This is a genomic window from Streptosporangium sp. NPDC000396 (assembly GCF_042898655.1).
Lineage (GTDB): Bacteria > Actinomycetota > Actinomycetes > Streptosporangiales > Streptosporangiaceae > Streptosporangium.
This window is the reverse complement of sequence record NZ_JBIAZA010000002.1, coordinates 120364-178034: the sequence shown is the minus strand read 5'-3', so window position 1 is coordinate 178034 and position 57671 is coordinate 120364. Positions and strand designations below refer to the sequence as shown.

Below are 57671 nucleotides of genomic sequence, written 5' to 3'. Positions count from 1 at the left end.
CAACGGGGTGCTCAGCACCCTGGCCGCCGCCGGCGTCGGCCTGGCGGGGGCGGGTGGGGTGGCGGCGGTGCTGCACGTGTTCGGTGTCTGGGCCGTCGTCTCCGGTGCGGCGCAGGTGCTGGTCGGGCTGCGGCGGCGCGGCCCGGAGCTGGGCAAACAGTGGCCGATGCTGATCGCGGGCGGTCTGTCGTTCCTCGTGGGCGTCTTCTACAACATCCAGGCCCTCGGGGACGGCGCTTCGCTCGACGTGCTGTCGGTCTACGCCACCGGCGGCGGCGTGTTCTTCATCATCCAGGCCGGGCTGCTGGCCTGGCGTGCCCGCCGGCCGCGGACGCAGACCGTCTGACGGCAATCGGCCGCGAACGCACCGACAGCCTGCCGGATCGCATCCGGCAGGCTGTCTTGGTGTCGCAGGTGGTGCGCTGGCCGTTCGCGTTCGTCAGAGGTGGTCCACGTCGACGACGGCCTGGGCGAAGGCCGTGGGCGCTTCCTGCGGCAGGTTGTGGCCGATGCCCTCCAGGGTGCGGTGTTCGTAGGGGCCGGTGAACATGGTGCGGTACGACGAGCCGTCGCCCGGCGGCGCCGTGAAGGGGTCGCGCTCGGCGTCCAGGGTGATGGTCGGCACCGTGATGACCGGCCGGTCGGCGAGCCGCTTCTCCAGACCGTCGTAACGGCGCTCCCCGTCGGTCAGGCTCAGCCGCCACCGGTAGTTGTGGATCACGATGGCGGCGTAGTCGGGGTTGTCGAAGGCCGCGGCCGTGCGCTCGAAGGTGGCGTCGTCGAAGTTCCACGTCGGGGAGACGGTGTCCCAGACGAGCCGGGTCAGGTCGTGGCGTTTGTCCTTGTTCTCCATGGCCTTCCGGCCCCGCTCGGTGGCGAAGTAGTACTGGTACCACCAGGCGTGTTCGGCCTTCGGAGGCAGCGGCTCGAGGTTGGCCTTGAGGTTCGTGATGAGGTAGCCGCTCACCGACACCAGGGCCTTGCACCGCTGCGGCCACAGGGCCGCGATGATGTCGGCGGTCCTCGACCCCCAGTCGAAGCCGGCGAGCACGGCCTTGTCGATCTTGAGGGCGTCCATCAGGACGATGATGTCGAGCGCGATCGCCGACTGCTGGGCGTTGCGGAACGTCTTCGAGGACAGGAACCGCGTCGTGCCGTGACCGCGCAGGTAGGGGACGATCACCCGGTAGCCCTGCGCCGCCAGCAGCGGCGCGACGTCGACGAAGCTGTGGATGTCGTACGGCCAGCCGTGCAGGCAGATGACCACGGGTCCGTGGGCCGGGCCCGCCTCGGCGTAACCGATGTCCAGCAGCCCGGCCTTGACCTGCTTCAGGGAGGCGAAGGACGTGTGCGTGCCGGGCGTGACCGTCGGCAACGTCGGGGCCGCCCCGCGCGTGGTGGCGGAGGCGGCCGGGAAGGCCTGCAAGCCCGCCAGCGAGGCGACGGTCGCGCCGGTGGCCAAACCGACGGCCTTGCCGAAGGTGCGCCTGTTGATCATATGGAGTCCTCCGTGTCGTGTCACAGGGAATGCGGCATTTCTTACTGTTTCGGGCAGGGGAATCCGACACATCAGTCAGATGACGGTGAGACACGGCGAACGGCAGCCGTGCCGGCCACGCGAAACCCTCCCCCAGAGCACGGCGTCCCGGCAGACCGCGCCGGACCAGCGACGCAAGGCGGGCGGGAACATTCAGTCATTCGACTGTTCCCGCCCAGGCGTATCCGGACAATCCTTGATCAAACCTGGTCCTGAGCCTTTCCGGAGGATCCGTGAACCCCACTCCCGTCGTCTTCATCCACGGCGCGTGGCTCCACGCGTCGTCGTGGGAGTCATGGAACGAGCGCTTCTCCAGTTTCGGGTTCGCCGTCTGCGCGCCGGGCTGGCCGGGAGAACCCGCCACGGTGGGCGAGGCCCGTCGGCATCCCGGGACGCTCCACGAGCTGGGGCTCGACGCGCTCACGGATCACTACGCGCGCATCGTCCGTTCCTTCGACACCCCGCCCGTGATCGTCGGCCATTCGGTGGGCGGGCTCATCGCGCAGCACCTCCTCGGCACGAACACGGGCCGTGCCGCGGTCGCCATCGCCCCCGCCCCGGTCGATCACCCGAGCGTCCTTGAGCCGTACGGGCCCGGGGAGCCGTGGCCGGTGTCGATGGACGCCGGGAGGTTCCGGCGGCTGTTCGCCAACGCGGTCACCGAGCAGGAGTCTGCCGAGCTGTTCGAGCGCCACGTCGTTCCCGGGCCACGCCGGCTGCTGGCCGAGCTGGGACACGGCGGGGCCGTACGGCACCCGCGGGCGGTCGTGGACCACGGCAACACCGGCCGCGGCCCGCTGCTGCTGGTCTCAGGGCAGGAGGACCGGCTGGTGCCCGACCACGTCACCCGGGCCGTGTACAAGTTGTACGGCGACTCGACGGCCACCATCAGCCTCAAGCAGTTTCCGAACCGGGCCCATTCGCTGGTCGTCGACAGCGGCTGGCGGGCGGTCGCCGACTACGTGCTGGTCTGGCTCGCCGAGCGAGGGGTGCGCGCCGACTCGTCGAAGTGGTGAAGGAGGCTCACGCGTCGCCACCGGTGCCGGTCTTGCCCAGAGCGTCGCGCAGCGCGGCACGCGAGGTGATGCCCAGCTTCGGGAAGACGCGGTAGAGATGGGAGCTGACGGTGCGCGGGGACAGGCGCATGCGTTCGCCGATCTCCTTGTTCGTCAGCCCGCTTGCGGCCAGCTCGGCGATGCGGCGTTCCTGCCAGGTCAGCGCGGTCGAATACGACAGCGAGACGCGGGCGGGCGCCCCTGAGGCGCGCAGCTCGGCCTGGGCACGTTCGCCCCAGCCTTTGGCGCCGAGCCGTTCGAAGGACTCGGCGGCGCGGACCAGGACAGGCCGTGCGGCCTTGGGCCCCTGGGTGTGCCTGAGCCGGACGCCGTGGGCCAGACGGATGCGCGCCAGCTCGAACGGGAAGCCGGCTCCGGCCGGGTGGGCCTCGGCCCGGGCGTACATGTCCTCGGCTTCCTTCTCGTCGGCGGCCGTCATCGCCAGGGCGCCGTACGTGATGAGGGCCAGCCGAGGGGAGACGCCGGGCAGGCCGGCGTCGGAGGCGGCCTGGGCGTGCCGGCGGGCCTGCTCCAGGCGCCCGGTGTGCACGGCGGCCTCGACCAGGTCGAGCAGCGTGCGTGAGGCCTGATGGGCGCAGCGCTGGAACGATCCCGGCGGCGTGAGGCCGATGGCGTACAGGTAGGCGGCTTCGTAGTCACCCTCGCTCAGGGCCGCCGCCGTGCCGATGGCGTCGGCGATCTGGGTCAGGAATCCCACGCCGCGCGGGCGGGCCCAGGCGTCCAGGACGGCCTGCAACTCCCGGGCCCGTTCGACCTGGCCGCGCATGGCGGCCAGGAGCCCCAGGTAGGCGCGGGTGTGGTGGGTGAACAGCGCGTTTCCGTGGGACGTGGTCAGCTCCAGCGCGCGTTGTCCCGTCCGTTCGGCGTCGTCCCACTCGCCGGCGGCCAGCTGGTCGAGCATGATCAAGTGCAGCATGGTCATGGCGGTGGCCACGGCGCCGGTCTCCACCTCACGGTCGACGGCCCGCTGCAGGTAGGGGCGGTACTGGCTCAGCGTGTCGACGTGGTAGGCGGCGACGGCCAGGCGCGAGACGTCCCACGGTTCCAGCTCCGAGACGCCGGCGAAAGCACGCTCGACGCGCTCGTGCACGCCCGCGCCGCGACGGACGACGTCGCTCCACGCGTCGCGGTAGATCGCCGAGCGTGTGTCGACTCGGTCCCCCAGGGAGTCCATGAGCTGCTCGGTGCGGTCCCACAGCGCGGCGTCGCCGGCGTACTGGCTGATGGCCAGCAGCACGTTCACCAGCCGGGTGAGTGCTTCGGCGGGCTCGTGCGCGCCGTCTTTTCGCAGGCTCTCGATCGCCGCCGCGACCTGTCGATGCGCGGAGCGTACGTCGCCGTCTTCGTACAGGGCCACGTAGGCGGAGGCGACGACCGTGACGGGGGACCTGCTCGCGCCCGGCAGCAGATCCGAGCGGGCGAGTTTCTGCGCCTGGTCCAGGAGCGCGGCATGTCCGGCGATGAAGGCGGCGTCGCCGAGCCGCCTGGAGCGGTCGGCGGGGGTCTCGCTCAGCTCCGCCGCGCGGGTCAGCCAGGCCACGGAAGCGACCGCGCCGCCGCGCCGGGTCGCCGAGTCGGCCGCGGCCTCCAGCGCGGCTGCCACCTCCTCGTCGGGATCCACGATCGAGGCCGCCAGGTGGCGGGCGCGCCGCTCGACGTCGTCGCGGTGCACCCGCGCGAGCTCGGCGTGTGCCGCACGGCGCTGGTTGGGAGTCGCCAGCTGAACGACGGTGGTGCGGATCAGCGGGTGCCGGAAGACGAGGTCGCCGGTGGCGGGGTCGGTGTCCAGGAGGCCCGCCGCGACCGCTTCGTCGGCCTCGCGCATGCGGTAGCGGGCGCCGGGAGCGCGATTGCCGCCCGGTACCGCCCCGACGCCGTCGAGGGCGCCGCGCAACAGTTCCTCGCGTACGGGACCGGCCAGGCGTTCGATGCGGATGCCGTAGACGTGCTGCAGACGGCGCGACAGCGGGATGTTGCCGAATCCGAGGAGTTCCTCGGTCGTGCGGCCGGTGTGGCCGCTGTTCAGGTATGCGGGCAGTTCCAAGAGCGCCAGGGGGTTGCCCATGGCGTGCTCCAGGACGAAGCGCCGGGTCTGCGCGTCGAGCTGCGGATGACGCATGTCCAGCAGTTGCCCGGCGGCCTCCTCCGACAGGGCCGCCACCAGGAGCTCGGGAAGCGCGGCCGTGTCGAACCGCGAGCCGACGTCGGACCGTACGGCGATGAGCATCTTCACGGAGCTGCCGGTGAGCCGGCGCCCCACGAACCCGCACACCTCGGCGCTGGAGGCGTCCATCCACTGACCGTCGTCGAGCAACAGCAGCAGCGGTTTCTCCGACGCAGCCAAGGACAGCAGGTCGAGGACGGCGATGCCGAGGGACATGACCGACGGCGCCTTGCCCTCGTGCAGCCCGAAGACGACGTCGAAGACGGCACGGTGGCCTTCGTCGAGCCCGGCCGAGTGGGGCAGCAGCGAGTACAGCAGCTGGTGCAGGCCGGCGAAGGGCAGCTCCACCTCCGCCTCGACCCCGGCGGCGCGGATCACCCGGTGGTTCTCCGGGGCCGCGAGGCCGGCCACATGGTCGAGCAGGGCGCTCTTGCCGACCCCGGTCTCGCCTCTGAGGATGAGAGCCTGCCCCCCGGCGGCCGTCATGAACGCGGACAGTTCCCCTTGGACGTCATCCCGGCCCACCATTGTCGAGATGAGCGACTCCACGCTTCCCTCACCCCTTCAGGTATGGCCGGCCAGGCCAGGGCCCTCGGCCGCGAAGCGCCGACACTATAACTGCCTCACAAGAGTAACACTTAAAAATGTAAGTTTCCTTTTCGTGTGACATGAGTTGCTTCATGTGCTACGGGATGGAGTATTTTTGAGCAGGTGAGAGCAGACGCGACACGCAACCTGGAACGCGTCCTGAGCACGGGCGCCCGCATGCTCGCCGACGACCCCTCGGCGACCATCGCCGCCATCGCCGCTGCGGCAGGAGTGGACCGCCGCACCGTCTACCGCCGCTTCGCCTCCCGCGAAGACCTCATGGCCGCCGTCTACGGAGCACGCTACGACGCGGTCGAGGAGGCCATTGAGGCCGCCAGGCTACGCGAGGCCCCAGTCGCGGTCGCGCTGCATCGTTACGTCGAAGGCATCATCGCCGTCAACCGCATATGGCCCGTGGAAACGAGCCGCATGCTCCGCGAGGTGACGATCCGCGAGCGCCGCCGCCGTCTGATCGACGAGGTCGACGCCTTCCTGCGGCGCGCCACCGACGAGGGCCTGCTGCGCTCCGACCTGCCGCCCGGCTGGGTGGCCACGGTCCTGCCGCCGCTGATGGAACACGCCGCCAAGGACCTGTCCGAGCTGAGCGCCGCACAGGCCGCCGACGTCGTGGTCGACACACTGCTGCGAGGCGTCGGCACCCCGCAGGCGCGCTGACCCTTTCTCATGTGTCTCCCTTGCGTATGGCGCGATGACCGGACCACGGCGAGGGTCCAGCTCTCCCTTGGATGCCTGTTATGGAGTGTTCTGCTGCGCCAGTTCGCCGCAGGTGAAGCCCGCCTCACGCTCAGGATCGAGCTCGATCTGACCGAGGTTGGTGGTCTCCATCGGCCTTCGGAGGGTCTCCAGCTTGTCGCAGTCGTACAGGACGTACGTGCCGTCGCTCTCGCCCAGCAGCATTATCCAGCGGCCGTCGTAGAGCGGCTTGTCGTCCTCGGCGTTTTTGACCACCGCCCACTGATCCTGGAAGCCGACGGCGTTCAGCAGTTCGTTGGCCTGGCCGCTGTTCTGAACCTCGATCGCGCCCTCGACGAGCCCCAGGATGAGCAGGAAGCCCAGGCCGACCCCGGTCATGCCGCCGACGATCACCTTCGTCCCGGCGCGCCCGACCGGCTTGCGACGCAACAGCCGGAACGGAATCAGGAAGGCCAGCACGCCGAGCCCCACCGCGACGACCACCATGAGGAACAGGTCCAGCTTCCCGAAAAGGCGAAAAATCCCCCAGTACGTCGCCCCACACCACAGTGCCGCCAGCGCTGCGGCGATCCAAGGCCGTTCCCTGATCCTCCGGACAAGCCTGCTCGCCGCACCCCGGGTCATCTTGTCGGCCAGCCAGCCCAGGCCGACGACGACGCCGAGCAGTGGGACGGCGACCAGCAGGAGCAGGACCAGGGTGCTCGTCATACGGCCGAGCAGAACCGCCTGATCGACGCCCACCTGCTGCGGGTTGACACCGAAGACGGCGTACATCTGCTCGATGCCGATGTAGAGAACCGCGTAGAGCGCCACCGCGATCGGCACGACGACGGATCCGATGCGTTCGAGCAGTTCCAGGACACCGCCACCGTCCTCCCGCGTCACAGGGGTGTGACCATCCGGAAGTGCCGGTGTCTCCGGCGGTTCGAGAGATATCGGGTGATTCGACATGGCGCACGACCATAGGCGCCGCCTGCATGCGAAATGTTGACGACGCGTATACGCCGCGGCCGGGCACGCGGCGGTGCGGGCAGGCCGCACGCACACCATGCGAAGTCCGTCAAACGCTGCGTTCGGGTGCCCAGTTCCGTACGGCGGGGGCGTACCCGGCCGGCAGCTCGAAGTCGAGGGCCGCCGGCAGCCGCCAGTGCACACGCTGGTGAAAGGTCGTATTTGGGCGCTTTCGGTAGGGTCGCGACAGGACTCGCGCACGGCTGGGGGAGACAGCCGAGGACACCGAGGGTAGGAGTGCCGCACCATGCCGCTTTTCGGGCGGGAAGCCGAGCTGAAGGTCCTGGACGAGCTCATCGACGGACCGGGAGGCCGCAGTGGCGTTCTCATCCACGGGGAGGCCGGCATCGGGAAGTCCGCGCTCGTGGCGGAGGCCGTCTCCGCGGCGTCGGCCGCGGGCCTGCGTGTGCTGACGACGACCGGCGTGGAGGCCGAGCAGAACCTCGTTTACGCCGGGTTGCACCAACTGCTGTACCCGGTCCGGGCAGGCGTGGACGCGCTGCCGGCCCCGCAGCGTGACGCCCTGCGCAGCGCGTTGGGCCTCGCCGAAGCGGCCGAACCCAGCGTCTACCTCGTCGGCCTGGCCACGCTGACCCTGCTGGCCGAGGCGGCCGCCGTCCAGCCGTTGCTGGCCGTCGCCGAGGACGTGCACTGGCTCGATCGCGCCAGCGCCGACGTCCTCGCCTTCGTGGCGCGCCGGATCGAGTCCGAGCCCGTCGTCATGGTCGCGACGCTCCGGGAAGGCGAGCGCTCGCACGTGCAGGACGCCGGCCTGTCCCCGATGCCCGTTGACCGGCTCTCCGACGAGGCCGCCGCCGAGCTCCTGGACTCGATCGCCCCCGGCCTCACCCCAGCGGTCCGGGCGCGACTGCTGGAGGAGGCCGCCGGGAACCCGTTGGCGCTGACCGAGCTGTCGGCGGCCATGGGACACCACGGCGGCCCAGGCCCGGTGCTGTCGCTGAGCGATCGCCTGGGCGGGCTGGGTCCGGTGCTGCCGCTGAGCGATCGCCTTGAGCGCGCGTTCACGGCCCGGGTGGCGGCCCTGCCGACTCCGGCCCGCACCGCCCTGCTGGTCGCGGCGCTCAACCAGAGCGACTCGGTCTCCGAAACGCTCGCGGCCACGGGCCTGATCCTGGGCTCGACGGCCGAGCCGGAGCTCCTCGCACCGGCCGCCGAGGTCCGGTTGATCGAGCTCCGCGAGCTCGCCGTCGGCGCGGTGAGGTTCCGCCATCCCCTGATGCGGTCGGCCATCGCGGCGGCTTCGACGCTCGCCGAGCGCCGGCAGGCCCACCTGGCTCTCGCAGGGACGCTGCACGAACAGCCGGACCGGCGGGCCTGGCACCGGGCCGCCGCGACGGCCGGAGCCGACGAGGGCGTGGCGGCCGAGCTGGACCGTGCGGCCGACCGGGCCCGGCACCGGGGCGGGGTCGCCGCCGCGATCGCGGCGCTGGAGCAGGCGGCCCGGCTGAGCGAGGGGCAGGACCGGAAGGCGCTCAGGTTGCTGAGAGCGGCCGAGCTCGCGGTCGAATCCGGCAGCCGCGCCACGGCCGATCGTCTGGTGCGCGACGCACAGGCCCTCGAACTCTCGCCGCGCCGGCGCGCCACTGCCGCCTGGTTGCTCAGCGGCTTCGAGGACGGGGTGCGCGAGGACATCTCCCGCGTGTCAGAGCTGGCCGAGCTGGCCGCGTCAGTGGCCGCCGACGGGGAGGTGGAGCTGGCTGTCCGGATCCTGTGGGGCGCCGCAATGCGCTGCTTCTGGTCCGAACCGGGTCCGGCCGCGCGCCGCTCGCTGCTGGGCGTGGCCGATCGGCTGCCCGTTCCTGCCGACGATCCGCGCATGGTCGCGGTCGCCGCGTACGTCGCGCCGTTCGAGCGGGGCGGTATCGCGCTCGACCTGCTGCGCAAACTGGCCGGCGTGGCCGGTGCCGCCCCCGAGATCGATCGTTACCTGGGCAGCGCGGCCCTGCAGGTCGGGGCGTTCGACCTGGCTGCCCGCTTCTCCGCGGCGGCCGCGCCCGGCCTGCGCGCCCAGGGCCGGCTCGGGCTGCTGCCCCGGGCGCTGGCCGTTCAGGCGTGGAGCCGGGTCCGGCTCGGCGACCTGGCCACGGCCGTGCCGGTTGCGGCGGAGGCCGCCAAGCTCGCCCAGGAGACCGGGCAGCCGTTCATGTACGGGCTCGCCACGGCCGTCCAGGCCGAGATCGCCGCGCTGAGGGGCGACCACGGGCGGGCCAGAACACTCGCCGACGAGGCCGAACGGGTCGCACTTCCCGCCGGTGCCCGGCCCGTCCTGGCCACCGTCCAGCTCACGCGCGGGCTCGCGGCCTTGAGCGAGGAGCGCTTCGGCGACGCGTTCGCCGCCCTGAGCCGGATGTTCGATCCCTCGGACCCCGCCTACCAACTGGCCCTCCGCGCATACTGCCTCGCGGAGCTCACCGAGGCCGCCGTACGTGCCGGGCGGACCGACACCATGCGGGACATCCTGCACGGCCTGGAGCCGCTGGCCGCATCGACGCCGTCACCGGCGCTGCACATCGGGCTGCGCTACGCGCGCGCCGTGCTCGCCCCGAACGAGGAGGCGGAGGAGCTGTTCACGGCCGCGCTGCGGGCGGACCTGACCGGGTGGCCCGCCGAACGCGGACGCCTCCATCTGGCGTTCGGCGAATGGTTGCGGCGGCGGCGCCGGGCTGCGGAATCCCGGTCGCACCTGCGCACGGCCAGGGAGATCTTCGACGCGCTCGGCATGGCCGCATGGGGCGAGCGCGCACGACGGGAGCTGCGCGGTGCGGGGGAGCCGAGCCCGAACCGGGACCCCGACGCGCGCGAGAAACTCACCCCGCAAGAGCTGAACATCGCGCAGTTGGCCGCCGAGGGGCTGACGAACCGGGAGATCGGACAACGGCTGTACCTTTCTCCCCGGACCGTCAGCACCCACCTGCACCGGATCTTCCCCAAGCTCGGGGTGAGCTCTCGGGCCGATCTCGCGCGGATGCTCAAGACCCTCGGGGAAAGGTCTTCTTCCCGATAACGGGCATCGCCCACCTCCGTGCCGGCAGGCTCCCGTCTGCCGGGTAACATCGCTGCCGCCGGAATGCGGTCCGGATCCTGCCTACGGCGTCCATGGCGGACGGGTGCGGCCCGTGGAGTGGCTCAGACGAGTGAGGCGTCTGCCGCCGTCCTGATCCGGGCGTACATCCTCCGCAGGCCAGGACCGGGCTCCAGTCCCAGATCATCGTCCAGCAACCGGGCGATCCGGTGATAGGCCGACAGAGCTTCCACGCGGCGGCCGTCGCGGTCGAGGGCCCATATCAGCAACTCCCACAACCGCTCGCGATAAGGCTCCGCCGCCGTCGCAGGCATCAGCTCGGCGATCGCCTCGCCACAGTCGCCCTGCGCGATGTCGAGCGCCCAGAGCTCCTCCATGGCTGACGCGCGCAGCTGCTCCAGCCAGGCGCGGCGGCCCTCGAAGAAGGCTCCGCTCAGCTCTTCGAACGCCGGTCCGCGCCACAGTGCCAGCGCGCCGCGCAGCAGCCGGGAGGCCTCTGCGACCTCCCCCCGCTCGCGGGCCTCCCGCGCGGCGGCAGTGGTCTGCCGGAACACCGTCACGTCGACCGCGCCGGGGTCCACGACCAGCTGGTAGCCGCCGCCCGCCGACCTGATCTCCGCCTCGGTGCCCAGCCGGGCGGCACCGCCGGCGGTCAGCACCCGGCGCAGACGGGAGACGTAGGTGCGGGTGCTCACGACGGCGCTGCGCGGCGCCTCGCGGCCCCACAACGCGCTCACGATCTCGTCGAGCGTGACCTGGCGCCCCTCGCTCAGGAGCAGCAGGGCCAGCACTCCCCGCTGTTGCGGAGACCCGACCTCCAGATCTTCCCCATCGCTCCAGATCCTGATCGGACCCAACAACCCGAAGCTCACCCCGGTCATCGAGGTTCCCCCACCCTCTCGCGTAGCGCCGCGACCCGTCACCGATGCCCCAAAGCAGTGCTCGGGCGTCTCTGACCGACCCTACTGACGGTGCGTCGGGCTGTTGACGCATTGTCGGGCTTATCGGTGGTCTGTACGTTTTCCGGCATGTCTGTCCCGGGACGTCGGCCATGCCGACTCCGGAATGACGTACACGCACAGCGTCACGTGACGCTCGCGAAGGCGGTCCGGGCGAACCTACCTTCTTGGGATGTCCTACCGCAGGCCCGTACGACGGGTCTGCGGCCGTGCACCCTCGCAAGGAAAGCGCCCCCGATCGTGATTGGACAGCCGAACGTCGTCTCGGCTCCCTGTAGGTTCACCGTTCTAGGACCGCCCGGTCTCCACTGCGGTGAGACGCGACTCGATCTCGGCGCACCGCAACAACAGGCCGTCCTGATGTTGCTACTGGCCAACAGCGGTAGCTTCGTGCGGATCGGTGAGCTGGTCGACGGCCTGTGGGGCGAGCGGGCACCGGCCACCGGCGAAGCCGTCATACGGACCTATATCTCCCGTATCCGGCGGCTGCTGTCCGAGCACGGACTGGGCTCGGCGATCAGTTCCCAGTCCGGGGGCTACATGCTCGACCCGTCGCTGTTCGCGCTGGATGCCACCGAGTTCGCCGATCTGCTCGAAACCGCCAGGCAGGAGCGCGCGAGTGGGCAGATCTCGGTGGCCGCGAATCGTATGGAGCAGGCGCTCGGCCTCTGGACGGGTACGGCGCTGGCGGGAGTCCCGGGAGAGGTCGCCGAACGTGAGCGGTTCCGGCTGGAACGACTGAAGCTGATCGCCACCCAGGAGTTGCTGCAGCTCCGCCTGGAACTGGGCGAGCACGCCGAGGTGGTGGCCGAGGTCCCGCTCCTCATCGAGCAGAACCGACTCGAAGAGCCGTTGTACGAGATCTATCTCCTCGCCCTGTACCGCAGCGGCAGGCGGGCAGAGGCGCTCGAGATCTACCGGACGGTATACGACCTGCTGGGCAAGGAGCTGGGCGTCGGACCGGGACCGCGGCTACGGGCGATGCACGACAAGATCCTCCGGGCCGACGCAGACCACGACGACGAATTCGTCCCCGCCCCATGGGCCGAGCGGCCCGCCGCACGCTCCCCACAGGAGTCCGCTTCGCCAGTGGGCACGAAGCCGGAGCGGCCTCCCGATGGGCAGTTCGTCGGCAGGGGCACGGAACGCGCCGCCTTCCAGGACCTGCTGAACCTGTTCCTCCGCCAGGACGTGTCCGGCGTGGACGACTGACGAAGGCGATGATCCTCGGCATCTCTTCGTCCACCGCCGAGGCGATCGGAGGCACCCCACTGGTACGGCTCGCTCACGTCGTTCCGGGGGAAGCGGCGCAGGTCCTCGTGAAGCTGGAGAACGGCGATCCCACCGGCGTACATGCCGTTCACGCCTCCACTCGGATCATTTGCCGGCCGGGCTGATCCGGCGGCGGTATTCACGCGGGGACGCGCCGGTGACCCGCTTGAACGCGTTGCTCAGCGCGCTCTCCGAGCCGTAGCCGACCTTACGGGCGATCATCGCCACCGTCTCGTCGCCGCGGCGCAGGCGCTCGGCAGCCAGTTCGATCCGCCAGCCGGTCAGATAGTCCAGCGGGCCCTGCCCGACGGCATGCTTGAACCGGGCGGCGAGCGTCGAGCGGGACACCGCCGCGACCTCGGCCAGCTGGGCCACCGTCCAGGCGTGGGCTGGCCGGGCGTGCATGGCTCGCAGCGCCGGAGCCACGATCGGGTCGGTGAGCCCGGCCAACCAGCCGGACGCCAGGCCCGGTCCGGCGACGGTCAGGTGCAGACGCAGCAGGTGGATCAGCATGACCAGGGCGAGATGCTCGGTGACCAGTGTCGAGGCGAGCGGCCGGTCGCGGAGCTCGGCGTCGATCTGCTCGAGTGCCCAGCGCACGGTCGCCGCCTCGGCGGTGCGGCCAGGCACGTGGATCACCGGCGGCAACACGTCGAGCAACAGTTCCTTGGCCCGCTCGCCGAAATCGAACCGGCCGCCGACGAAGACCACGTCCTCGCCGGTTCCCACCCGGGCCACGCCGCCGGTGGCCGCCGCGAAGACTGGGTGGGCCGGAACCGGCCGCACCCCCGGACCGCTGGCCAGGGTGAAGGCGCGTGGCCGGGTGAGCAGGAAGCAGTCGCCCTCGGCCAGATCGATCGGCTCCGGCACGCCGTCGACGGTGAGCAGGCAGTGGCCGCGGCGCACCGCGTTGAACTTGACCGCCGGCGGTGGCTCGAACGACAGCGCCCACTCGCCGCCGGCCACCAGCCCAATGGACAGGCGGCTGGTCGTGCCGACGAGGGTGAGGACGTCTTGGAGGGGATCAGCTTGCTGGACGATCACGCAACTATGTTGGACTCTGGATCATTCCAGGTCCAATCCTTGACGCCTAGCCTTGCGGTCATGCCATGCATCGGCACCCGTTCAAAGGCGTAGTCCACCCGCATTGAGTTTGCCGACGGCCATCGGGCTTTCCTGGCCTGGGGTGACGCCTCCACACATATCAAACTGAGAACCTTGGAGCACCGTTCATGACTACCGTGATGCTCGTCCACGGCGCCTGGCACCGGCCGACCTGCTGGGCGAAGCTTGAGACCGAGCTACACGCCCTCGGCTATGACACGCGTTCGCCGGCGCTACCCAGCTCCGGCGAACATCCCACCGCCGGCGTACACGAGGACGCCGCCGTGCTGGCCACGGAACTGGCGTCGATCGAGGAACCGGTCGTGCTGCTCGGCCACTCCTACGCGGGCATCCCGATCACCGAGGCCGCCGCCGGAGCGGGCACCGTCGAGCGGCTGATCTACCTCGCCGCATACATGCCGGACAAGGGGCAGTCGATGTACACCCTCCACGGCATCCCCGACCCCGAAGACATGAGCGGCCTGTTCCCGCTCATCAGCGAGCCGCGTACCTCGCTCTACGGCGACCTGGCCGACGCCGAGGCGGAGCAGGTGATGAGCGAGCTGGTCCAGCAGACCGTCCGATCGTTCGCGGAGAAAGTCCACGTAGCCGCCTGGCAGGACATCCCGTCCACCTACATCGTCACCGAGCAGGACAAAGCCATCCCGCCCGCGCTGCAGGAGAAAATGGCGGCCCAAGCCACCGAGATCCGCCGGATCGCGAGCGCTCACTCTCCGTTCCTGTCCCAGCCGCGCCAACTGGCCGCCCTCATCGACAAGATCGCGCGGTCGGCCTGAACGGCATCGCAGGCGGGAACGGACACCGGGGAAAGTCCTCGTCAAGCCCCTGGTCATGGCAGGCCGCCGATGCTCTCCCAGGGCCATGGCGGTCCGCACCGCGTCGAGGGCAACGGTGGCCCCGTACGGCTCTGCGTCGCGCTGATGTACTTCTACAAGTCCGCCGAATGGCTCTCCGGCATCTCCGTCACCGACAAGGTCGTCCCTGGTTACTGAGCGCAGGCCCTCGATGCCATGGACGCGCAGTTCCTCCGCGGGGACGACGGCAAGTGGGCCACAAGGAGGCTCAGGCGGCCGGCACGCACTGATCCCGGCGGCTGCTATGGTGAAAGACGCTTGAGATCGGAAGCTAGGAGATCAGACGTGGCAGGTGACGACGACATCTCCGGGTGATACCGGAGGTTGATCGGCCCCGGCAGGCGCACATGACCGCCGCCGATGTGGCCTTGTTCGTCGTTCCCCCAATCCCTGCCCCCTTTGCCGGGCGGCTTCGGCGCGCCCGCGTTCTCGTACGAGGTCTCTCGCATGTCCGATGCGTTCATTGTCTGCTCCCACCTGTCCTTCTCCTGGCCTGACGACACGCCCGTCTTCAGCGACCTGTCCTTCACCGTGGGCGGCGGCCGCACCGGCGTCGTCGCCCCGAACGGCGCGGGCAAGAGCACGCTGCTCAAGCTGGTCGCCGGCGAACACGTGCCCCGTGGCGGCAGCGTGTCCGTCGACGGCGTGCTCGGCTACCTGCCGCAGAGCCTGCCCCTTACCGGCGACCTGACCGTGGCCGAGGTCCTCGGCATCGCCCCGGTGATCGCCGCGCTGGACGCCATCGAATCGGGCGATGCCGGCGAGGAGCACTTCACCACGATCGGCAACGACTGGGACATCGAGGAGCGCACCCGCGCCCAGCTCGACCGGCTCGGGCTCGGCGACCTCGCGTTCGACCGCACGCTGGGCACGCTGAGTGGTGGCCAGGTCATCTCGCTCGGCCTGGCCGCGCAGCTCCTCAAGCGGCCCGACGTCCTGTTGCTCGACGAGCCGACGAACAACCTCGACCTCGGTGCGCGCCGCAGGCTCTACGACGTGCTCGACGACTGGAACGGCTGCCTGCTCGTGGTCAGCCACGACCGGGCCCTGCTCGACCGGATGGACCGCATCGCCGAGCTCGGCCGGGGCGAGGTCCGCTTCTACGGCGGCGGCTTCACCGCGTACGAGGAAGCCGTGCATACCGAGCAGGAGGCCGCCGAGCGGAACGTGCGCAGCGCCGAGCAGGAGCTCAAGCGCGAGAAGCGGGAGATGCAGCAGGCCCGCGAGCGCGCCGAGCGCCGGGCCGGCAACGCCGCCCGCAACCTCAAGAGCGCCGGTCTGCCGAGGATCTTTGCCGGGAACATGAAACGGGGCGCCCAGGAGTCCGCCGGGCGGGCGGGCCAGATGCACGCCGCCCGCGTCAGCGATGCCAAGGCCAGGCTCGACGAGGCCGGGCGGGCGCTGCGCGACGACCAGAAGATCGCGCTGGAGCTGCCGGGGACCAACGTGCCCGCCGGGCGCACGGTCTTCCACGGCGAACGCCTGCAGGCCCGCGGCCTGTTCGCCGAGCCGGGCATCGACCTGACCGTCCGCGGGCCCGAGCGCATCGCGCTGACCGGCCCCAACGGCGCGGGCAAATCCACTTTGCTGCGCCTGATCAGCGGCGAGCAGGAGCCGGACGGCGGCACGACCAGGCGGGCCGACGGCCGGGTCGCCTACCTGTCGCAGCGGCTCGACCTGCTCGACGTCGAGCGCACCGTGGCCGAGAACCTGGCCGCGTTCGCCCCCAGCATGCTGGAAGCCGAGCGGATGAACCTGCTCGCCCGCTTCCTGTTCCGCGGTGCGCGTGCGCACCTGCCGGTGGGCGTGTTGTCGGGCGGCGAACGGCTGCGCGCCACGCTGGCCTGCGTGCTGTGCGCCGAGCCGGCGCCCCAGCTGCTGCTGCTGGATGAGCCGACCAACAACCTCGACCTGGTGAGCGTGGCGCAGTTGGAGAGCGCGCTCAGCGCGTACGAGGGGGCGTTCGTGGTGGTCAGCCACGACGAGCGGTTCCTCGCGGAGATCAAGGTGGAGCGCTGGCTGGAACTGTCCGGGGGGCGGCTGCTGGAGACCGGGGAGCCTGTCGGTGAGTGACGCGGGTGCGACCGTGTGCACGCTGATCCTCAACTGCAGGGCGATGACGGCGCCGTTCGACTGGCGGTGCGATCCACTCGAACAAGTCGATCACTCGTTGTGAAGCCCGGAGCGCCATGCTCTTATGTGCTCCTGTTCCGCGCGTAAGGAGCCGAAGTGCTGAACATCGGCATGGCCGTCATGTATCACCCCAGCAGAACGCCGCAGGCCAGGGCACTGGCCGAACGGTGCTCCCCCCTGCGGCCCGTGCTGGTGGAAGACCCTGATCCCGCCGGGGTGCCCAGCCCGCTGCGTACAGCGAAGCTCGCTTGGGCGGCCTCCCGCCCCGACGCCACGCACCATCTGGTGCTGCAGGACGACGCGGTGCTCGCGGAGGACTTTCTCGAGCACCTGGAGGCCGTGGTGACGCGTCGCCCTTCGCACGGAATCGCCCTGTACGTCAACCGTGGCAGTCTCAGGAACGGCTATCTCGTCCGGCGTGCGGCGGCGATGGGCGCGCGCTGGTCACCGCTGTCGAGATCCGAGTACACACCGACGCTGGGATTCCTGCTGCCGGCCGAGAACGCGAGATCCCTGGCCGACTACCTGCGCACGGTCCCCGACGAGTTCCGCGACGACGACGAGGTGGTCACGCTCTTCTGCCGCGAGCGGGGGATCCCGGTCGTCGCCACCGTGCCCAACCTGCTGGATCACGGTGACCTGCCGAGCGTCGCGGGGAACCACGGCCACGGCGCCCGGCACGCGGCCGTGTTCGGCGACCACGTGAAGATGACCCCGGGGTACTGGGACGGCGGTCCCGAGGCGGCGGGCCGGTGTCCGGACGTCCCCCCGTTCGTCCTGGAGATGCACGACTCCCGATGCCTGATCAGGTTCACCCGCCCCGGCACCGGTGAACCCGTCGATCACGTCTACGGGTGGTACTGGCACGACTGGTGCGAGCTGCTGAACGTCGACGCCGCGCACGTGACAGAGACCTGGCGCGCGCAGGTCGCCGACCGGAGCGCGGTGAGCCTGGAGTTCTGGGCCGCCGGATACCTCCTCGGCTCCGACGTGTCCCGCTCCCCGGAGGGCGCGGGGAACGACCGTCCGGCGCTCCGGGCGGCCGTCGAATCATGGGCCGACTGCGGCCTTTCCCCGCACGATGACCTCGACCCGGCGGGAAGGCAGGCTCTCGTCGAGATCTGCCTGGCGGGTTTCCGCACGGGTGGCGATCGCTCCGCCGAGGAGCTGGACGAGCTGATCGACAGGATGGCGCGCAGGGAGGCCGAGGTGCTCACCCTGGAGCCCCCCAACGAGGTGCGTGTGCAGGCCCCGGAAACGCAGATCCTGCTGGAGATACGCCGATGCCCATGGTGCGGGGCCGCTCCTGATGCGCGGATGCCGTTGCGCGAGGCCGCGCCGTACGAAGGAGGCGTGGCCCCGGTGCCCGTCCTCACGGCCCTCAGCTGCGAGGAAGTACCGGCCAGGAACCTGCTCGCCCTGCGCGGCCGGGAGGGGGGAGCGCGGCTGCGGACGCGGGCCGCCTTCTGGGCGGACCTCGTCGAGAGGACCGAGGCCGGGCTGTCCGATGACGAGGTCCTGCGGGGAATCAGGGAACTGGACGAGCACGAAGCCGCGAACCGCGTGCTGCCCGTCTCCAGCCGGCTCGCGGGGATCGCCGACAGCACCCACTTCCTCACCGTTCACGCGGACAGCCCGTTCGTCGGCAGGCTGAACCGCCGCTACCGCGCCGCGCGCCTAGCCGTGGTCGGAGCCGCTCTCTGGGGCGGCTCGTGAGGGACGTCGGCGTGATCGCGCGGCTGGCGCTGCGGTCCTGCCCCGGATTGCTCGCCGCGTCGGTCCTGCTCAACCTGCTGATTGGGGTGCTGCCCGCCGGGTTCATCATCTGGACCGGTTTCATGTTCGAGCGGCTGCGGACGGCGGACGCTCCCGGGCTCGCGACCGCGATCGGTCTGGCCGTCGGGGCGTTCGTCCTGCAGCAGCTCCTGGTCCCCTTCCAGGCCGCCCTCGGTGAGGCGGTCATGCGCCGCGTCGACGGGCACCTCACCCAGCGGCTGATGCGGTCCGCTCTGGTGTCCGCGCCGATGGCGGCCCTCGAAGAGCAGCGGACGGCCGATCGGCTGGCGGACGCGCGGGACGGGTTCGACCGGGTGCAACCCACGCCGGGAGACGCGGTCGCCGGGACCCTCGCGCTGATCGCCCGCTACACCCACCTGCTGAGCGCGGCGCTGCTCATCGGGATCGTGCTCGGGCCGCTCCCCGGCGCGATCGTGACGATCACCGCGCTGATCATCAGGTTCGGCCAACGGGGCTCGCTCGGCCGCTTCTCCGCGCTCTGGGAGGGACTGGCCGGGGAGCGCCGCATGTCCGCCTACCTGCGCGGCGTGCTGACCAGCCCGCAGTGGGGCAAGGACATTCGGATCCTGCGGATGCTGTCGTGGCTGCAGCACCGCCACCGCGACGACTCGGTCGGGTATCTCTCGCTGCTGTGGTCGGGTCGCAGGCGGATCTACTTCGTGCCGTTCCTCGGTTACGCGCTGGTGGGTCTGCTCGGCGGTGGGCTCACCCTGGTCCTGCTGGCGGGGACGGCCGCGGCGGGCGAGCTGAGCCTGTTCGAACTCTCGCTGGCGATCCAGGCGGCGCTCGTGCCGATCCGCTTCGGCGTCTACTTCCCGGAGAGCGACGTCAAGACGCAGGTCGGCCTGCAGGCGTACCGGGCGATCGTCGAGTTCGAGGAAGCCTCGGCCCGACCGGAAACCGGGCAAGCCGGGAAAGAGGTGGGCGCCCCCCGGCGAGCCATCCGTTTCGAGGACGTCGGATTCGGTTACCGCGGCCAGAGCGTCCTGCGGAGACTGGACCTGGAGATCCCCGCTGGGTGCTCGACGGCGATAGTCGGGCTCAACGGCGCGGGGAAGACGACCCTGGTCAAACTGTTGGCGAAGCTCTACGAGCCGCAGGACGGCCGGATCCTGGTCGACGGGACCGACCTCGGGTACGTCGACGCCCGTGCGTGGCAGCGGCAGCTCGCGGTCATCTTCCAGGATTATGTGAAATACGAGCTCAGCGCCGCCGACAACATCGGACTCGGCGCGCCGGCACTGATCCACGACGAGACGGCGCTCCTGGCTGCGGCCGAGCGGGCGGGTGCGCTGGAGGTGCTGCGCTCGCTGCCCGGCGGGCTCGGCACGCCGCTGTCCAGGAAGTACTCCGGCGGAAGCGAGCCGTCGGGCGGCCAATGGCAGCGCATCGCCTTGGCCCGAGCCTTCCTGGCCGTCGCCGGTGGGGCCACGGTGCTCGTCCTCGACGAACCGACGGCCCAGCTGGACGTGCGGGCCGAGGTCGAGTTCTACGACCGCTTCCTCGATCTCACCCGCGGCCTGACCACGGTCATCATCTCCCACCGCTTCTCGACGGTACGGCGAGCCGACCGGATCGTCGTCCTGGAGGACGGGCGCGTGGCGGAGTCGGGTTCGCACCAGCAGCTGCTCGATCTGGACGGCCGGTACGCCCGGCTCTTCCGGCTGCAGGCGCAGCGTTTCGCCGACGAAGTCTCCACGCTGAAAGCGGCCCAATGAACGCCCTGCTGCGCGCCTCCTGGGCGCTGTTCGCCCTGGCCGCTCGGACCGACCGCGGTCGGCTGGCCCGGGCCTCGGCGCTGGTGATCCTCGGCTATCTCGCCACCCCGCTCATCGCCCTGGGTCTCATGGCGTTCACCAACGCGGCGATCGCGCGGGACGCCGGGGCGGCCACCTGGTTCGCGGTGGGCGTGGCCGTACTCCTCGTGGTGGAGCTGATGGCCGTGCACTTCGCGCACCTGGCCTACTTCGAGGTGGGCGAACTCGTCGAGGTGCGGCTCAACGCCCAGCTCGGCGACCTCCTCCACGGCGCACACGGCCTCCACCACTTCGACGACCCGCGGGTGACCGATGCCGTCGCGCTGATGCGCGAGGGATTCGCGCAGACCCGCGACGGGGTCGAGGCGCTGCTCCAGTTCTGCGGCCTGGCCCTCCAGACGGCGGTCACCACGATCCTCCTGTGCTGGCTCGACCCGTGGCTGATCCTGCTGCCGATCGCCGCCCTACCGCCGGTGCTGATCGGCGACCGCGCGCAACGCGTGCTGGACGCGGCCAAGGAGGCGACGAGCGAGAGCACCCGGTTGGCCGCCCACCTCCTCGCGGTCTCCACCTCGATGGCCTCCGCCAAGGAAGTGCGGATCTTCCACGCCGAGGAGGAGCTGATCGAGCGGCAGGCGGGTCACTGGTCCCTGGTGTCCGCGGCGCTGCGTACCGCGCAGTTCAAGAGCGCGGCGCTGCGCGCATCGGGTCAGCTGCTGTTCGCCCTGGCGTACGGCGGCGCGATCATCGTGGTGATCTCCCAGGCCGCCGCGCACGAGGCGAACCTCGGGCAGGTGGTGCTCGTCATCACCCTGGCCGTACAGGTCAGCCTGCAGGTCTCCAGCGCGCTCGGCCTGCTGTCCCGGCTGCAGTCCTGTGCCGTCACTCAGGGCCGACTCGCGAAGCTGCGCGAGCGCCTGGGCGAGGAGGACACGAGGCGGTCATCCGCGGTCGAGGTGGTCGAGATCCCGCGACGGCTGGAGCGCGGGATCCGGCTGGAGAACGTGAGCTTCGCCTACCCGGGCACCGACCGGCTCGTTCTGCGCGAGCTGTCGCTGGACATCCCGCCCGGCGCCACCACGGCGTTCGTGGGGGAGAACGGGGCGGGGAAGAGCACCCTGGTCAAGCTGCTGTGCGGGCTCTACGAGCCGACGGCAGGCCGGATAATGATCGACGGCGTGGACCTGCGGGACATCGACCCCGACCTGTGGCGGGCCCGCCTCGCCACGCTCTTCCAGGACTTCGCCATGTTCGAGCTCCGCTTGCGGGAGAACGTCGGGGTGGGAGAGCTCGACCGGCTCCGCGACGACGACGCGCTCACCGCCGCGCTGCGCCGGGCGAAAGCCGAGCCGATCCTGGAGCGGGTGCCCGGCGGTCTCGACGGCCTGCTGGGGCACGGCTACGGCGACGGTGTCGAACTGTCGGGTGGTCAGTGGCAGAGCCTCGGCCTGAGCCGGTGCCACCTGCGTGACGATCCGCTGCTGCTGGTGCTCGACGAGCCCGCGTCGGCACTCGACGCCGCGGCCGAGCACGCGCTCTTCGCGCAGTACGCGGAATCGGCCCGGCAGGCCGGCCGAGACTCCGGCGCCATCACGATCTTCGTGTCCCACCGGTTCTCGACCGTCCGCATGGCCGACGTGATCGTCGTACTCGACCAGGGCGGCCTGGTCGAGGTGGGCGATCACGCCCGCCTCATGGAGTCAGGGGGCCTGTACGCCGAGCTGTTCGGCTTGCAGGCCAGGGCCTACCGGCACTGACCGGCATCAGGCGGCCCGCGGCGAAGCGAGGGCGCAGCCGGTTGTCGAACATGGTCAGCGCTGACCCGATGGCCATGTGCATGTCCAGGTATTTGTAGGTGCCCAGACGCCCGCCGAACAGCACCCCTGACTCCGCCCGCGCCCGCTTCCGATAGCGGGCGAGGATGTCCCGGTCGGCCGTGGAGTTGATCGGGTAGTACGGCTCGTCATTCCTGGCGGCGAAGCGCGAGTACTCCCGCATGATCACCGTGCGGTCTTCGGGATAGTGGGCGCGCTCCGGGTGGTAATGCCGGAACTCGTGGATCCGGGTATACGGCACGGCCATGTCCGAGTAATTGATCACCGGGGCGCCCTGGAAGTCGCCCACCGGCATGACCTCCAGCTCGAAGTCCAGCGTGCGCCAGCCCAGCTCGCCTTCGGCGTAGGCGAAGTAGCGGTCGAGCGGCCCGGTGTAGACGACGGGGACGGCGCCCACGGGATTCGCGTCGAGCTCGAAGAAGTCGGTACCGAGCCTGATCTCGATCCTGGGATGGTCGGCCATCCGCTCCAGCCAGGCCGCGTAGCCGTCGCGCGGCAGGCCCTCGTAGGTGTCCTGGAAGTAGCGGCTGTCGAAGGTGTAGCGCACCGGCAGGCGGGAGATGACCTCGGCGGGCAGGTCCCGCGGATCGGTCTGCCACTGCTTGGCGGTGTAACCACGAATGAACGCCTCGTAGAGCGGTCGTCCGATGAGCGAGATCGCCCGGCCCTCCAGGGTTTCGACGTCCACGGCCTCCGCCGCCTGCCCGGCGATGAGCGCCCGGGCCTCGGCGGGGGACATCATCCGCCCGAAGTAGGCACACACGGTGCCGAGGTTGATCGGCATCGGGAAGACCCGGCCTTCGAACACGGAGAACACCCGGTGCCGGTAGTCGGTGAAGGACGTGAACCGGTTGGCGTACCGCCAGACCTGCTCGTTGGAGGTGTGAAAGAGGTGCGAGCCGTACCGGTGCACCTCGATGCCGGTCTCCGGATCGGCCTCGCTGTAGGCGTTCCCGCCGATGTGCTCGCGCCGCTCCAGGACGACGACGTCCAGGCCGAGTTCCGCGGCGCAACGTTCGGCGATGGTCAGGCCGAAAAACCCGGAGCCGACCACGACAAGATCCGCTCTCATGGGGGGGCAGGTTAGGGAGCGGACTCCCAGCGCCGCAACAGCGTCATTGACTGCCCATTGGCGGCCCGGCTACTTTCGCCAATAGTAAGAGTTCTTTCCTATCAGCGCCGAGTCTGGTTAGAGGCAACCGAAAGTGGTTGCACACCGACAACGAAGGAGGGCCAGAGTCATGGTCTCGAACCATGCTCTCTCACCGGAGACCGAGCTGGTTCCCCTCAGTGCTCTGCGCCCCGCGGACTCACCCAGGCTTGCCGGGGAGGACGCCGCGCACGTTCTCATGCTCGCCGAGATCGACGTCCCGCTACCGGCGATCGTCGTGCATCGCGCCACCATGCGGATCATCGACGGCATGCACCGGTTTCACGCGGCTCACCTGCGCGGGGACGACGAGATCGAGGTCAGGTTCTTCGACGGCGGCGCGCGGGACGCGTTCATCCTCGCCGTCAGGCTGAACGCGGCCCACGGGTTGCCGCTGACGCAGGCGGACCGGGCCGCCGCGGCCGCGCGGATCATCGACTCCCACCCGCAGTGGTCGGACCGGTTGATCGCCTCGGCGAGTGGCCTCTCGCACCGGACGATCGCCGGGATCCGCAGGAATTCGACTGGGTCCAGTGCCCGCTCGAACGCCAGGACGGGGCGGGACGGGCGGGTCAGGCCGCTCAACGCGGCCGAGGGGCGGATGCTCGCCTTCCGGGTGATGACCGAGCGCCCGGAGGCGTCCCTCCGGGAGATCGCCGAAGTGGCCGGAATCGCGGTCTCCACCGCCAGGGACGTCCGGGAGCGGGTCCGCCTGGGCCAGGACCCCGTTCCGCGGAAGCTCAGGGGCGACACCGGCGGGGAGATCGGCCCCGCCGACGGCGGAGGCGAATCCCGAGTCCCGTCCGACGAGATCGGGGCGGTACTCGACAGGCTCAAAAGGGACCCGTCGCTGCGCTTCACCGACGTGGGGCGCACCCTGCTGCGGCTCCTGGACGCCACTCAGGTGGTCAGCACGGACGGATGGATGCGGGTCGTCGGCGGCATTCCTCCGCACTGCACGGAAACGCTCGCGCAGGTCGCCCGTGCCTGCGCCGAGTCCTGGCTGTACTTCGCGCGGGAAATCGAAACGCGAGGGCGCGAGTCCGCGTGACCGCGGCGACGCAGAATGCGGAGTGGGACAGATGTCTGTGATCGCGCGGGCGCGCTGGGCGCTGTGCGGAGTCTTCTGGCTGAGCGGTGTGGTGTGCGCCCTGTGGAGCGCCGCGCTGCCCGCGGTCAACGAGCGCCTTCACCTCGGTGAACTGCGATTGGGCGCGGTGCTGCTCACGATCGGCATCGGCACCCTGGTGACGATGCCGATCGTCGGACGGCTCTGCGACCGCTGGACGAGCCGGAGGGTGCTCGGCGTGGTGGCGTCGGCCGCGGCCATCTCCCTGCTCGGCCCGGCACTGGCCCCCTCCTACCAGGTCCTGCTGGTCGGCGCGTTCGCGCTCGGCGGGGGACTGGGAGCGCTCGACGTCGCGATGAACGCTCATGCCATCGAGGTCGAGCGGGAGTACGGCCGGCCGATCATGTCGGCCTTCCACGGCGTGTGGAGTCTCGGTGGTGTCGCGGGCAGCGCGGTCATCGCGGCCGGGCTCTACGCCGGGGCCGACATCAGGGCGCTGATGGCCGCCGGCGCGCTGGTCAGCGGACTGCTGTCCCTGGTGCCGGTGCGGTTCCTGCTTCCAGGCCGCTCCGTCGAGCGGGCGGCGCGGAACGTGGCGGACGACCGGCAGGTCGGGCCGATCCGATATCCCGCGGTGATCCTGCTCGGCGTGATCGCGCTGTGCGCATGCGTCAGCGAGGGTGGGGCCAACGACTGGGCGGCCCTGCACGCGAGCGACGTCCTCGGCGTCGATCCCGGCTTGGCGTCCCTGGCATACACGATCTTCGCGATGACGATGACGGTGGCCAGGCTCCTCGGGGACGGACTGACCAGGCGCCTGGGCCCGGAAAGGACCGTCCGCTGGGCCGGTTCGACGGCGGTCGCCGGATACGGGCTGGTGCTCCTGGCCACCTGGCTTCCCGGCGCGGATCTCCCGGTCCGGACGGTCTGCGCCTATGCGGGCTGGGCGCTCGCAGGGCTGGGGCTGGCCACGGTCCTGCCTGTGGCGCTGAGCGCCGTGGGCTCCCTGCACGGATCGGGAGCAGGGGCGGCCGGCCGGGTGCTCTCGTGGGTGACGATGTTCGGTTACGTCGGCCTGCTGTCCGGCCCGGCGATGATCGGCCCGCTGGCGGAGGCGACGTCGCTGGGGACCGCGATGCTGCTCCCGGCGGGGCTCGGTGTGGTGATCGCCTTCACCGGTCCCTTCGCGGTGCGGATGAGCGGCCGGCTTGACGGCACCCGCACGGACGACCAGGTTCAGGCGTCCAGGCCGTAGAGACGCGTCCAGTTCTCCCTGCTGGACAGTTCGGGCAGCGCCTCCCGGTACCGCTTCCGTACGGCGGCGCCCTCCCTGCGCAGTCTGAGCAGCGTTTTCACACTGCGTCCTGCCAGAGTGAGCATGAGGCGGAGGTCGTAGCGTCTGATCCGCACGCCCTGCTGCGAGGCGTCGGTCACGACCGCGGTCTCGAACAAGGCGACATGCCACCAGTGCGCCTCGTCGTGCGGGACCGCGCCGAGCGCATACCGATGGCGGCCCAGCAGCCGATCCAGCGTGCGCCTGAGCACGGCCAAGCATGGCCGCGGCCCGGCGTTGACCACGGCCAGGTCGTGCGAGGCGATCCCGGGGGGAGCGGCGGCCGGGTGCCGGACGGTCTCCGGGTACGCGGTTCGCGACTCCTGTACCTCCCGCAGCGCGGTGACCCCGCCGTCATGCAGGGTGCCGGGTCCGGTGAGGAAATCGTCGACCGCCCGCAGGATCGTGTCGGCCAGGCCGTACCGCATGGCGAGCAGGTGCTGGCCCAGTTCGGTGCCCAGCTTCCTGACGAGCCTCGGCAGGTCGAACCCGCCGTGCAGCGCCGAGATGATCGTGTAGTTACGGATCAGGAAGTAGCGGTTCAGCTCGTCCAGGTCCTTCAGGGCGAAGTCGGCGTGCCACAGCCCCGCGCCAGGAAGCGTGATCGTCGGGAAGCCGTGGGCGCGGGCGCGGTAGGAGTACTCGGCGTCGTCGCCTTGGAAGAAGACGGGAAGAGGGTAGCCGATATCCCTGACCACCTCGTACGGGATGAGGCAGGCCCACCATCCGTTGTAGCCCGCGTCGAGGCGGCGCTCCTGGAGTCTCGCGCCGAGCAGGTCCACGTCCTGCCCGCTGTGCGGCATCGGGACGCCCGGCTGGATTCCGTCGAGATCGGTCTGCTGGGCGTCGGCGAGCAGGACATGGGGGTGGAACAGGTTGAGCATCTGCCCACCGACGATCATGGGACACGCGGTGCGGTCGCCGAACGCGGTGATCCGGACGATCAGATCCGGCTCGAGCAGGACGTCGTCATCCATGAGCAGCGCGCTCGACCGCTCGGTGGCGGGATCGCCCGCCAGCTCGTACAGGCCGCGGGTGAATCCTCCCGCCCCGCCGAGGTTGGGCTGCGTGAGGTAGCGGAGCCGATCGCCGAGGCTCTTGGCGACCTGGGGGAAACCGTCCTGCGCGCTCACCAGGTCGGTGCCGTGGTCGATGACGTAGACGCCGCTCAGCGCTTCCATCGCGGCGCGGTCGTCGGCCAGTGCACGCAGGTTGCGCAGGCACTCTCCGGGGCGGTCCGTCGTGCAGATCACGACCGCCGTCTGGCGCCGGGCGCCGGGCGCATCGACGGTCCAGCGCACGTTCTCGACGGTCAGGCACTGGTCCGCCTCGGTCTCCAGGTCGAGCCAGAGGGAGCCGCCGTCGACGAATCTGTCCAGCTTCGCGACCAGCGTGACCTCGCGCGTGTCACCGGTCTCGGCCTCGTGCGCCGTGACGGTCCGCGCCGGCCCCGCCGTGTCGGACGCCACTATGGACAGCAGCCCCGCTCCGGTCACGGTCAGCTCGACGCGGATCTCGTGCGCGTCCGTCCAGCGCTGCCAGTAGCTGGCCGGGAACCGGCCGAAGTAGGTGTCGCCTGAGACCTTCGTGGCGGGGCGCAGGCTCAGACCGGTCCGCCGCCGCGAGGCGGATCCGTGGACGACGGTCGCGTACAGGTCCTTGCTCACGGTCTCGGACGGCCCGGTGAACAATCCGCGCTGCGCGAGCCGCCTGCCGCCGTTCATTTGCCGGTCGCGGGTATTCGTCAAGGTAAAAACTCCCGATTTATCGAAGCTCAGCCGGGACGGTACACAAACGGCCGCCGAACGCGCACTGTCATTGACGCGCATTCAGTTCGAGGTGAGCATGTACTGCGCGGTCGGGGGTTTCCGGATTCCCGCTCGGTGTTCAACTGGTAAAAGTGCCCAGTTGAACTCTTTCGATTTAACTTCACATCAATGAAAGAAGCTCATGCTGTACGCCGGAGTAGCCTGGAATTCCACCGGATATGAAGTCGGGGTGACGGATGAGGACGGCCGTGAAGCGACGTCCCCGGTCCGTTTCAGAGCCGGTCAGCGGGCCGACGTCGTCGCGTATCTGCACCAGGTAGCGGGCCAGTCCGGCCAGCGGCTCGTCACCGTCGTGGAGAGCACCAACGGGGTCCTGGACGGCGCGATGATGGTTTCCGGGCTGGAGGTCTACCGCGCCGATCCGTGGGCGCTGCCCGAGCGCCCGCTGCTGGGCTCCGCCCCCGCCCTGGTGCTGGCCGAGGCCGCCCGGCGCGACCTGTCGGCGCTGGCCAAACTCAAGATCGACGGCGGTACGCTCACCGGGCGCATCGACGAGCTGGACGCCGGGATCGCGCGGAGCGCGGCGGCCGAGGAGCCGCTGAAGCGGCGCGGGCGCTGGATCAGGCACGGCAGGCGCACCGACGCCAAGGTCGCCCTCACCTTCGACGACGGCCCCCACCCGCCGTTCACCGGCCAGATCCTCGACGTGCTTGAGCGGTACGCCGTTCCCGCGGCCTTCTTCTGCGTCGGGCTGCACGCGACCGCGGGCTCGCAGGAGGTGGCCCGGATGAGCGAAGCGGGGCACGTCATCGGCAATCACACCTGGTCGCACCCTTTCCTGCCCGACCTGTCGCGCGACCAGTTGGACGAGCAGATCGAGCGGACCCACGAGGTCCTCGCCCTCGCGGGCGGCACCCCGTCGAACCTGTTCAGGCCGCCCTACGGGTCGCGGACGCCGGAAGTGGTGGGCTGGCTCGGTGCGAGGGACCTGCGGACCGTGTTGTGGGACGTGGAGCCGTCCGACTGGGCGATGCCGGGGGCGGATGTCATCGCGCAGCGGGTGCTGGAGCAGGCGCAGCCGGGTTCCGTCGTCCTCATGCACGACGGGGGAGGAGACCGCTCCCAAACCGTCGAGGCGCTTCCCGCGGTCATCGAAGGGCTGCTCGACCGTGGTCACCGCATCGTGCCGCTCACCGAGTTACTGGAGTCTGAAGGAGAGTGAAGTGACGATTTCCATCGAGGACGACGAGCTCAGCGTCGGCCCGAACACGCTCCGGCGGCTCGCGGCCGCCTGGCCGAGGCGGGCCACCATCCGCACGGACATGATGGATGTGCTCAATCCGGGTGCGTACGACCCAGGACTCCTGGACTACCCGGCCGGCCTGTTGCCGTTCGGCGAGCACCCGGACTTCCTGGCCGCCTCCGATGAGCAGCGGTCGCAGGTGAACACGCTGGCGTGGCTGGCCTACAACGAACGGGTCATCGCCGCGGAGGAGTACGTGGCGAACCCCACCTTCGAGATGCTCGCGCACGGCGTGTTCCCCGGCGTGGAGCGGTTCGAGGCCAAGGAGGCGATCCAGCAGTCGCATGTCGACGAGGTCTGGCACACCTACATGCACATGCTGGCCATGCAGCGCACCCGGCAGGCGAGGGGGATCGTCGCCGAACCCGCGACCTACGAACACCCCGTCACCAACCGCCGCCTCTACGCCCTGACCGCGGAGACCAGCGAACGATGGGAGCGGGACCTGCTCTACCTGCTGTGGACCGCGGTCGGCGAGATCAGCATCAACAAGTTCCTCGACCTGGTGGCGGGCGACCGCACGATCCAGCCGATGCACGCCCTCATCACCCGGCTGCACGCGCGGGACGAGAACGCTCACGGCCCCGTCATGTTCGAGGTGCTGAAGGACGTCTACGCGTCTCTGGACAGGAAGCAGCGGGACCTGCTCGTCAGGACCCTGCCCGACGCGATCCTCGCTTTCGGCGCGGAGGACTACGGGCTCTGGCTGGAGATCTTGCGGTTCGTCGGGATCCCCCGGGCGCGGCAGATCGTCGAGGACAGCCGCAGCCTGCCCGGCTCGGACCTCCTGGTGACTGACTTCCTCCCGATCCAGCGGCTGGCCCGGGAACTGGAGATCGAGCATCTCGTCGATTTCGACTTCTCGACCAACCAGAGGATCTGATGATACTCACGGGCCCGGAGATCATCGCCGCGACCGAAAGCGGCAGGATCGGGATCTCGCCGTTCAACGCCGACCAGGTCAACCCCAACAGCTACAACGTCCGGCTGGGCCGGACGCTGCTGACTTACGCGGACGATGTCATCGACCCCTACCGGGAGAACCCCACTCAGGCCTTCACCCTCGACGACGAGGGGTACGTGCTGCGGCCCGACCAGCTCTACCTCGGCCACACGGTGGAGCGGGTGGGGTCGGACGTCTACGTTCCGCTCCTGTTCGGCAGGTCGTCCGTCGGCCGGCTCGGGCTCTTCGTGGAGATCACCGCCCCGATCGGCGACATCGGGTTCAACGGGCAGTGGACCCTGATGCTGTCCCCGGTGCGGCCGCTGCGCGTCTACCCGGGGATGAAGATCGGCCAGATCATGTTCTTCGTCTCGGTCGGCGACATCGACCTGTACGCGGGCAAGTACCAGGCGGCGAAGGGCCCGCAGTCCTCGCGATACTGGAAAGACAGAATGGCCCTGCTGTGATCCTCACAGGTTCCGCCATCGCGGCGGCCGTGCGCCAGGGCGACATCGTCATCGATCCCTACGAGCCGGAGCGGGTCTCGCAGAACGCCTACGACTGGCGCCTCGGCGACACCATCCGCGTCTGCGGCCTCGACCTGGACGCCGCGGCCGCGACCAGCCTGCCCGAGCAGCGCATCCCGCCCGAGGGCATGGTGCTGGCCCCGGGGGTGCTCTACCTGGGAGTCACCTACGAGCGCACCCACTCCGAGCGCTACGCGCAACTGATCAACGGGGACCACACCATCGGCGGCCTGGGCATCTGGGTGCACGTCTCCGCGCCGCTCGGCCATGTCGGCCACGCCATCCGCTGGACGCTGGAGATCTGCGTGGTACGGCCGGTGCGGATCTATCCCCGCATGACCTTCGGGAAGATCGTCTTCCTGGAGACGTTCGGGTCGCGGGCCAGCTACCAGCAGATGGGCAGCAAGTACATGCGGACAGAAGGCATCGACGTCTCCCGCCTGCACGAGGAGCTGAAATGACCGCGATCACCGGCGTCGACCTGCCGGTGGGCAGCCCCGGCGGCAGCGTGGAACTCCTTAAGGACCTCTATCTGGCCCCCGGCCGACCGGTGCCGGCGGACGTCTTCATGCTGGCGGCGCACGAAGGCCCGCCCGACACCGACCGGCCCGCGCTGCTCAAGGTGGACGGGAAGTGCCTGGACGGGCAGGGGTTCTGGCGATACGTGGCGGACCTCACCGCGGCGATCAGGCACAGGTTCGCGCCCGAGGACTACGGGATCCTCCACTTGCAGCACCTGGCCTTCGGCGCGACCCCGGCCCTGCTCCGCGCGTTCCCTCGACACCCGAGCCTGGCCTTCGTCCACGGCACCGATCTGCTCTTCGCGGTCGACAACCCCACCCAGCGGGAAGTGCTCGGCGAGGCCGCCGCGGCCGCCGACGTCGTCGTGGCGCCCACCACGGCCATGATCGACCTGCTGCTCGCCATCGCCCCGGTGCAGCCGCGGCGCGTCGCCCACATCCCGTGGGGGGTGCCCGACCAGCTGCTGTCGGAGCCGACGGTACGGCACCGGCGTGCGGGCGAGGAACTGCGCATCCTCTACGCAGGCCGGCTCACCGCGGAGAAGGGCGTCGAGAGCCTGCTCGACGCCGTCGTCCGCCTCGACGGGGTCACGATCGGCGTGGCCGCGCCCGAGATCGAGTACCGGGCCATGGGCGGCCGGGTCGACCTGTCGGCCGTGCGCTATCTCGGCTGGCTGGATCGCCGCGAGCTGTGGCGTGCCTTCGGCGACCACGACCTGCTCATCGTGCCCTCGACCAGGCTGGAGGCTTTCGGCCTCGTCGCGGTGGAGGCGCAGGCGTGCGGCCTGCCCGTGATCTACCAGCCGGTGCCGGGCCTGGTGGAGGTGCTGGGGGACTCCGCCCTGCGGGTCGACCTCTCCGCGCCTCGAGAGCTGGCCGACGTCATCGCGTGGCTGGCCAAGGACCCGGGGGCGCTGGAGGACATCCGCACGGGCGGACGCCGCAACGCCTTACGGTTTCCGCTGTCGAACACCATCAGGGACATCAACTCTCTTTCTATGGAGCTGCAGCGATGACATCTGTGACACCACGCCTGGTGGCCACCGACCTGGACGGGACGATCGTCCGCAGCGACGGGACGGTTTCCGCCCGGACGGTCGCGGCGTTCGACCGGGTCCGCCGAGCGGGAGCGCTGTTCGTCTTCGTCACGGGCAGGCCGCCCCGGCTGATGCGGGACATCGCCGAGGCGTTCGGCCACCATGGCCTGGCCATCTGCTCCAACGGCGCGTTGCTCTACGACATGAGCCGCGGCGAGGTCGTCGGGGAGAACCTGATACAGCCGGAAGAACTGGTCGAGGCGGCCAGGCTGCTGCGAACGGTGATCCCCGGGATCGGACTGGCCGTCGAGTACGCCGAAGGCCTCACCGCCGACGAGCTGTACGAGGTGGGGGACTGGGACAGGGACGTGACGATCCGGCGGGTCGGGGACTCCGAGCTGTTCCGGCACCCCGCGCCCAAACTGATCGGCCGCCATCCCACCCTGTCGGCCGACGAACTGCTGGCGCTGGCGGCCCCCGTCCTGGCGTCCATCGTCACGCCGTACCACGCCAACGGCGAGCGGCTGGTCGAGGCCATCGCGACCGGCGTGAGCAAGGCATCGGCGCTGCGGGAGCTGGCGGACAGGCAGGGGATCTCACCCGTCGGTGCGATCGCCTTCGGAGACATGCCGAACGACCTGCCCATGCTGTCCTGGGCCGGCACGTCGTACGGCGTGGCCAACTCACACGCCAGGGTGCTGGAACTGGTCGACCACGTGATCTCCTCTCAGGACGACGACGGCGTCGCCGAAGTCCTGGAGCGGCTCTTCCCCGAGGTCGACCTGGCGGGAGCGGACCGGTGAGCGGCTACGACCGGCTGGTCAACGCCTGCCTGCTCCCGGGTTTCGACGGCACGGACGTCCCCGCCTGGGTGCATCGGGCGCTGACGGAAGGGCTCGCCGGGGTGACGCTCTTCCCGCACAACCTCATCGGGGGAGATAGGGTCCGGGCTCTGTCCCACACGCTGCGCGCCACCTCCCCCGACGCCCTCGTCGCCATCGACGAGGAAGGCGGCGACGTCACCCGCCTCCATTACGAGAGCGGCAGCCCCTACCCCGGCAATCTCGCGCTCGGTGTCGTCGACGACCTCGACCTGACCCGGCGGGTGGCGGCGGCGATCGCCGGTGACCTCGTGGCGGCCGGCGTCAACTACAACCTGGCGCCGTCGTTCGACGTCAACAGCGACCCGGAGAATCCCGTGATCGGGGTGCGCTCGTTCGGCGCCGTTCCAGACCTGGTCGGAGCGCACGGCGCGGCCTACGTGCGGGCCATGCGGGAGGCCGGTGTCGCCACCGCGGCCAAGCACTTCCCAGGCCATGGCGCGACCGTGACCGACTCCCACCACACGCTGCCCGTGATCGACTGCGACCTGGGGACGTTCAGGCGCCGCGAGCTGGCGCCGTTCGTCAAAGCGATCGAAGCGGGGGCCACCAGCCTGATGATCGCGCACGTGGTGTTCGAGGCGCTGGACCCCGAGTTCCCTGCGACGCTGAGCCGCGCGATCCTGCACGATCTGGTGCGGGACGAGCTGGGATACGAGGGCGTGCTGCTCAGCACGGCCCCTGCTCTGGAGGCCGCCGCCGGTCCTGCGGCCGTGGTGGCCGCGGCGGTCCGCGCGTTCCAGGCCGGTGCTGACCTGCTGCTGATCGGGCCGAAGGGCGGCGAGGGGCTCTGCGCCGCCATCAGATCCGGGGTCGCGGACGCCGTACGGCGGGGCGAGCTCACCGTGGCGGCGCTGGAGCGGGCGGCGGCGCGGGTCGAGGCGATGCGGGCCTGGGCCAGGCCCGGCCGGGCTGTGCCCGCGGTGGACTCCGCGGTAGGTCTGGAGGCGGCGCGGCGGGCGGTACGCGCCGAGGGCGATGTCGTCTTGCGCGGTCCGGCGGCGGTCGTCGAACTGCGCGCCCCGGCCAACGTCGTGGCGGGGGAGGCGTACTGGAGCGTGGCCGACCAGCTCGGTCGGCTGGAGCTGGCCGATCGCGGCGTGCGCGTCGATGAGCACGGGCCGGGTCCCGACAAGGTGCTGGCCCTGGCGGGGCAGCGCCGACTGGTGATCGTCGTCAGGGACGCCTACCGGCACCCGTGGCAGCGGGCCTGGGTGCGGAAGGTCATTGCGGCACGTCCCGACGCCGTGCTGGTCGGCGTCGGCATGCCCGACGACGCGGAACTGGCCGGCCGCTCCAGCGTGCTCACCTTCGGCGCTGGGCGGTCGAACATCCAGGCCGCGGTCGAACTGCTCGCCGGGAGCCGCGGATGACCGGTCGCGAGTGCGTCTTCTGCGACATCGTGCGAGGACGGCAGCCCGCGGCGATCGTGTTCGAAGACGAGCTCACGATGGCGTTCCTCGACATCACGGCGGTGACGGAGGGCCACACGCTGGTCATTCCCAAGCGTCATGCCGACGACCTCTGGGAGATCTCCGAGGAGGACGCCACGGCGGTGACGCGTACGGTGCACCGGATGGCGCGGAGGCTGCGCGAGGTCCTGGACCCTGACGGGCTGACGCTGTTCCAGGCCAACCGCGCGGCGGGCTGGCAGGACGTGTTCCACTTGCACGTGCACCTGGTGCCGCGCACGGCCGGTGACCACCTCCACCGGCCGTGGTCCGCGGAACCGGTGAGCCTGGCGACGCTGGCGGCCACGTGTTCACGGCTGCGGGTCGTATGACGCACCCGGCCGCGCTGTCCCCCATGACCCGGCCATCGCCCGTTCCACCCGGCGGCCGAGCTCCTCGTGCGGCGCGCGCCAGGCGACGAAACCGCCCGGTGCGCCCGTCCGGGGAGCGGGGAACTCGGTGAACCGCCCACCGGCGGCCGTCACCAGGACCCGCCCCGCCGCGATGTCCCAGGGGAACACGTCGGCGTTGGCCGCCACGTCGGCGCGACCGGCGGCGACATACGCGAGGGCCAACGCGGAACTGCCGATCCTGCGCACGTCGGCGGCGTCCAGTACCCCCAGGAACAGCTCCAGTTCCCCGCCGTCGGCGGTCCCGGCGGTGGGGATGTCGGTGAGCAGCATCGGCGGCGCGTGCCGGTCCTCCGTGATCTGGTGGTCCTCCTGGGCCGGCCGTATCCCGGTGCCGTCCGAGCTGAACAGCTCGTCGCGAACCGGGTCGTAGACGCAACCGGCGATCGGGACGCCCGCCAGCACGGCGCCGACGGAGACGCAGAAGAGCGGGATGCCGCGGGCGAAGTTGTGGGTGCCGTCGATCGGGTCGACGTACCACGTCAGGTCCCCCGCGCCGCTGGCGCCGTCCTCCTCGCCGATGACGACGCTGTCGGGGAAGGCGGTGGCGAGCTCTCGCCTGATGATCCGCTCCGCGGCCGAGTCGTACTGCGTCACCAGGTCGTACCGGCTGGACTTCGCGCTCGTGCACACCGGCCGGGAGAAGGCGTCGGCGAGGTAGGCTCCCCCGCGGCGGCACGCGCGGGCCGCGGCCTCGACCACGTCTTCGGTGTGCCGGCTCACGGGCGGCTCGGAGTGGTCTCTCGCACCAGGCCGTACTTGATGGCCGTGACCACGGCGGCCGTTCGGTTACTCGCGCTGAGCTTCAGCAGCAGGCTGCTCACCAGGCGTTTGGCGCCATGCTCTGAGATCCTCATCCGGGTGGCGATCTGGCGGTTGCTCATCCCGCTGGCCAGATGGGTCAGCGCCTCCTGCTCGCGGAAGGTGAGTCGCGCAGAGCCGAAGGGGAAGCCGGCACCCCGGCTGATCAGCATCCGCCCGAGACCGGCCGGCAGCGGCATCTCCCCGGAAGAGAGCTGCATCAGGGCCCGCTCCAGGGTGTCGGCCTTCAGTGTCTGCCGGATGAGGTAACCGTCGGCGGGGCTGGCGGCGACGTCGAACCCGGCCTCAAGTTCACGCTCATCGATCAGCAGCAGCGTGCGGGGGGCGGCCACGCCGGGATCGGCCCGCGTGAGCGTGACGCCCGCCAGGCTGTCGGGGGTGGCGAGCACCACGTTGACGGTGGAGAGTTCCAGCGCGTGCCGCACCTGTTCCACGTCGTTGAAGTAACGCACCTTTATCCGCAGCGAAAGCGTCGGCAGCAGCGTCTCCAGGCCCAGCCGCAGCAACTCGTCATCAACGAACACCACTACATGAATTGGTAGGTCCACTATTCCCCCATGCGTATTGGCGAGGACCGTCGAAAGGGATTCGGTGAATGTCGTGGAGGCTACCCAGCGTCGAAAGAAAGGGTCAAGAATGGTGTCAGCGGCCTCACGTCTCTGCCTGGCTCATGCGCCGCACGGAGTTCAGGCGATCCAGTCCCTGCAGAGCCTGGGTTGCGGGCAGGCCGAAATCGATGAGGCAGGCGACCTCGTCGACGCCGATATCCCTTAACCGGCGCGCCCTGTCCAGGCAGGTGGCCACGCTGCCGAGCAGCCCTCCGCCGTCCATGTAGCGGTCGAAGGCCCGCGCCACGACCCTGTCCACCGCCCGTTCATGATCGTGTTCTCGCGCGAGCGGGTGAGTGGCGGGCACATGGGACCTGGACAGGTCCAACGATCTGCGGAGGTAGCCGCAGAGCGGCGCGCGGACCTGCTCCCTGACCGCCGCGTCGTCGTCCCCGACGAAGGCGTGCACCATGACGACCACGTGACCCGCCTCACCTGATCCGCCTGATCGCGCCGCGGCCCGCCGGTAGACGGCGATCTTCTCCGCGAGCTGCTCGATGTCCTGGTCCAGCAGATGGGTCAGGAGGCCGAACCCGGCCTGGCCCGCACTGTGGAAGGTCTCGGGATCGCCGCCGCTCGTGATCCAGACGGGCAACTCGGGTTGGACGGGCGGCGGGTAGACGCGTACCCGGGTCTGGAGGCCAAGACCGTCGATCACCTGGAGCGGCTCGCCCCGCCAGAGCGCGCGCACCGTTCTGACCTGGTCGAGAAGGCCCGTCTTCCGGTCCTGATACGCCTCGGGGCGAAGGCAGAAATCGGCCGCGTTCCACCCCGACGCGAACGACACGCCCACCCGGCCGCCGGACAGGTTGTCCACGACGGACCATTCCTCGGCGATGCGCAGCGCATGGTGCAGCGGCGCCACCACGCTGCCGGCCCTGATCCGCACCCGTTCGGTGATCGCGGCGAGCGCGGCGCCGGTCACCGACGGGTTGGGGTACAGGCCGCCGAAGGAATGGAAGTGCCGTTCCGGTGTCCACACCGCGTGAAAGCCGTGCCGGTCGGCGAAACGCGCGCCTTCGAGCAGCAGCGCGTAGCGGTCCGCCGCGGCGGACTCCGCGACGCCGTCGTCGGCGAAATAGAAGAGACTGAAATCCATCGGGCCCACTGTCGGCCCCCGGCTCTTCGCCGGGAAGACCTGGGCGATCGCCCATCGGGCATGCCCGATCCGCCCTGCCCGAAAGTTTCGGGCGGTGCCGTTGCCGGGTTGAGTCGCGCTTTGCCACGATATGGCTCCGCCCGGCCGACAGGGGGAATCAGGTGAATACGCATAGTGAGCTGGAGGCGCTGGTCCGCCGGCGGCTGGCCGAACGCACCGGAGACGAGGTGGCGTACGGCATCGCGTTCGACGAGCCCTTCCTCTCGGTCGGTGTGGCCTCCCTGGACCTGATTCACATCGTCACCCAGCTCGAACAGGACGCGCAGGTGCGGCAGGACGACCAGAAGGATCTGTGGGCCGTCGCCGCGTCGGTCGCCTCGCTCGTCGCCTACCTCGCGGACTCGCGGTGACCGGACTGCTGGGCCGTCAGGAGTTCTTCGACAGGCTCCGGTGGTGGGCCGCGGAACGCCCCACCACCGACGCCGTCATCGCGGCGGACGGTATGGCGGTGCCGTACCGTCGGCTGGTGGCGGCGATCGCCGCCGGTAGCGCCCGGCTGCGCGCCGACGGCGTGCGACCGGGCGCGCCGGTCGCGATCCCCACCGGCAACGATGTCGCGTCGGTCGTCACCGTCCTGGCGGCCGCGGCGCTGGGCGCGATGCCCCTGCTGTTCGACGCCGGGGCGACCGCGTCGGAGCGGGACCAGTTCATGCGGCTGGCCGGTGCGCACGGGTGCGTTCCGCCGTTCGTCGCCCGCGAGCCCGCACGGTGGCCGGAACCGGACGTCCCACCGGCCGAGGAAGTGGCCCTGGTCACCTCGGGCACCAACGGCCTGCCGAAGGTGGTGGGGAAACACTGGTCCAGCGTGGTGGACAACTCGGTCCGCTTCGCGGAGACCGCCGGTTACACGCGCGAGGACCGGGTGCTGTGCACGACTCCGCTCCACCACGCCTTCGCCTTCGGCGTGGTCCTGGTCCCCACGCTCTTCGCGGGCGCCACGATCGTGCTGGCGCCGTACCCACCTCGACCCGCCGCGATCCCCGCGCTGCTCGCGGAGGCCCGTGCCACCGTCGTGCAGTCCGTGCCGTTCCTGTACGGCGCCGCTCTGGAGGGCATGCCGTCGCGCCGGCCGCCGGAGCTGCGATTGTGCGTGTCCGCCGGTGAACCCCTGCCCGCGCCGGTGCGGGCAGGATGGCTGGCGGCGACGGGGACGAGCCTGCGCGACCAGTACGGCGCCACCGAACTGGGCCAGGTGGGCTTCGCCGCGCCGGGGACTCGGGACGGCGTCTGCCGACTGGTGCCTGGCGTGCGGGCCAGGGCCAGGCGCGACGGCGAGTGGACCTCGGGCGAGGGCGAGCTGTTCGTCCGGGTTCCAGGGCCGTCCAGCCGCTACCTGGGCCAGCCCGAACTCACCGAGCGGGCCCATGCCGGGGGGTGGTTCAGGACCGGTGACTGGGGGAGTGTGGACGACGCGGGCCGGATCGTCGTGACCGGCCGGGTCAGCAGGCGCGTCGTGGTGGCGGGCAGAAAGGTGGACCCCGTCGAGGTGGAGGGCGCGCTGCGCTCGGCCGAGGGGGTGCGCGACTGCGTGGTGGCCGTCGGGGAAGAGGCCGGATACGTGGCGTTCGTCGTGGCGGAACCGGGCGTCACGGAGCTCGGCCTGCGCCGACGGCTCGCCGCCCTGCTGTCCCCCTACAAGATCCCCAGCCGGTTGCACCTGGTCGAGGCGCTGCCGAGGACGACCACGGGGAAGATCCGGCTGGGCCCGCTGTGGCAGGAACTCGCCGCGCTGTCGTCATAGGCGGTGCGCCGGCTGCGCGGCCAGGATCGGCCGTAGCGGTGCCCGCGCCTTGAGCAGCATCTCCTCGTACTCGGCGACGGGATCCGAGTCCAGCACGATGGCGCCTCCCGCACCCACCGTGAGGTGTCCGTCACCGATCACCGCGGTGCGGATCACGATGTTGAGGTCGCTCGCGCCGCTGAGCGCGAAATACCCCAGGACCCCCGAATAGACGCCGCGGGCACCACCCTCCAGCCTGTCGATGATCTCCATGGTCCGGATCTTCGGCGCTCCCGTCATCGAGCCGCCGGGAAAGCAGCTCCTGGTGGCGGTCAGCGCGTCGACGTCGTCGCGCAGCCGTCCCCGCACGGTGGACACGAGCTGGTGCATGGTCGTGTACGACTCCACCGCCATGAGCCGGGGCACCTCGACCGTGCCCACCTCGCACACCTGGCCCAGGTCGTTGCGGAGCAGATCCACGATCATCAGGTTCTCGGCGCGGACCTTGGGGTCGATCGCCAACCCGTCGCGGGCGATCCGGTCGAGGTCGGGATCGGGATGTCTCGGCGCCGTCCCCTTGATCGGTTTGGACTCGGCGATCCGGTCACGAGTGATCCGTAGGAAGCGCTCGGGCGAGGAGCACGCCACCCGATACCCGTCCCACTGCAGGAAGGCGGCGTAGGGTGCGGCGTTGAGCCGCCGCTGCCGCGCGTAGAACTCGAGCGGATCGGAGGCGTAGGGCAACCGGACCGCGTTGGTCAGGCAGATTTCGTAGCTCTCACCCGCCCGCAGCAGGCGCCGGCATTCGGCGATGTCAGCCAGGTAACCATTGCGGGACCTGGCCAGCCACGGTTCCACGTCGGTCAGCAGGGGCGGCCCGGCCGCGGGATGGAGCGGCGCGACCACGGGATGGAGCGGCCCGGCCAGATCGGCCAGGCCGGCGGCGACCCGGCCGACCCAGCCGTCCGCCTCCGCCACGTCCCCTGGTTCCGGACCGGCCAGCGCCAGCACGTACGTCCGGTGCTCCCGGTGGTCGATCGCGACGAACCGGCTGGCCGACATCCACACCGCGTCGGGCAGAGTGGAGCGGTGCGCGGCCGTACCGGACGACTCCGCCTTCATCTCGTAGCCCAGATAGCCAACGTATCCGCCGTCGAGGTCGAACGGCAGCCCGCTGTCGTCGATGAGCGCGCGTTCGCGCAGCCGCGAGGCGAGAACGTCGTAGATCGACCCCGCGAGGTACCTCGTCGTCCCGTCGGCGCGCACCGACAGGACCCGGCGGCTGCCGACCTGGTAACGCAGCGTCTCGCCATGACGGCCGCCCGCGTCACCCACGAAGGAGAACCTGGACAGGTCGGGCTCGATCCGGCTGCTGTCCAGCCAGAAGGCCGAAGGGCTCGCCGCGAACCGGTGGCGGAACAGCCGTTCCGGGTCCGCCTCGAAGTCGAGGACGCGCATCCTGAGCTGCCATCGGCCCTCCGGGGGACGGGCCTGCGGGGCGGGTGCGGCGGCCGGGCGCGGGGGCGTGGCGAGGACCGCCCTGCTCCTCCGGGCCAGTCCGGCGAAGTTCTCGATCATCCGCGCACCGTGCTGCGTGGCGATCGACTCAGGATGGAACTGCACCCCCCACCAGGGCCGCGTGCGGCATCGCAGCCCCATCACCACTCCGTCCTGAGCCCACGCGGTCGCGACGAGATCCGGCACGCCCTCGGGCTCCACGCACAGCGAGTGATAGCGCACCGCCGCGAAATCCTGGGGGAGCCCGGCGAACAGTTCGGTGCCGCCGTGCCGGATCCGGTCCACGTACCCGTGGCGCGGCTGCGGAGCGGGTACGACCCGCGCGCCGGTCAGCCAGCCGATGGACTGATGCCCGAGGCAGACCCCCAGCACAGGCAACGAGGTGGAGCGCAACAGGTCCAGGGTGAGTCCCAGGTCCTGCGCCGCCTGGGGCCTCCCGGGGCCTGGCGAGATCACGATCGCGTCGTAGCCGGCTGGATCGACGGCTCGCAGGGCCTCGGAGTCGTTGCGCACGACGGTGGGAAGGTGCCCGTACACCTGCGCCATGAGCTGCGCCAGGTTGAAGGTGTACGAGTCGTAGTTGTCGACGAGCAGCACGCGCACTACGCCTCCCGGCGTGACGGGGTGGCCCCCAAGTCTCGCCGTACCTCCCACGCGGCGACGACCGCGATCGGCCGGGTGGTTCGGCTATGCCTTTCGGGCGCACATCGGCGCTGGGCCGCGCCGCGGGCACCTCCGATACTTCTTGTTGCGGCTGGCGGTGAGCACCGAAGGGAGCGCGATGGAGCGAGCGGCGCGAAGCCCGCAGCGGGGTCTGGTCGCCCCGCCGAGCAAGACGCATCGTCACTGGGCCGAGGAACAGGAAGTGATCGGCCCAGGATTGCAGGCCGTGATGCTCTGGTCGCGGTTCTGCGTGTCGGAAGCGAGCGGGGCGGTCCTCACCGATCTGGACGGCAACCAGGTGCTGGACCTGCAGGGAGCAGGCGGCGTCAACTCGATCGGGCACGCCGAGCCGACCCTCGTCGCGGCGTTGATCGACCAGCTGGGGACCTGGACCGCCGGCGCGTTCGGGTCGCGGGCGCGCCTCGACATGCTCCGGGCGCTGCGCGACTTCCTGCCGGAGGGGCTGGACCGGGTCCAGCTCTACAGCGGCGGGACCGAGGCGGTCGAGGCCGCGCTGCGGCTGGCGAAGTCCGCTACGGGCAAGTACGAGGTGCTGTCGTTCTGGGGGGGCTTCCACGGCAAGACCCTGGGCAGTCTGGCCCTGACCGCGGGAGCGCGCAGGGACCTGGGGCCGCTGCCGGGCGGCTATATGAGCGCCCCCTACGCCAACTGCTACCGGTGCCCGCTCAAGCTGCGCCACCCTGGCTGCGGGTTCGCCTGTGTGGATCACGCCAGGGAGGTCGTCAGGCAGCAGTCCACCGGAGCGCTCGCTGCGATCGTCGTAGAACCGGTGCAGGGGCGCTCGGGCAACGTCGTCCCACCGCCAGGGTATCTGGCCGCCCTGGCGTCGCTCGCCGCCGAGTTCGACGCGTTGCTCATCGTGGACGAGATGATGACGGGGTTCGGCCGCACCGGTACGGCGTTCGCGTTCATGCGTGACGACGTCGAGCCGGACATCGTCACGGTGGGCAAGGGCATGGGAGCGGGCTACCCGGTGACGGGGGTGATCGCTTCCACCGCCACCATGGCCTCGGGCCCGTTCAGTGAGCCGAGCGCCAGCTCGTCCAGTTTCGGGGCCTTCCCCATGGCGTGCCGGGCGGTCGCGACGACGGTCTCGGTGATCGAGCGCGACGGCCTGGTGGAGCGGGCCGAGCTGCTGGGCAAGGAACTGCTCGCCATGCTCACGCCGTTGACGGAGGAGGCGCCCCTGGTGGGAGACGTCAGGGGCGCGGGCCTGGCGATCGGCATCGAGCTGGTCACCGACAAGGAGAGCAGGCGACCCGCCTCCACGGACGTGGTCAGGCAGGCGTTCACCGCACTGCTGGAAGCCGGCGTGCTCGTGATGACCGGCGGCAATACGCTACGCCTCTACCCGCCGCTGAACATCGAGAAAGACCAGGCCCACGAGGCCGCCGACATCATCCGGCGCACACTCTCCCGGCTGACGGAGCAGGGCTCGGGAGGCGGACGGTGAGGGTTGCCATCGCCGGGTTCGGCGTCGCGGGAACGGCCCGCCTGGCCGCTTATCGGCAGGTGCCGCGGGCCGAGGTGGTGGCGGTCGCCGACCCGTCGGCCGCCCGCCGTGCCCAGGCCGCGGCGCTGGACGCCCGGTTGCGCGTGGCGCCCACGCTCACCGAACTCCTCGAAGCGGGCGACGTGGACGTCGTCGACGTCTGCGCACCCCCGGTGTTCCACGCGCCCCTGGCGGAGCAGGCGATGTCGGCGGGTTGCCACACCCTGTGCGAGAAGCCGGTGGGCCTGGACGTCGCCGAGACCGAGCGGCTGGTCGACCGCTCACGCCGTACGGGGCGGTTGCTCTACCCCGTGTACAACTACGTGCACTCCCCGATGATGAAGGTGCTGGCCCAAGCCGCCACCTGGCTGGACCGCCCCTTCACCGCGCGTTTCGAGATCCGGCGCACCGCCCACGCCGCCGGGACGCCGGGCTGGCACCCCGACTGGCGGCGAGACCGCGGCGTGGCGGGCGGCGGCATCCTGCTCGACCACGGCACCCACTGCGTCTACATGGCCACCCGCCTGCTCGGCGGCGTGCCGGAACGGGTGACCTGCACCACCCGACCCGGCCCGGCCGGCGACAACGGCCAGAGCGTGGAGGAGTCGGTCTCCGCCCGGCTCGACTTCGCCGGCGGCTCCTGCGAGATCGAGCTGAGCTGGGCCTGCGCCGAGCGCAGGAACCGGTATTCACTGGACGGCGGCAACGGCTCGGTGCTCATCGACGACGACCTCGTGGTCACCGAGAACGGGACCGGAAGACAGACGGGGACGCTGCGCTCGCCCACGGCGAGCGGCACGCACGAGGAGTGGTTCCCCGAGCTCTTCGCCGACTTCGCCCGGCACCTGGAACAGCCGGGCCTGTGGCCAGGCCCGTGGGACCTGACCTTGTCGACCGCCCGGATCATCGAGGCCGCCTACACCTCGGCGGCCCGCGCGGGTGAGCCGATGGATCTGGGATGACCGCCACGCCGATACGGCTAAGCGTGGTGATCATGCATCATCCCGCCCGGTCCGGTCTGCTCGACCGGCTGCTGTCGGACTGCGCGCGGCTGGCCCCGAGGGTGGTGCTCGACCCCCGGCCAGGAGATTTCGCCAGCCCGCTGCGTACGGCGAAGCTCGCGTGGGCGGCCGTGACGGAGGACGCCACCCATCACCTGGTGCTCCAGGACGACGTCCGGCTGGCCGACGGGTTCACCACGCAACTACCGGCGCTGCTGGCCCGGCACCCGGATCGGGCCCTGACGCTCTACACCAGCTGGCACACCCCGCAGAACTCGTACCTGGTACGGCTCGCGACCGTCCTGGGGGCGTCCCTGGCACCGCTGTCGGCCAGGGAATGGACGCCCACCCTCGGCCTGGTGCTCCCCGCGGCGCGGGCCCGCCAACTCGCCGCGTTCCTGGCCGGCTTCCCCGACGAGGCCAGGGACGAGGACTGGCTGGTGCTGACGTTCCTGCGGCGCCTGCGCACGCCCGTGCTCGCCACGATCCCGCACCTGGTCGACCACACAGAGAGCGGGACGCTGGCGGGACACCCCGGCCGGTTCCACGCCACGATCTTCCACACCGGCCGGCAGATGCCGCGGGCGCACTGGACATCGGAACCGGATCTGGAAGGCGCCCTCGCCGAGCGGGCGGCACTGAGCGGACCCCGCGCTTTCACCGTTGAGTTGGCCGGTTCCCGGTGCCTGCTGCGACTTCTCAGCCCGGATCGCGGCGAGCCCGTCGAGCACACGTTCGGCTGGTACTGGCACGACTGGGGGTTTCTCGTCGGCGCCGACCCGGACCGGATCGCCGAGGGCTTCGACCGCTACCGCGGGCCAGGCGGCGACCTGCCGTGGCCTTCGGCCGAGGTATGGGCCGCGGGGTACCTGCTCGGCGCGGACGCGGCGGCCGTGGCCCGCGGGCGATGGGCGCCGAACCCGACCGGCTTCGTCCGCCAGGTCATGACCTCCTGGATCAGGAGCGGCCTGCGGGAGAACGATCTGGCGGGGCTCGGCCAGGCGGGGGTGCGGGCGTTGACCGAGGTCGGCGTCGCGGCGATCGCGGCGGGAAGCAGGGATCCGCTGGAGCCAGGACGATGACCGGGGACAGGGCTTCGCGCGCGGCGGCCTTCGCCCGGCGCATGGTGGAGTCGCTGGCACGGCGGGAGGCGTCGGCGGCCTTCCTCGCGACGCCTCCCGTGCCCGCGCCGACCGTGTTCGGCGGCCCCGACCCGGGGATAGCGCTGCGCCTGCTCACCTGCCCGCGCTGCCCCGACGCCCGGACGCTCCTGCCGCCGGCCGGCGCCCTCCGACTGGTCTGGGCGGAGGCGGCCGATCCCGTGCTCCCGGTGCTCACGCTGCTCAGCTGCGAGTCGCTCGAACCCCGGGCGGTGCTGCCGATCGTGCTGGCGGCCCGCACGGGCCCGGCCGCGCCCAGCTTCACCACCCGGGCCGCCTGGTGCGCCGCGCAGGGCGCCTTCGACGGCGGCCCGGTGGCACTCGCCCGCCTTCTAGGACGCCTCAACGCGGCGGAAAGCCGACTCGACCCCCTGATCAGGTCGGCCGCATCGGTCCGGGTCGGCACGGCACCGGGGGAGCCGCTGCCGCTGCCCGCGGCGACCCGGCTGCGGGCCGACCTGCGGGCCGGGGGAGCCCGGACGCTCCGATCAAGGTTCCTGGGACCGCACGCCTACGGCCCGGAGTTCGCCGAACTCGATGCGGTCTACCGCGCGACCCGCGAACGGGTCGCGGCGGCGCTGCTGTAAGCCGAAGGGCTCAGCCCGGGCTGAGCAGCGATTCGACCAGCGCGACGATTCGGTCGACCGTAAGGAAGTTCTCCAGGGCCAGGGCCTCGTCCGGCACCTGGAAGCCGTACCGCTCCTCCAGGGCGGTCAGCAGCACCACCGACTGGAACGAGGTGACGCCCCGCTCGCCGAGGTCCTGCGAGCCGTCGTCGCCCGGCTCGACCTGAAGGGACTCGCGGAGCAGAGCGATGACCCCCGCTCTGATGTCGTCACCCACGGATCGCTCCCCTCCCGATGCTTCGATGGTCGCCACGGTAGGCGGCGTGTTTTCCGGGGGGCAAGGCGATCCCGGGTAGCCCTTCGGGCATAGCAGGACGGCCGGATCGTCGACCGCTCGCGCGGCCTATGGCGGGCCGGGTCGATTCGCCATGCTGCCTGTGGCGGGGGCGCGGAGCATCCGAGACGACGCCACGCGCAACGACAAGGAGCGACCCATGCCGACCTTCACCGTCCGCGGTGGGTCATGACCGTCCTGCACGCCGTCGCCGGGTATCTGCCGCCCGGCCGGAGGTCCCTCGACGAGATCGCCGAACGCATGGATCTGCACCCGGACAAGGTCCGGATGTTCCGCAGGTTCTTCGGCTTCCGCGAGGTGTGCTACGAGCCGCACGGAACCCTGGTCGAACTGCTGCTCGCCGCCGGGTCGGAACTCGACGTGCTGCCTGGCCTACGGCACCGGGTGCGGTACCTCATCCACGCCCGCGGCGTGGCGGAGGTCGCGCCGTACCCGATCAACCCCCTCCAGCAGGTCCGTGAGCTGCTGGAGCTCCAGCACGCCCAGGCGTTCAGTCTGGCCGCGCACGGCTGCGCCACCGGACTGCAGGCGGTCGACGCCGCCGGCAAACTGCTCGCCGCGGACGAGGACCCGGACGCCCTCGCGCTCATCCTCACGGGCGAGAAGATCTTCAGCCATCGCATGCAGGTGATCGGCGATGTCTCAATCATGGGCGAGGGCGCGGCGGCGGTCCTCGTCGGCCGGGACGGTGAACGCGACCGGATGGTGTCCTACGCCAGCCAGACCTACGGACGGTTCGCCTCGTTCTGGAAGAGCACCCCCGGCTCGTTCAGCAACTACACGGAAGCGTACCCGGCGGCGCTCGCCGAGGTCATGACCGCGGCCGTGGAGCGCGCCGGACTGACGCTCGACGACATGACCGTCATCCTGCCGCACAGCGTCAACATCATGTCGTGGAACCGGCTGTGCGCGCAGCTCGGATTCCCCGCCAAGCGGGTTGTTCTGGACAACGTTGCCATAGCCGGGCACAGTTCCTGTGCCGATCCGTTCATCAACTACCGCACGGCGGTCGATGACGGCAGGATTCGCCAGGGTGACGCCTACCTGATGGTGGCCGCCGGATTGAGCGGAACCTTTTCCGCGATGGTTTTCCGCCACTGACCACATCCGACGAAGGAATCGCCGTGTTCACCACTCCGCCACCGGAGGTCTTGCCTGACGAGCCGTCGTGCTCGGACACCCTGCCGTTGCGCCTGGTCTCGTGCCGTCACCTGCTGCCGCCACCGGGGCGGTGGACGGCGTCGGCGGAGGATCGCCGCACCGTCACCCGGCACTACGAGGAGATGCTGGCCCTGTACGGCGTGAGCCGCCCTTTCGCCGAGCTGGCCGGTGACCGCCGCACCACCTACCCCGACCTCGGGGCCGCCGCCATCCGACCGGGCGACGTCGACCTGCTCATGATCGCCCATTCGACGCCCGACTACGACGCCCGCCGCTCGGTCACCTCCGAGCTGGTCGGGCTGCTGGGCGACAGGCCGCTGCCGTACCTGATCTCCGACGAGGGCGTCGTCTCGCCGTTCACCGCGCTGCGGATCGCCGGCGTCCATGCGCGGTGGGACGCGATGGAACATGTCCTGGTGCTGGTCATGGAACAGGCCGGCATCCGCCCGGTGGACCGCGTGCGGCCGTCGGCGGTGGTCGAGCGGGACTCCGTGGTGGCGCTGACGCTGGTCAGATCGACGGACACGGCGGGCATGCGGGTGCGCCAGCTCACCGGGATCGCGGAGGCGCACGTGTCGGCCGCTCTCGCCACGGCCGTCGAGGAGCTGTTCCCCGGCGCCGAGCCGTACACCTTGCTGCTCGGCGCGGGAGTGGGCGAGCCGCCCGACTCCGCCGCGGCAGCGGTGCTGCGCGCCCGTCCCGGGCTGGGCTGCACCGGCGTCTGGGCGGCGCTGACCGAGCACGCTCCCCGGCTGCGGGACGAGGGCGGCCACGTGGTGATCGTCGAATATGACTCGCGGTACGGCTTCCTCTCCCTGGTGACGCTGGCGGCCGAGGAGGTGCCCGCATGACGGCGATCAGTCCCCCCATACGGTCCGACGACGTCTCCCGCGGGATCAGGCGGCTGGCGGGTCCCATGCTGATCGGCGAGGCGACGGGCGTCCTGGTCCCGATCAGCATCGTGGCGCTGCTCGGCCGGGCGGTCGGGGACCATGCCCTGGTGCTGCGCTCGCTGTACCTGCCGATGGAGCTGTTCTACATCGCCATCCAGTTCGCGTTCGGCACGAGCAGCCAGGTCATCGCCGCGGTCAGCTCGGGGGCCAGGCGCGAGAAGGAGATCGGCGCGCAGATCATGGGCCTGGCCGTGCTGTGGGCGGTGCTCGGGACGGTCATGGCGCTGGCGGTGTGGTTCACGGCACCGCACCTGGCCGACCTGCTGCACGTCGAGGCCGGAGCGCACGACGATTTCCTGGCACTGGTGCGCTGGTCGGCGATCTGCCATCCGCTGATGGCAGTGCCGGTGCTGAGCGCGGCCACCTTACGCGGAACCGGGCGGCCCGGCGCGGGGACCACGGTGAGCACGGTCGCGGTCCTGCTGGAGCTTGCCAGCGTGGCGGTATTCGGCGTCTGGGGCGGCTGGGGAGCCAACTCGATCCCCCTCTCGTTCGCGGTCAGCGGCCTGATCGGCGGCGGGCTCGGCGTGTACCTGATGCGCGGGGCAGGACTGTGGTCCGGCGACGGCTTCCAGCTCGGCCGGCAGGTGCGCCAGGCCTTCGACAAGCTCACGTCGGTGGGCCTGCCGGTCGGCCTGTCGTACGCCATCCTCTCGGTCAGCAACTTCGTCCTGCTGAGCATGATCGGGCCGCTCGGCCCGATCATGCAGGCCGGCTACGCCAACGCGCTCAGCCTGCAGACGTTCGTCACGGTGCCCGGCATCGTGCTCGGCTCTGCGACGGCGATCGTGATGAACCAGCAGCGCGGAGCCGGCCGGGAAGGCGAGATGGGCCGTACCTTCCTGAGCGGTCTGAGGATCTGCGCGGTGGTGTACGTGCCGATGGCGGCCGCCATGTGGCTGGGCCGCGACTGGCTCGCCTGGCTGAGCACCACCGATCCCGGCATCCACGACGAGACCGCTCGGTTCCTGGCCGTCGTCGCGCCCACGTACGCCATCCTCGGCATCTCGCTGCTGACCCTGACCGCCATCGAGCAGACCGGGCTGGGCCTGCTGGCCACGGTGCTCAACCTCGTGTACTTCTCCGGCACCACCGCCATCGGCGGGTGGGCCGCCAGAGCCTGGAACGACTCGCTGGCCCTGTACTGGACCATCGCCGTGTTCAACCTGATCGCGCTGCTCGTCGACATCTGGGTCGCCCTGCTGGTCCAGCGGCGCGCCAGGAAAGCCGAGGCAGGCGCATGATCCGGCACCTCGTCGCCTTCCATGGCGAACGCACCGCCTCCGCTCCCCTGACGTGGAGCCAGGAACAGGTGTGGAACGACATCCAGTGGATGATGCCCGACGTCGCGTTCTTCGACATCTGGCTGACCGCGCCGATGCCGGAGAGTGCGGATCTTCCGCAGCTCCTGACGCAGATCGGCGAGCTGGTGAGCCGCCACGAGTCGTTGCGCACGCTTTTCCGCGCGGACGGGGAAGGGCGGCCGGAGCAGCACGTGCTTGCGGCCGGGCAAGTGCAGGTGGACGTGCTGTCGGACGTGCTGTCGGACGGCGATTTCGACGAGGCCCTCAGCCGTTGGCGCGGCCAGGGGTTCGACACCGCACGTGAGATCCCCGTCCGCTTCCTGGTCCGGTACGTCGCGGCGGGCACGTCGACCGTGACCGTGTGCACCTCGCACCTCGCGGCCGACCACGCCAGCCAGCGGCTCCTGGTGACCGAGCTGTACGAACTGGTCGCCGCGGCGCTGGCCGGTACGGCGCCGCAGCCGCCGCGACCCGCCCGCGAGCCGGTCGACCAGGCCGCGATGGAGGCGTCCCCCGCGGGCGACCTGCTCTGCGCGAGGGCGGTGGAGCACTGGCGCCGCCAGCTCACCGCGGCCCCGCCGAGCATGTTCCAGGAACGGGGCGGCCACCCCGTGCAGGCGCCGCGGTTCTGGCGTGGTGAGCGGACCTCGCGCGCCGCGGCGCTCGCGCTGCGCGTTCTCGCCGCGCGCTACCGCAGCGGGCCGTCGAGCGTACTGCTGGCCGCGGTCGTGGCGCTGCTCACCAGCTCCGTCGGTCTTGACCGCTGCACCCTGCGCCTGGTGGTCGACAACCGGGAGCTGCCCGAGGCCCGGTTCGTGATCAGCACACCGACGCAGGAGGTCCTCGTCACGCTCCCGGCCGACCAGGACTCCTTCGGCTCGCTGGTACGAGCCTGCTGGGCCGCCTCGACCGCCGCGCACCGGCACGGCCGGTGCGACCCCAGACGCGTGGACGAGGTCATCGACGAGGTGGCTAAGGCCCGGGGCGTCGAACTCGAACTCCGCTGCTTCTTCAACGACACGTGGTCGGCCTTCCAGCAGGCCGCTGCGGTGGAGCACGACGCCGAGACCATCCGCGCCGCCGTCGGGGAGTCCCGGTTTCACTGGGTGGAGCGATACGACCGGGACAACATCGACTTCTTCTTCACCACGTTCGACTCGGTGGAGTCCACGGAGCTGATCAGGCTGAGCCTGCTGGTGGACACCGGGACCGTCCCACCGGCCGCGGCCGAGGAGTTCCTGCGCCGGGTGGAGGCCCTCCTCGTGGATCTCGCCACCGGCGCCGTCATCGAGTTCCGGCCGTCGGACCTGCCCCCGGTGACCGGCTTTCCCGCAGATGAGACGGAGGTTCCGCCATGACCGTCCATGTCGAGCTGTCAGAACGACTCTCCCCCGCGCAACTGCGGGCCATCGCCGACCGGCTCGTCTACAGCGTGGAGGGGATCAGCGCGGTGGAGGTGCTCGCGCCGCCGGGCGAGCGGCCCGTGCTGGCGCTGTCGCACGACGGCGACCTGGGCGGCCAGGACGTCGGCCCCATCGTGGCCGAACTGGTTCGGGAGGCGATGACGGCGCGGATGAGCGAGCCGCGCGTGGTCCGCCGCAGGCAACCCGATTCGCGGCTCGCGGAGCCGCTGCCCGTGGACGGGGCCACCGCCGCGCTCCCGGTACTGCACCGGGCCTTCGACGCGATGTTCCGTGACCTCGCCCATGCGGCCGGGGCCGGGGAGCGCCGCTGTCCCGCGCTGATCGACCTCCGGGTGATGGAACGCTGCCGATATCTGCGGCTGTTTCCGCAGAACGCCTACCTGGTGGACGAGCTTCCCCATCACCAGCCGCTGCTGAGCCGGCTCAGGGACGGTAGCGCCACCCTGGACGAGCTGCGCCGTCCCAGCGGCTACATGCTCAATCCGGCGCTGTGCTTCCACTTCTACGACGAGCTCGCCGGCACTCGCTCCGACGGGCTCACCGTCGTAACCGCCGAAGGCGACTGCTTCAGGCACGAGGCCACCGGACGGCTGGACCGCTTCCGGCTGCCCTCCTTCACGATGCGGGAGATCGTTTTCTTCGGCGCCCCCGACGAGGTGGAGCGGTTGCGCGGCGAGCTGATGGAGCAGGTGTGGCAGCTCTACCGCGCACTCGGCCTGTACGGGCGGATAGAGACCGCCACCGACCCGTTCTACTACGTGGAGGACTCGGCGATGCGCCAGCACCAGTTGCTGGCCCAGGTCAAGTACGAGCTGGTCGCCTCCAGGCCGGGCGGGGGGGAGTCGGCGATCGCGTCGTTCAACAACGTCCGCGACTCGCTGTGCCGCCAGTTCGACATCCGGAGGACGGACGAGGGGGTCATGCACTCCGGGTGCGTCGCCTTCGGCGTGGATCGCTGGGTCGAACTGACCTTGGAGACCTTCGGTCCCGAACCCCGGCAGTGGCCGGAACCGATCCTGCGCCACACGGGCGCATCATCAGCAGAAGGGAAAGATTGAATTGACCACGCACGTCCACGCCGACATCGCGGCCATCCTGCGCCGGATCGGCAAGCTTCCTGAGTTCCACGAAATCACCGGCGACCACAACTTGCGCTACGACCTGGGAATCGACTCGATCAAGCTCATCGACGTGGTGGTCAACATAGAAGAGGAACTGGGGGTCGTCATAGACGACGAAATCGTCCACGGCCTGGTGACCGTCGGCGACATCGACAGCTACGTCGCAGGGTTGGCCGGTCGCTGAGAGGATCCGCGTGTTCCACTTCAACCTGAGCAGGGTCGACCTGCTGGTCCTGGACGACGACGGAGCGACACCGGCCGATCTCCAGGACGTCATCGGCGCGAGCGGGGACGAGTTCAGGGACCAGTTCACCCGGCTGTGCCTCTACCTCGCGTTGAGCGGAGGCGACCCGTCCCGCCCCCGCGCCGACGACACCGTGGTGGTGGGCACCGAGTACGGCAACATCGTGGCGGTCGCCGACCTGCAGCGCGCGGCGGTCAGCCAAGGACGCCGCCTGTCCGCCCAGGTCTTCCCGCAGGCGCACAGCAGCGCGGCCGCCGCGTCCGTCAGCCTGGCGATCGGCGCGACCGGAAGGAACATGACGCTCAATGCGGCCCGGCTGACGCCGGTCCTGTCGCTGTGGCACGTGCTCTCCGCCTTCGCGCTCGGCAGGTCGGGCCGGGGCCACCTCCTCGTGGGCGACGTGTACTCGCCGGAGGCGCTCCTCGACGCGCGGAACGACGACCCGGACCTCCGCTGCCGATCCGCCATGGCGTACGGCGTGCTGACCGCGGGCGACGAGTTCGCCGCCAGATTCGAGTTCACGCGGGACGAGGCAGGCCCGGCTCCGGAGGATCGCAATGGGGCCTTCGCGACCGCCGGGTTCCTGCGCTCGGTGCTCGGCCTGCGCCCGGGGGAGAGCGCCGCCCTGTGCTGTCAGAGCCGGGACGGGCGGCGAGCCACGGTCACAGTGTCCCGGAAGGACGACGACGATGAATGAGCGGATCCTTGTCACCGGAATCGGCATGATCTCTCCGGCGGGCGCAGGAGCGGAGCCGTTCTGGGCTGATCTCTGCGCCGCGCGGCGCAGGTTCGAGGAATTGACCCCGCTGTATCCCGGCATGAAGCCCGGTGTCCTCGGGGCCTTGGTGCCAGGAACGGCTCGTCCGGCCGGTACCCGGAGGGCCTCCCTGTTCGCCGAGTCCGCCGCGCTGGAGGCGATCAGGGACGCGGGACTGGCGCCGGGTGACCCCAGCCTGCTGAACGCCCTGGTATGCGTCGGGACCAACGACGGCCACGCCGACGTACTGGAGGACCTGGTGGCCGGGCGGAGGGACCTCGCCGGTACCGGCGGATTCGCAAGCTCGGACATCGCCGACGACGTGGCTCGCGCGGTGGGCGCGAGCGGGCCCGCCTTCACGGTGCACAACACCTGCGCCTCGGCGAACGTCGCGCTGTCCTGCGCGCTGGAGATGCTGCGGGCCGGTGTCGCGGACACCGCCGTGGTCGGCGGCTGCGACACGTACTCGGAGAAGAACATCATCGGCTTCAGCAGCCTTCACGCCATCGGGCCCGTGGCCTGCCGGCCGTTCAGCAGGGAACGGCGCTACGTCACGCCGTCCGAGGGCGCGGGGATCATGGTCCTGCAGACCGGGCGGGCGGCTCGCGGCCGCCGGCCGTACGCCGAACTGCTGACGGTCGCCGTGAACAATGACGCCCGACACCCCACCGCGCCCGACCCCGAAGGCGTGGCGGGCTGCCACCGCCAGGCGCTGGACCAGTGCGGCCTCAAAGCCGACGACATCGACGCGATCTTCGCGCACGGCACGGGCAGCCGGGCCAACGACAGCATCGAGGGATCGATCTTCGCCGAGACCTACCCGCACGCGGCCATCACGGCGATCAAAGGCACCGTCGGCCACCTCATGGGCGCTGCGGGCGCGGCAGGAGCGGTCGCGTCCTGCCTGGCGCTGAGCCGGCGGCTGATGCCGCCGACCGCTGTCGGGGCCGACGAGGTCGAGCTGGACATCGATCTGGTCACCGGTACGGCGCGCGCCGTACCGAGGCTGCGGCACGTGCAGAACAATGCGTTCGGCTTCGGCGGGCACAACGCCATCGCCATCTTCGGCGCGGTGACCGGCGATGGCTGACCCCGCGCCGGTACGGTTGACCTTCGACGGTCCGCTCGCCGTCCTCACCCTGGACAACCCGCCCGCGAACATTTTCGACGCCGCCATGCTGCGCACCTGGGCGGAGACGATCACCTGGCTGGCCGCCCACCCGCCGCGCTGCCTCCTGATCCGTGCGGAAGGCCGCGTCGTCAGCGCGGGCCTGGACGTCGGGATCTTCAACGAGATCCCGCCCGAGGACGCCGCGGCGTTCTGGGCCGGGCAGCTCGCCACCGTGCAGGAGCTGGAGCAACTGCCCTGTCCCACCGTGTTCGCGGCGCACTCCCTCACCCTCACCGCGGCCTTCGAGATCGCCCTGGCCTGCGACCTGGTTGTGGCGACCCGGTCGGCGCGCTTCGGGCTGGTCGAGCGGAGGATCGCCTTCACTCCGGCGATGGGCGGTACCCAGCGGCTCGCTCAGCGCGCCGGGGTCTCCCGGGCTCGGGAACTGGTGATGACCGGCGACCTGTACCGCGGCGAGACCCTCGCCGCCTGGGGCGTCGTCAACGCGCTCTTCCCCGTGGATTCGTTCCACCGGGACGCGCACGCTTACGCGATGCGGCTGGCCGAGGGCCCGACTCGAGCTCACGGGGCGACGAAGAGGATTCTGCGCGGCTTCCAGTTCGGGGATGTGGCCGGGGCTGACGAGCTGGTGCCGGAGATCGCGGCCGAACTGATGCGGACGGGAGACCATCGCCGAGCGGTCACGGCGTTCATCGAGCATGGACCGGATCACGTCACCCTGTACGACGGACGCTCGTGAGCTGGTCGGGTCGCCTACGCGTCGTCCGGCAGGAGAAGTGGCTGCAGGAATGACTCGAACAAGGATTCCAATGCGGCAGCGTACTTTGGCGCCTCCTCCGGGTGTGAGGACGTCCGCCGGAAGGATTCCCAGGGCCTCGGCCCGGCCCGCTCCCACATGCGTGGGGAGGACCCCTCGCCCTCACCGAGCTCCAGGCCATGCAGACGGCTCACCCTCACGTGGGGGTGAGCCGCGCGAGGCGAAGATCTACGCGGGATTGGGTCTCACGCTCACCTATCACCCTGGAAAAAGAAAAGTGCTGGTCGGCTCGAGAGCTGACCAGCACCTCATAGGTGAATCGAGTGTGTCCGAGGGGGGACTTGAACCCCCATGCCCCGCAAAGGGCACTAGCACCTCAAGCTAGCGCGTCTGCCTATTCCGCCACCCGGACGTGGTGCCTGCACGCGGGACCGTCATCCCGCGTCGGCTGAATTAGGTTAGCAAACTCTTGAGCTCACGTCATATCGGTAAGTGGCCTCCTCTGGCCGGGGTGTCTGCGAAGGCCCGGCGGCGGCAGGATGGAGGCGGCAAGCCGTACCAAAACTAAGGAGTCGATATGGCCGTGCTCGACGGTGAGGACGAGGTCGCCGGGCTATGCAGTGATCTGATCCGGATCGACTCGACCAACGCGGGTGACAACGCCGGTCCCGGTGAGCGGGCCGCCGCCGAGTATGTGGCCGGGAAGCTCGCCGAGGTCGGGCTGGAGCCGCGGATTCTGGAGTCGGACGACCGCAGGGCGAACGTGATCGCCCGGATTCCGGGGGAAGACTCCTCCCGGGACGCGTTGCTCCTTCACGGGCACCTCGATGTCGTCCCCTTCGACGCCGACGACTGGACCCGTCACCCGCTCAGCGGGGAGATCGCCGACGGTTGTGTCTGGGGGCGCGGCGCGGTCGACATGAAGAACATGGACGCGATGATCCTCGCGGTCGTCCGGCAGCGTCTCAGCGAGGGCCGCCGTCCGCCGCGGGACGTGGTGCTGGCCTTCACCGCCGACGAGGAGTCCGGCGGCGCGTACGGCGCGCAGTGGCTGGTCGAGAACCACAAGGACCTGTTCGACGGGTGCACCGAGGCGATAGGCGAGGTCGGCGGGTTCAGCGTCTCCCTCGACGAGGCGCGGAGGCTCTATCTCATCGAGACGGCCGAGAAGGGCATCGCCTGGATGCGGCTGACCGCCCACGGCCGGGCCGGGCACGGTTCCATGCTCAACACCAAGAACGCGATCACCGAGCTGGCCGAGGCGGTGGGCCGCATCGGGCGCTACGAATGGCCGGTACGGCTCACGCAGACGGTCAAGACCTTCCTCGCCGAGATGTCGGAGGCCCTGGCGCTCGAACTCGATCTGGACGACGTCGAGGCGACTATGGTCAAGCTGGGCCCGCTGGCCCGGATGATCGGCGCCACGCTCCGCAACACCGCCAACCCCACCATGCTGGGAGGCGGCTACAAGGCCAACGTGATCCCGCAGACCGCGACCGCGTACGTGGACGGCCGCTTCCTGCCGGGTTACGAGGACGAGTTCTTCCAGACGATCGACGAGTTGCTCGGCCCCAACGTGACCAGGGAGTTCGTCTACCACGACATCGCCCTTGAGACCGGGTTCGACGGGCCGCTGGTGCGGGCGATGGCCGACGCGCTCCTGGCCGAGGACCCGGGCGCGGTCGCCGTGCCGTACACCCTGTCGGGCGGTACGGACCTGAAGGCGTTCAGCCAGTTGGGCATGCGCGGATTCGGGTTCGCTCCGTTGAGGCTTCCGGCGGACTTGGACTTCTCCGGGATGTTCCATGGGGTGGACGAGCGGGTGCCGGTGGATTCGCTCCGGTTCGGGGTCCGGGTACTTGACCGCTTCCTGGACGGTTGCTGAGACGTTCTTTCGGAAACCCGTCACATTGACTCGCCGTAGTGCTAGCGTAACTCTCCGTTGAAGGGTCGGGCCATGCGAAAGCAGGCCCGGCCGGGAGCTTTGGGGAGGTCACGTGGCACGCATGCCGCAAGGGCAGTGGAGGGCGTCCTCGCCCGCTGCCCAGGGCGTGCCCGTGACCGTCTTCGCTGACGACGCGATTTCCGCCCGGGGTGACCGGATGGCGCGGTTCGCGGCCGGTACTCGGCTGATCGTCAGGCGAGCGTTCGCGATCGGCGGCCTTCTGGCCGCCGGATGGCTGCTCGCGGTCGTCTTCGGACTCCTTGGTGCCGCTCCGGCGGCCGCGGACACCACCGCGGCGACGGGAGTGGCCCGCTTCCAGGTCCCCGACTCAGCCGCTTCCGGATTGACCGTCCAGGTCGATGACTTCCCTACGGGCAGCGGCAGGCTGTCGGCGACAGGTAATGCCGAGGCCATGGCCGGGCGGGGCGTAGACGGGCTTACAAGCCAGTCGAAACCCGGGTTCCCGGCACCCGCCACCGTTGACCACAGTTCTGGTGTCGATGGGCTGGTTCCCCAGACGAACGGTGGATCCGGCTTCTCCGGGCCGGGTGTGGGGGATGTCGCGCGGTTTGTCTACGACCCGCGGCTGATGGCGCGACGCGCCCCACGGGCGTGCGTGCTTCCCCCTGTCGTCCGCACAGCGGCGGATGACCCTTCTTTCTCTCCTGACTGACCCCGTCCCGCCAACCGGCCTCGTTTCTCCAGTCGAGCCGCCGGTCACGGAGCGCGCCTGAGTCCCTGTTTCCGGGGAGCCGCTCCGCTCACGGACGGTGAGCAATTCCCATTCCTCGTGACGGCCGTCGAGGCTTCCGCTGCGCGGGCTCTCGTCATGACCCCGCATGGCTTCGCCGGCCCGACACGAGATGTCAGGTACCCCCCCAAAAAAACCGCAAGGAGCATCATCATGCGTACGTGGGTTAAGGGCACGACCCCCGCGGCACTGCTCGCGCTGGGCGTCATGACTCTCGGCAGTGGTACGGCTTTCGCGGACACCTCCGGTGACGGCTCGATCGGCGGCGGCAACCAGGTGAACATTCCGATCACCCTGCCGATCGACATCAGCGGCAACGCTGTGGCCGTGGCCGGTGAGTCGACCGCTTCTTCCAAGGGCGGCGCCTCCGTCGACAACGCCGGTGGCGGCGGCGTTTCCAACAAGACCTCTGGCGATCACAGCATCCTGGGCGGCAACCAGGTGGTCGCCCCGATCACCGCTCCCGTCAACGCCTGCGGCAACGCGCTATCCCTGTTCGGCAGCTCCGACGCGGGCTGCAAGGGCGGGGCGTCCGTCAAGAACTCCGGTAAGGGCGGTGGTGCGGGCGGTAACCGCACCAGCGGCGATCACAGCATCCTGGGCGGCAACCAGGTGGTCGCCCCGATCACCGCTCCCATCAACGCCTGCGGCAACTCTGTCGCGATCTTCGGTGACGCCACCGCGGGCTGCAAGGGCGGGGCGTCCGTCAAGAACTCCGGTAAGGGCGGTGGTGCGGGCGGTAACCGCACCAGCGGCGATCACAGCATCCTGGGCGGCA

51 protein-coding genes and 1 tRNA gene (1 of these 52 running past the window's edge) are annotated in these 57671 nt (G+C 70.5%); 39 read left to right on the top strand and 13 right to left on the bottom strand.

From position 1 onward, the window contains the following. On the top strand, positions 1-346 hold the 3' portion of the coding sequence (locus tag ACFY2X_RS03240) for a DUF308 domain-containing protein (protein WP_389931612.1). Its footprint begins 221 nt before the window's first position; only the last 346 of its 567 coding nucleotides appear in the window; its start codon lies beyond the left edge, outside the window; it ends in the stop codon at positions 344-346. 93 nt (positions 347-439) lie between these two features. On the opposite strand, the gene ACFY2X_RS03235 is transcribed toward ACFY2X_RS03240, so the two are convergent. Then, complete coding sequence (locus ACFY2X_RS03235) at positions 440-1498, bottom strand: alpha/beta fold hydrolase (protein WP_389931610.1); 1059 nt, start codon at positions 1496-1498, stop codon at positions 440-442. Positions 1499-1770: 272 nt separating this feature from the next. Here ACFY2X_RS03235 and ACFY2X_RS03230 point away from each other — a divergent pair, with 272 nt between their 5' ends. Beyond that, entirely contained in the window at positions 1771-2553 is a 783-nt protein-coding gene (locus ACFY2X_RS03230; protein ID WP_389931609.1) for an alpha/beta hydrolase, read from the top strand. Positions 2554-2560: 7 nt separating this feature from the next. On the opposite strand, the gene ACFY2X_RS03225 is transcribed toward ACFY2X_RS03230, so the two are convergent. After that, complete coding sequence (locus ACFY2X_RS03225; RefSeq protein ID WP_389931607.1) at positions 2561-5326, bottom strand: LuxR C-terminal-related transcriptional regulator; 2766 nt, start codon at positions 5324-5326, stop codon at positions 2561-2563. Positions 5327-5488: 162 nt separating this feature from the next. Here ACFY2X_RS03225 and ACFY2X_RS03220 point away from each other — a divergent pair, with 162 nt between their 5' ends. Continuing rightward, entirely contained in the window at positions 5489-6040 is a 552-nt protein-coding gene (locus tag ACFY2X_RS03220; RefSeq protein WP_389931606.1) for a TetR/AcrR family transcriptional regulator, read from the top strand. 78 nt (positions 6041-6118) lie between these two features. Here the strand turns inward: ACFY2X_RS03220 and ACFY2X_RS03215 are convergent, their stop codons facing one another. Next, positions 6119-6964, bottom strand: coding sequence for a hypothetical protein (locus ACFY2X_RS03215; protein WP_389931604.1), 846 nt, complete (start codon positions 6962-6964; stop codon positions 6119-6121). A gap of 373 nt (positions 6965-7337) precedes the next feature. On the opposite strand from ACFY2X_RS03215, the gene ACFY2X_RS03210 reads away from it, so the two are divergent. Continuing rightward, positions 7338-10115, top strand: a complete 2778-nt coding sequence (locus tag ACFY2X_RS03210; RefSeq protein ID WP_389931602.1) for an ATP-binding protein — start codon at positions 7338-7340, stop codon at positions 10113-10115. 122 nt (positions 10116-10237) lie between these two features. On the opposite strand, the gene ACFY2X_RS03205 is transcribed toward ACFY2X_RS03210, so the two are convergent. Continuing rightward, positions 10238-11014: a BTAD domain-containing putative transcriptional regulator gene (locus ACFY2X_RS03205; protein WP_389931600.1), complete on the bottom strand. Its 777-nt coding sequence runs from the start codon at positions 11012-11014 to the stop codon at positions 10238-10240. Positions 11015-11161: 147 nt separating this feature from the next. Here ACFY2X_RS03205 and ACFY2X_RS03200 point away from each other — a divergent pair, with 147 nt between their 5' ends. After that, on the top strand, positions 11162-12304 hold the full coding sequence (locus ACFY2X_RS03200; RefSeq protein WP_389931598.1) for a BTAD domain-containing putative transcriptional regulator: 1143 nt from the start codon (positions 11162-11164) through the stop codon (positions 12302-12304). 165 nt (positions 12305-12469) lie between these two features. Here the strand turns inward: ACFY2X_RS03200 and ACFY2X_RS03195 are convergent, their stop codons facing one another. Beyond that, positions 12470-13408 carry a cupin domain-containing protein gene (locus ACFY2X_RS03195; protein WP_389931597.1) on the bottom strand — a complete coding sequence of 313 codons (939 nt, stop codon included), beginning with the start codon at positions 13406-13408 and terminating at the stop codon, positions 12470-12472. Positions 13409-13596: 188 nt separating this feature from the next. On the opposite strand from ACFY2X_RS03195, the gene ACFY2X_RS03190 reads away from it, so the two are divergent. From ACFY2X_RS03190 to ACFY2X_RS03165, 6 genes are all read left to right on the top strand, one after another. Then, positions 13597-14265, top strand: a complete 669-nt coding sequence (locus ACFY2X_RS03190; protein WP_389931595.1) for an alpha/beta hydrolase — start codon at positions 13597-13599, stop codon at positions 14263-14265. A gap of 69 nt (positions 14266-14334) precedes the next feature. Next, entirely contained in the window at positions 14335-14481 is a 147-nt protein-coding gene (locus tag ACFY2X_RS03185) for a molybdopterin-dependent oxidoreductase (protein WP_389931593.1), read from the top strand. A 309-nt stretch (positions 14482-14790) separates the two neighbouring features. Next, positions 14791-16416: an ABC-F family ATP-binding cassette domain-containing protein gene (locus ACFY2X_RS03180; RefSeq protein ID WP_389931591.1), complete on the top strand. Its 1626-nt coding sequence runs from the start codon at positions 14791-14793 to the stop codon at positions 16414-16416. 156 nt (positions 16417-16572) lie between these two features. Further along, positions 16573-18192, top strand: a complete 1620-nt coding sequence (locus ACFY2X_RS03175; protein ID WP_389931589.1) for a hypothetical protein — start codon at positions 16573-16575, stop codon at positions 18190-18192. Positions 18193-18203: 11 nt separating this feature from the next. Beyond that, on the top strand, positions 18204-19991 hold the full coding sequence (locus tag ACFY2X_RS03170) for an ABC transporter ATP-binding protein (protein ID WP_389931587.1): 1788 nt from the start codon (positions 18204-18206) through the stop codon (positions 19989-19991). Then, on the top strand, positions 19988-21787 hold the full coding sequence (locus tag ACFY2X_RS03165; protein ID WP_389931585.1) for an ABC transporter ATP-binding protein: 1800 nt from the start codon (positions 19988-19990) through the stop codon (positions 21785-21787). The genes ACFY2X_RS03170 and ACFY2X_RS03165 overlap by 4 nt, the downstream gene beginning before the upstream one ends. Here ACFY2X_RS03165 and glf read toward each other — a convergent pair. Then, a complete protein-coding gene (gene glf, locus ACFY2X_RS03160; RefSeq protein ID WP_389931583.1) occupies positions 21723-22937 on the bottom strand; it encodes a UDP-galactopyranose mutase in 1215 nt (404 codons plus the stop codon). The genes ACFY2X_RS03165 and glf overlap by 65 nt on opposite strands. 169 nt (positions 22938-23106) lie before the next feature. Between glf and ACFY2X_RS03155 the strand changes: the two genes are divergently transcribed. Together ACFY2X_RS03155 and ACFY2X_RS03150 are read left to right on the top strand one after the other, a co-directional pair. Then, complete coding sequence (locus ACFY2X_RS03155) at positions 23107-24066, top strand: ParB/RepB/Spo0J family partition protein (RefSeq protein ID WP_389931581.1); 960 nt, start codon at positions 23107-23109, stop codon at positions 24064-24066. 31 nt (positions 24067-24097) lie between these two features. Beyond that, positions 24098-25339, top strand: a complete 1242-nt coding sequence (locus ACFY2X_RS03150; RefSeq protein WP_389931579.1) for an MFS transporter — start codon at positions 24098-24100, stop codon at positions 25337-25339. On the opposite strand, the gene ACFY2X_RS03145 is transcribed toward ACFY2X_RS03150, so the two are convergent. Further along, positions 25321-27165 carry a glycosyltransferase gene (locus ACFY2X_RS03145; RefSeq protein WP_389931577.1) on the bottom strand — a complete coding sequence of 615 codons (1845 nt, stop codon included), beginning with the start codon at positions 27163-27165 and terminating at the stop codon, positions 25321-25323. The two genes, ACFY2X_RS03150 and ACFY2X_RS03145, sit on opposite strands and share 19 nt — an antisense overlap. Positions 27166-27415: 250 nt before the next feature. Between ACFY2X_RS03145 and ACFY2X_RS03140 the strand changes: the two genes are divergently transcribed. The 8 genes from ACFY2X_RS03140 to ACFY2X_RS03105 are packed head-to-tail and all read left to right on the top strand — an operon-like array spanning position 27416 to position 34181. Continuing rightward, a complete protein-coding gene (locus ACFY2X_RS03140) occupies positions 27416-28408 on the top strand; it encodes a polysaccharide deacetylase family protein (protein ID WP_389931575.1) in 993 nt (330 codons plus the stop codon). A 1-nt stretch (position 28409) separates the two neighbouring features. After that, positions 28410-29372, top strand: a complete 963-nt coding sequence (locus ACFY2X_RS03135; RefSeq protein ID WP_389931573.1) for a diiron oxygenase — start codon at positions 28410-28412, stop codon at positions 29370-29372. After that, positions 29372-29899, top strand: coding sequence for a dCTP deaminase (gene dcd / locus ACFY2X_RS03130; RefSeq protein ID WP_389931571.1), 528 nt, complete (start codon positions 29372-29374; stop codon positions 29897-29899). Before ACFY2X_RS03135 ends, dcd begins: the two co-directional genes overlap by 1 nt. Continuing rightward, positions 29896-30420, top strand: a complete 525-nt coding sequence (locus tag ACFY2X_RS03125; protein ID WP_389931569.1) for a hypothetical protein — start codon at positions 29896-29898, stop codon at positions 30418-30420. Before dcd ends, ACFY2X_RS03125 begins: the two co-directional genes overlap by 4 nt. After that, positions 30417-31496, top strand: coding sequence for a glycosyltransferase family 4 protein (locus tag ACFY2X_RS03120; protein ID WP_389931567.1), 1080 nt, complete (start codon positions 30417-30419; stop codon positions 31494-31496). The genes ACFY2X_RS03125 and ACFY2X_RS03120 overlap by 4 nt, the downstream gene beginning before the upstream one ends. Then, positions 31493-32320 (top strand): HAD family hydrolase, encoded by an 828-nt coding sequence (locus ACFY2X_RS03115; protein WP_389931565.1) that lies wholly within the window; start codon positions 31493-31495, stop codon positions 32318-32320. Before ACFY2X_RS03120 ends, ACFY2X_RS03115 begins: the two co-directional genes overlap by 4 nt. After that, a complete protein-coding gene (locus ACFY2X_RS03110; protein WP_389931563.1) occupies positions 32317-33771 on the top strand; it encodes a glycoside hydrolase family 3 N-terminal domain-containing protein in 1455 nt (484 codons plus the stop codon). The genes ACFY2X_RS03115 and ACFY2X_RS03110 overlap by 4 nt, the downstream gene beginning before the upstream one ends. Beyond that, positions 33768-34181, top strand: a complete 414-nt coding sequence (locus tag ACFY2X_RS03105) for an HIT family protein (protein ID WP_389931561.1) — start codon at positions 33768-33770, stop codon at positions 34179-34181. Before ACFY2X_RS03110 ends, ACFY2X_RS03105 begins: the two co-directional genes overlap by 4 nt. Here the strand turns inward: ACFY2X_RS03105 and ACFY2X_RS03100 are convergent. The 3 genes from ACFY2X_RS03100 to ACFY2X_RS03090 all read right to left on the bottom strand — a co-directional run bounded on the left by ACFY2X_RS03100 (position 34161) and on the right by ACFY2X_RS03090 (position 36788). Beyond that, a complete protein-coding gene (locus ACFY2X_RS03100; protein WP_389931558.1) occupies positions 34161-34982 on the bottom strand; it encodes an inositol monophosphatase family protein in 822 nt (273 codons plus the stop codon). The two genes, ACFY2X_RS03105 and ACFY2X_RS03100, sit on opposite strands and share 21 nt — an antisense overlap. Continuing rightward, on the bottom strand, positions 34979-35608 hold the full coding sequence (locus tag ACFY2X_RS03095) for a LuxR C-terminal-related transcriptional regulator (protein ID WP_389931556.1): 630 nt from the start codon (positions 35606-35608) through the stop codon (positions 34979-34981). Before ACFY2X_RS03095 ends, ACFY2X_RS03100 begins: the two co-directional genes overlap by 4 nt. Before the next feature lie 124 nt (positions 35609-35732). Beyond that, positions 35733-36788 (bottom strand): MupA/Atu3671 family FMN-dependent luciferase-like monooxygenase, encoded by a 1056-nt coding sequence (locus ACFY2X_RS03090; RefSeq protein WP_389931554.1) that lies wholly within the window; start codon positions 36786-36788, stop codon positions 35733-35735. Positions 36789-36949: 161 nt separating this feature from the next. On the opposite strand from ACFY2X_RS03090, the gene ACFY2X_RS03085 reads away from it, so the two are divergent. Both ACFY2X_RS03085 and ACFY2X_RS03080 read left to right on the top strand, forming a co-directional pair. After that, the gene (locus tag ACFY2X_RS03085; protein WP_389931552.1) at positions 36950-37198 is read left to right on the top strand and encodes a phosphopantetheine-binding protein; all 249 of its coding nucleotides are present in this window, start codon (positions 36950-36952) and stop codon (positions 37196-37198) included. Continuing rightward, positions 37195-38589, top strand: a complete 1395-nt coding sequence (locus tag ACFY2X_RS03080) for a class I adenylate-forming enzyme family protein (RefSeq protein WP_389931550.1) — start codon at positions 37195-37197, stop codon at positions 38587-38589. Before ACFY2X_RS03085 ends, ACFY2X_RS03080 begins: the two co-directional genes overlap by 4 nt. Here ACFY2X_RS03080 and ACFY2X_RS03075 read toward each other — a convergent pair. Further along, complete coding sequence (locus ACFY2X_RS03075; RefSeq protein WP_389931549.1) at positions 38584-40689, bottom strand: chorismate-binding protein; 2106 nt, start codon at positions 40687-40689, stop codon at positions 38584-38586. The two genes, ACFY2X_RS03080 and ACFY2X_RS03075, sit on opposite strands and share 6 nt — an antisense overlap. Before the next feature lie 178 nt (positions 40690-40867). On the opposite strand from ACFY2X_RS03075, the gene ACFY2X_RS03070 reads away from it, so the two are divergent. From ACFY2X_RS03070 to ACFY2X_RS03055, 4 genes are read left to right on the top strand one after another with little or no spacing between them, the layout of a single operon-like run. Continuing rightward, positions 40868-42223 carry an aspartate aminotransferase family protein gene (locus ACFY2X_RS03070; protein WP_389931547.1) on the top strand — a complete coding sequence of 452 codons (1356 nt, stop codon included), beginning with the start codon at positions 40868-40870 and terminating at the stop codon, positions 42221-42223. Beyond that, positions 42220-43224, top strand: a complete 1005-nt coding sequence (locus ACFY2X_RS03065; protein ID WP_389931545.1) for a Gfo/Idh/MocA family protein — start codon at positions 42220-42222, stop codon at positions 43222-43224. The genes ACFY2X_RS03070 and ACFY2X_RS03065 overlap by 4 nt, the downstream gene beginning before the upstream one ends. Then, positions 43221-44345: a hypothetical protein gene (locus tag ACFY2X_RS03060; RefSeq protein ID WP_389931543.1), complete on the top strand. Its 1125-nt coding sequence runs from the start codon at positions 43221-43223 to the stop codon at positions 44343-44345. The genes ACFY2X_RS03065 and ACFY2X_RS03060 overlap by 4 nt, the downstream gene beginning before the upstream one ends. Continuing rightward, positions 44342-45010, top strand: a complete 669-nt coding sequence (locus ACFY2X_RS03055) for a hypothetical protein (protein ID WP_389931541.1) — start codon at positions 44342-44344, stop codon at positions 45008-45010. Before ACFY2X_RS03060 ends, ACFY2X_RS03055 begins: the two co-directional genes overlap by 4 nt. A gap of 10 nt (positions 45011-45020) precedes the next feature. On the opposite strand, the gene ACFY2X_RS03050 is transcribed toward ACFY2X_RS03055, so the two are convergent. Beyond that, positions 45021-45266, bottom strand: a complete 246-nt coding sequence (locus tag ACFY2X_RS03050) for an acyl carrier protein (protein WP_389931539.1) — start codon at positions 45264-45266, stop codon at positions 45021-45023. A gap of 246 nt (positions 45267-45512) precedes the next feature. Here ACFY2X_RS03050 and ACFY2X_RS03045 point away from each other — a divergent pair, with 246 nt between their 5' ends. From ACFY2X_RS03045 to ACFY2X_RS03005, 9 genes are read left to right on the top strand one after another with little or no spacing between them, the layout of a single operon-like run. Further along, positions 45513-46445, top strand: coding sequence for a 3-oxoacyl-[acyl-carrier-protein] synthase III C-terminal domain-containing protein (locus tag ACFY2X_RS03045; RefSeq protein WP_389931537.1), 933 nt, complete (start codon positions 45513-45515; stop codon positions 46443-46445). 23 nt (positions 46446-46468) lie between these two features. Beyond that, a complete protein-coding gene (locus ACFY2X_RS03040) occupies positions 46469-47356 on the top strand; it encodes a hypothetical protein (protein WP_389931535.1) in 888 nt (295 codons plus the stop codon). Further along, positions 47353-48702, top strand: coding sequence for an MATE family efflux transporter (locus ACFY2X_RS03035; protein ID WP_389931533.1), 1350 nt, complete (start codon positions 47353-47355; stop codon positions 48700-48702). The genes ACFY2X_RS03040 and ACFY2X_RS03035 overlap by 4 nt, the downstream gene beginning before the upstream one ends. Next, positions 48699-50120 (top strand): condensation domain-containing protein, encoded by a 1422-nt coding sequence (locus ACFY2X_RS03030; protein WP_389931531.1) that lies wholly within the window; start codon positions 48699-48701, stop codon positions 50118-50120. Before ACFY2X_RS03035 ends, ACFY2X_RS03030 begins: the two co-directional genes overlap by 4 nt. Further along, positions 50117-51244: an aminoacyl--tRNA ligase-related protein gene (locus tag ACFY2X_RS03025; protein WP_389931529.1), complete on the top strand. Its 1128-nt coding sequence runs from the start codon at positions 50117-50119 to the stop codon at positions 51242-51244. The genes ACFY2X_RS03030 and ACFY2X_RS03025 overlap by 4 nt, the downstream gene beginning before the upstream one ends. 1 nt (position 51245) lies before the next feature. Then, positions 51246-51491, top strand: a complete 246-nt coding sequence (locus ACFY2X_RS03020) for an acyl carrier protein (protein WP_389931528.1) — start codon at positions 51246-51248, stop codon at positions 51489-51491. 10 nt (positions 51492-51501) lie between these two features. Next, the gene (locus ACFY2X_RS03015) at positions 51502-52248 is read left to right on the top strand and encodes a hypothetical protein (protein WP_389931526.1); all 747 of its coding nucleotides are present in this window, start codon (positions 51502-51504) and stop codon (positions 52246-52248) included. Next, positions 52241-53398, top strand: coding sequence for a beta-ketoacyl synthase N-terminal-like domain-containing protein (locus tag ACFY2X_RS03010; protein WP_389931523.1), 1158 nt, complete (start codon positions 52241-52243; stop codon positions 53396-53398). Before ACFY2X_RS03015 ends, ACFY2X_RS03010 begins: the two co-directional genes overlap by 8 nt. Continuing rightward, a complete protein-coding gene (locus tag ACFY2X_RS03005; protein WP_389931521.1) occupies positions 53391-54179 on the top strand; it encodes an enoyl-CoA hydratase/isomerase family protein in 789 nt (262 codons plus the stop codon). Before ACFY2X_RS03010 ends, ACFY2X_RS03005 begins: the two co-directional genes overlap by 8 nt. Before the next feature lie 344 nt (positions 54180-54523). On the opposite strand, the gene ACFY2X_RS03000 is transcribed toward ACFY2X_RS03005, so the two are convergent. Further along, positions 54524-54609 (bottom strand) — tRNA-Leu (locus ACFY2X_RS03000). Between the two features lie 165 nt (positions 54610-54774). On the opposite strand from ACFY2X_RS03000, the gene ACFY2X_RS02995 reads away from it, so the two are divergent. The 3 genes from ACFY2X_RS02995 to ACFY2X_RS02985 all read left to right on the top strand — a co-directional run. Beyond that, entirely contained in the window at positions 54775-56082 is a 1308-nt protein-coding gene (locus ACFY2X_RS02995) for a M20/M25/M40 family metallo-hydrolase (protein ID WP_389931519.1), read from the top strand. A 172-nt stretch (positions 56083-56254) separates the two neighbouring features. After that, complete coding sequence (locus ACFY2X_RS02990; protein WP_389931517.1) at positions 56255-56815, top strand: hypothetical protein; 561 nt, start codon at positions 56255-56257, stop codon at positions 56813-56815. Positions 56816-57046: 231 nt separating this feature from the next. After that, positions 57047-57671, top strand: a 625-nt coding sequence (locus tag ACFY2X_RS02985) for a chaplin family protein (RefSeq protein ID WP_389931515.1), incomplete at its 3' end; no start/stop codon positions are given.

Bases quoted from the DNA above. Each gene is read 5' to 3' on its own strand.
- ACFY2X_RS03235 (WP_389931610.1), bottom strand. From the start codon at position 1,498: ATGATCAACAGGCGCACCTTCGGCAAGGCCGTCGGTTTGGCCACCGGC.
- ACFY2X_RS03210 (WP_389931602.1), top strand. From the start codon at position 7,338: ATGCCGCTTTTCGGGCGGGAAGCCGAGCTGAAGGTCCTGGACGAGCTC.
- ACFY2X_RS03205 (WP_389931600.1), bottom strand. From the start codon at position 11,014: ATGACCGGGGTGAGCTTCGGGTTGTTGGGTCCGATCAGGATCTGGAGC.
- ACFY2X_RS03200 (WP_389931598.1), top strand. From the start codon at position 11,162: ATGTCTGTCCCGGGACGTCGGCCATGCCGACTCCGGAATGACGTACAC.
- ACFY2X_RS03190 (WP_389931595.1), top strand. From the start codon at position 13,597: ATGACTACCGTGATGCTCGTCCACGGCGCCTGGCACCGGCCGACCTGC.
- ACFY2X_RS03185 (WP_389931593.1), top strand. From the start codon at position 14,335: ATGCTCTCCCAGGGCCATGGCGGTCCGCACCGCGTCGAGGGCAACGGT.
- ACFY2X_RS03180 (WP_389931591.1), top strand. From the start codon at position 14,791: ATGTCCGATGCGTTCATTGTCTGCTCCCACCTGTCCTTCTCCTGGCCT.
- ACFY2X_RS03165 (WP_389931585.1), top strand. From the start codon at position 19,988: ATGAACGCCCTGCTGCGCGCCTCCTGGGCGCTGTTCGCCCTGGCCGCT.
- glf (WP_389931583.1), bottom strand. From the start codon at position 22,937: ATGAGAGCGGATCTTGTCGTGGTCGGCTCCGGGTTTTTCGGCCTGACC.
- ACFY2X_RS03155 (WP_389931581.1), top strand. From the start codon at position 23,107: ATGGTCTCGAACCATGCTCTCTCACCGGAGACCGAGCTGGTTCCCCTC.
- ACFY2X_RS03150 (WP_389931579.1), top strand. From the start codon at position 24,098: ATGTCTGTGATCGCGCGGGCGCGCTGGGCGCTGTGCGGAGTCTTCTGG.
- dcd (WP_389931571.1), top strand. From the start codon at position 29,372: ATGATACTCACGGGCCCGGAGATCATCGCCGCGACCGAAAGCGGCAGG.
- ACFY2X_RS03120 (WP_389931567.1), top strand. From the start codon at position 30,417: ATGACCGCGATCACCGGCGTCGACCTGCCGGTGGGCAGCCCCGGCGGC.
- ACFY2X_RS03115 (WP_389931565.1), top strand. From the start codon at position 31,493: ATGACATCTGTGACACCACGCCTGGTGGCCACCGACCTGGACGGGACG.
- ACFY2X_RS03105 (WP_389931561.1), top strand. From the start codon at position 33,768: ATGACCGGTCGCGAGTGCGTCTTCTGCGACATCGTGCGAGGACGGCAG.
- ACFY2X_RS03090 (WP_389931554.1), bottom strand. From the start codon at position 36,788: ATGGATTTCAGTCTCTTCTATTTCGCCGACGACGGCGTCGCGGAGTCC.
- ACFY2X_RS03070 (WP_389931547.1), top strand. From the start codon at position 40,868: ATGGAGCGAGCGGCGCGAAGCCCGCAGCGGGGTCTGGTCGCCCCGCCG.
- ACFY2X_RS03060 (WP_389931543.1), top strand. From the start codon at position 43,221: ATGACCGCCACGCCGATACGGCTAAGCGTGGTGATCATGCATCATCCC.
- ACFY2X_RS03055 (WP_389931541.1), top strand. From the start codon at position 44,342: ATGACCGGGGACAGGGCTTCGCGCGCGGCGGCCTTCGCCCGGCGCATG.
- ACFY2X_RS03045 (WP_389931537.1), top strand. From the start codon at position 45,513: ATGACCGTCCTGCACGCCGTCGCCGGGTATCTGCCGCCCGGCCGGAGG.
- ACFY2X_RS03035 (WP_389931533.1), top strand. From the start codon at position 47,353: ATGACGGCGATCAGTCCCCCCATACGGTCCGACGACGTCTCCCGCGGG.
- ACFY2X_RS03030 (WP_389931531.1), top strand. From the start codon at position 48,699: ATGATCCGGCACCTCGTCGCCTTCCATGGCGAACGCACCGCCTCCGCT.
- ACFY2X_RS03025 (WP_389931529.1), top strand. From the start codon at position 50,117: ATGACCGTCCATGTCGAGCTGTCAGAACGACTCTCCCCCGCGCAACTG.
- ACFY2X_RS03010 (WP_389931523.1), top strand. From the start codon at position 52,241: ATGAATGAGCGGATCCTTGTCACCGGAATCGGCATGATCTCTCCGGCG.
- ACFY2X_RS03005 (WP_389931521.1), top strand. From the start codon at position 53,391: ATGGCTGACCCCGCGCCGGTACGGTTGACCTTCGACGGTCCGCTCGCC.
- ACFY2X_RS02995 (WP_389931519.1), top strand. From the start codon at position 54,775: ATGGCCGTGCTCGACGGTGAGGACGAGGTCGCCGGGCTATGCAGTGAT.